Consider the following 57671-nt stretch of genomic DNA (forward strand, 5'->3'; position numbering starts at 1 on the left):
AATCCTTAAACGGGTTATCTATTCGCTTTGGCTTTTCTGACGATGGCTTTCACCATGCCGTTAAAGATAAACAGATGTGCGGGCATCATGGCAAACCAGTACATCAGCCCCCAAAAACCTTTGGGATGCCACCATGCGGTGACGTTCAACTCGCGCTTATCTCCATGATCTTTAATCGTGAATTCTAATCGCCCTAATCCCGGTCCTTTCATGCCGAAAAACAATGACAAAAATTCATTAGCTTCGCAACGAATGACTTTCCAAGAATCGATATAGTCTCCGACTTTAAGCTCAGGACCTTCGGGGCTACGGCGAATTGGACGTCCACCACCGAAGAAGATGTCTAACCATTCACGAGTGCGCCATAGAATATTGGCAAAGAAATAACCTTCTTCTCTGCTGCCGATGGTTTTAATGATCTCCCACAGTTCGTGGCTAGATAATTGAGTTTCAATGCTTGCACCCGCTTGTTTTGGATAATAACCAAAGCCCGGCTGCCACCTTTTTAGTGCGTTAGGTTCAAAGCCCCATACTTTGCTGCGAACGAACGTGCCTTCATGTTCAATAGTGCTTTTGACGGCGTCACGGTATGCAATCAAAATCTGAGGATAGCGAGTTGTCAGCTCGTGGCAATCAGCAATATAGTCATGCTCTAAACCAGCAAGCAGAGCACGTCCAATACTCGAAGGAACGGATGTCACTACACCTAACCAGTAAGATGCCATTTGTGGCGTTAGCAATGATGTTGACCAGAGGCGGAAAGGTTTGTTTGCCAATTCACAAATAACACGGAACTGTTCACGATAAGAGAGCGTATCAGGACCGCCAGCTTGGAAAAGTTGGTGCTCAGTCGGCGACTCTTTTGCCAGTTGTAGTAAGTAATGATTCAAGTTTTCCAGCGCAATTGGGTTGGCTTTGGAATCAACCCATTTGGGCGTGATTAATATTGGCAAGTTGTAGACAAAATCACGCATGATTTCAAAGGCTGCGGAACCCGGTCCAATGATGACACCTGCTCTAAGCTCGGTAATCGGCACTTGGCTTTTTCTGAGAATTTGGCCTGTTTGCTGACGTGCTTTCAAATGCTCGGAATTGCCAGTTTGTGGCTGCAGGGCACTTAAATAAATCACGTGTTTTACCTGACTGTTATCCAGAGCCAGTTTAAAATTATTGGCGAGTGAAAGTTCGTATTCAGCAAAATCGTGACCTTGTGCCATTCCATGCACCAAGAAAAACACCAAATCAAACTGAGGCACCAAGTTCACTGTTGCGTCTTTATCAGCAAGATCGAGATAGGTGATGGTTAATCTTGGGTGAGGTGTTACTCGCGCTTGTAAATAGTCAATGTGACGGGCTGCCGCTGTGACTTGATAGCCTTCATCGATTAATAGCGGTAAAAGCTGGGAACCCACATAACCTGATGCGCCAAGCACAAGTACTTTTTTCATTATTTACCCTTGCATTATGTTGGTTAGATTATGCACTAATGAGTATAATAGCCGCTTAATTTTTCTCTTTCTATCAATCCTTTGTCTCTAGGGGTGTCGTTTGTCTCTGTTATCCCAAGTTTTACTCCATACAAAAGGAGATTTCTTTCGTCGTTTGGTCGCTATCGCACTGCCGATCAGTTTACAGACGTTGTTACTTTCTAGCCGAGGATTGGTCGATGTATTGATGCTTGGGCAACTAGGCGAAGCTGAAATTGCTGCGGTTGGTGTTGCTGCGCGTGCGACCTTCGTTTCGACCATCATGCTCATTGGGATATCAGCTGGCGGTGCTCTGCTTTCTGCTCAATTCTGGGGGGCGGGTGACAGAGACGGCGTTAGGGGAAGTACTGCGTTAACTTGGCTGATGTCGATGATATTTGCCTTTTTTACCGTAGTTCTATTCGTCATCTACCCACATGACATAATGGCACTGACTACCGATTCTGAAATCGTCAATGATCTTGGTAGTCAATATTTGGTTATCACGTCATTCAGCATGTTCGCTATTGCTTGTGCAAACAGCATGGCGATAGGTCTGCGTGCGATGCACAAGCCCGGTATCAGTACCTTCTTTAGTGCCATAGGTATTGCCTCAAATGTTGTGTTCAACTGGATTTTGATTTTCGGTAAGTTAGGATTTCCAGCTTTAGGTATTCAGGGTGCAGCTATCGCCACGGTGATAAGTGGCGTTATTGAAGTCGCCTGTTTATACAGTTACCTCTATAGCCGAAATCATCTGCTGGCGTTCCGATTTGCCGATATCGTAAAAGTCTTGGAAATTAGCAACGTCGTTCGTTTTTTAAAGCTTTCTTTACCAACCACGTTTAATTTTCTTGCTTGGTCCGGTGGTTTATTTGCTTACCATGCCATTATGGGACAATCCGGTGTGCAAGGGCTTGCAGCACTCTCCGTTATGACGCCAGTTGAGTCAATTTCACTCAGTTTGCTGATTGGTTTATCAAATGCTGCGGCAGTATTAATTGGTAATCAGCTTGGCGCGCGCAATTATGAAGCGGTTTACTATCAAGCCATTGGTGTGATAGCTGCTAACTTTATCACCGCGATTTTTATGTCTGGGATGCTGTATTTACTGCAAATACCGATTCTAAATTCGTTTAGTGCTCTAACGGAAGAAACGCGAGCTCTGGTTGAAAAATTCATGTTGATTCTAAGCTTGGGTATCGTATTACGTTCAATTCCGATGGTTGCCATTGTTGGCGTCTTACGTGCCGGCGGAGATGTAAAGTTCTGTCTAGGTCAGGATCTTATTGCTCAATGGGTGATTGGTATTCCGCTAGCTGCTTTTGCTGCACTTTACCTAAATGCTAGCCCTGAATGGATCTACCTGTTGTTTTTAAGTGAAGAAGTCGTGAAATGGGTAGGGTGCTATTTCCGCGTAAGAAGTAAGAAGTGGATGCGCAATTTAATCGGAAGTTGAATTTTGGCTACCGAGTTGCTGCATTTTGCAACAACTCGGTACCAGTACGCCGCAAAATACTTCCTACATAAAGGGAATTAGTGTAGATTCTGTCTCCAATTTTAGTCGACGGTGATGATTGATGTTACAGCTGGTAAACCTGAGCAAAGGGTATGTAGATGGTGGTGAATTCCATCCTGTGCTGCAGGGCGCTGAACTAACGATCCACCAAGGCGATCAACTGGCTTTGATGGGTGAAAGTGGCTCTGGTAAGAGTACGCTACTTAACCTCATCGCTGGTTTAGATGTTGTGGATTCTGGTGAAATCTGGTTCCCAGACTTTTCGATGCACAACACTTCGGAATTCCAAAGAACGGCTTATCGCCGTAACAATATCGGTCATATTTTTCAGCAATTTAACCTCCTTCCTACGTTGAATATTGCAGATAACATTCGTTTTTGCCGTCAGTTAAAAGGTTTGCCTGAAGACACGGGGTTATGGCGCCAGATTATTTCAGCATTGGATTTAATGCCTCTATTAGGTCGCTATCCTGAAGAAGCGTCCGGTGGTCAACAACAAAGGGCTGCTATTGCTCGAGCGTTGTATATGGAACCAAAAATCCTACTCGCAGACGAACCGACTGGTAGCTTGGATGAACGCAATGCTGAAGCAGTAATGCGATTGCTAACCACGTTGGCAAGGCAGTTAAAATGTACACTTTTCCTTGTTACTCACAGTGAAAAGGTTGCTCAGCATATGGACGGATGTATTCGCCTCCAAGGAGGACACCTCCATGTTATGGCCCGTAGTTAAGGCGCTACTTGGTCACTATCGTCGGTATCCTTTACAGATCATTCTTGTCTGGTTTGGTCTTACACTTGGTATTTCTCTACTTGTCGGTGTCACTGCAATTAACCAGCATGCTCGTCAGAGTTACGAAAGCGGTGAAAAGCTTTTTGCCAACCCTTTACCTTACCGTATTCGCACTAAACACGTAGCCAACAAAATCCCTCAAGGTTTTTATGTCCAATTACGCCGTGATGGTTTCCATCAATGTGTGCCATTCGACAGCTATCGTTTCACCACCCAACTTGGTACAGACGTAACATTACTCGGCATAGACCCAGTAGCGCTGGTTCCAGTAATGGGGCAAAAGTCACTCAATGACATCAAAGCGTTGAAACTGATGCAACCACCGTATCCGGTAATGGTTGGGCAAGAGCTTGCAGCCCACCAAGGTTGGGAAGACGGAGACATGATTCAACTGCATGACGGCTCTCAACTTGGTCCGTTAGTGATAGACCATCAAGGGATGGTAAGCGGTACACGTTTAGTTGCAGATATGTCTCTGGTTCGTCAGTTAAAGAAAAGTTCAGGATTTTCTGTAATTGCGTGCGGTCCTATGCCTGACGAGAAACTTGAAAGACTCGCGAACAGCTTGCCAAACGGCATGCTTTTAGTTCGTAGCACTCGTTCAGAATTAGAATCTCTAACTAAAGCATTCCACATGAATTTAACGGCGATGGGTATGTTGTCGTTTTTAGTTGGTTTATTCATTTTCTATCAAGCCATGTCGCTTTCCCTGATACAACGTCAACGCTTAGTTGGCATGTTGCGTCAGACTGGAGTGAACGGCTGGCAGTTAGCCCAAGCGTTAATGATCGAACTGTTGGGCTTAATTATCGTCAGTTGGATTTGCGGTAATGGATTAGGTTTATTACTCGCGAACAAACTCATCCCTTCCGTATCGGTTAGCCTTGCTGACCTATATAACGCCAACGTCGGTTTATCGATCGAGTGGGATTGGGAATGGAGTAGCTACAGCTTCTTTATGGCGGTTAGTGGCGCTTTAGCCTCTTGCGCTTGGCCGCTGGTTCGTTTGTTAAAGTCTCAACCAATTCGTTTAAGTACACGTCTCTCGCTTGCAAGATTTGCAGGTTCGGAATTTAGCATTCAGGCCTTTATCGGTGGAGCGCTGGCTGTTGCTGCGATCGCTATTTACCAAGCGCCGAAAACTCAATCTTCAGGCTATACGATTATTGCTTTAATGCTGGTGAGTGCTGCGCTATTTACCCCATTTGTTATCTGGAAACTTTTTAACAGCTTCTCCTACACTCTTCGTTGGGTGAAAGCTCGTTGGTTCTTTGCAGATGCTGCGGCGAGTATGAGTTATCGTGGCGTAGCAACTATGGCTTTTATGATTGCGATGGCTGCCAATATTGGTGTTGTGACTATGGTTGGAAGCTTCCGAGACACAACGGACAAATGGCTTAACCAACGTCTTGCTGCAGACATGTACTTGTATCCGACTAACAGCTCCGCTTCGATGATCAGCAGTTGGTTAACCAATCAACCCGATGTTAAGGATGTTTGGTGGCGCTGGGAGCGCGAGTTTCCATCCAATAAAGGGACGCTACAAGTTGTCAGTACTGGCGAGACAGAAGGTGAGTCTAATTCGCTGACGGTCAAACTTGGTGTTCCAAGCTATTGGTATTATTTACATCATTCGAAAGGCATCATGATCAGCGAGTCGATGGCAATCAAGATGAACTTGAAGCCCGGCGATAAAGTTGATTTGTCTGAGCCGCTAGGTCTTGATTGGCAGGTTGTCGGTGTTTATTATGACTATGGTAACCCTTACAACCAGATTTTAATGTCTCATGCTAACTGGCTTAATGCCTTTGCGGGTACTGGAGACGTTGCTTTAGCCGTTGTTCTAAATAAAGACGCTGATGGTGAAAAGGTAACTAATCGACTCAATTCTGTGTTCCATCTTGATGCGGAACGGGTTATTGATAACAGTACAATTCATCGTCAAGCGATGCGAGTATTCGACCGTACATTTGCTATAGCCGATACCCTTGGAAATATCACTTTGCTTATTGCCGTTTGCGGGATTTTCTTTGCGACTTTGGCAGGAGAGCTTTCTCGTCAGAAACACACTGCATTGTTACGTTGCCTTGGTGTATCGGGCAAAGAGTTAGTTATTCTCGGTGCATTACAGTTATTTGTGTTTGGTTTGATATCACTGTTAATCGCCTTGCCTTTAGGATTAGCTCTAGCAAAATTGGTGATTGATGTAGTGATACGGCAGTCGTTTGGTTGGACAATGGAACTTCAATTGATGCCAATGGCCTATGTGAAAACAGCCATCCTTTCAATGTTGACTTTGATTGTTGCCGGAGCGTTACCAATCATTCGTCTCGTACGTAAAGCCCCGATGAAATCATTAAGGGATGCTCTGTAATGAAGGTAAGAGTAAGTCTTAAATACCTGATTGGTTTCCTGATTCTTGCCGCGATGGCTTCTATCGCAAGCATCATCTTTCGTGAATTCCAATTTGAAGATGATGAAGTACTAAACGACGAAGTGAGCTCTATCTTGTCTGTCGATGCCAAGCATGCGTATACGCCTGTGTTGCCTGACAATCCTGTTATTCTGCCGGCAGACTTTTCCTTCCATCCTCAGTATCAGCACGAATGGCTGCATCTATTCGCCAATGTACATGACAAGCAAGGACATACCTATTCAGTGCAATGGAGTTATTTCCGCATAGCTAATGATGTGAGAAATGATGAGTTGGGTTGGTTAAACTCGCAGCTTTATTTCTCTTATACCGTTGTATCGACAGATAAAAAGGTTTGGAAAGAACAGCGTGTCGCTCGCGGCGGTATTGGTCAGGCCGGAATGAATACACTCCCGCTCCGCATGTGGATAGACGAGTGGACATGGCGTTCGTTGGGGAGAAATCCTTTCCCTGGTCACTTAGATGTAAAAACAGATACCTTTACTGTGTCGCTATACAGCGACATGACGGGGCCATTTGTATTGCCTGGGGATAGAGGTTACCAGAAGAAACACGCGGTAGATCCTGTTGCGACCTATAACCTACAAGCACCATTTCTCGATGTTTACGGCCAACTGAAATTGACTAAAGATAGTGACCCTATTGCGATTGAAGGTACGGCTTTCATGAGCAAAGAGTGGGGGAGCGGTTTAATTAGTGACAAACAACAAGGTTGGGATAGGTTTGTTATTAAACTCGATGAAAACACATCTTTAACCGTGAACCGTTATAGGCACGAGAGAGAACTGCCATATACATTCGGTACTTTGTCTTCAAAAGACAATACGGTGGTATTAAACAGTGAAGATATGGTTATCGTTCCTCTGAACAAGGTCGTTATAGAAGGAGGGCGAGTGGTGCCCCTAGAATGGCGAATTACCGTGCCGAAATACAACATCGATCTCAAGACCTCTGTGGTCAACAAGCAATCTTGGTTGCCATTTGTCGTCCCTTATTGGGAGGGAGCTTTGAATACGACGGGTTCGCACATTGCACAAGGTTACATGCAGTTGACTGGTTACTAAGAGTAATCAGTAATTTCAAGGTATAAAGGAGCTAATGCTCCTTTTTTCATATCTAAAGGTGACTTATTTCAATTCCTAATATTGTTGGGACAATTAATTCTTTCCTATACTTACCAAATAGCGATTAATACGGAATATGTATTCTAAATGTTCGTTTATTTCGGAAATTCCGATGTTTTGAGTCATTACAAGCGATTATTCAAGTTTGTTCTAAAGCACTAAACTCCTGTGCATCTGTTCGAAATCATGTATCGAGATAACGAAAAAATAAGGACGATATAATGACTGATATCATTCGCGACTTTTTAAAGATGGAGTCTGCTGGTGGCATTATCTTGGTAATTGCAGCAGCCGTTGCTATGGTAATTGCCAACTCTCCGCTTAATGAGTTTTATCAAGCGGGTCTGCATACTTATATTTTGGGTATGTCTGTTTCACATTGGATCAACGATGGCTTGATGGCTATTTTCTTCCTGTTGATCGGCCTTGAAGTAAAGCGTGAACTGCTTGAAGGTGCACTAAAATCACGCGAAACCGCAATTTTCCCAGCAATCGCAGCTGTGGGCGGTATGCTTGCTCCAGCTCTGATTTATGTACTGTTTAACATTTCAAACGAAACCGCTATTCAAGGTTGGGCAATTCCAGCTGCAACAGACATTGCGTTTGCGTTAGGGATTATGGCGCTACTAGGTAGTCGAGTGCCAATTAGCTTGAAAGTGTTCCTGCTAGCGTTGGCTATCATTGATGACTTAGGCGTTGTTGTTATTATCGCGCTGTTCTACAGTGGCGAACTATCGACAATGGCACTGGCAGTGGGCTTCTTAATGACTGCTCTTCTGTTTGTAATGAATGCTAAACACGTGACTAAGATTAGTGCCTATTTGATTGTTGGCTTTATTCTGTGGGTTGCCGTTTTGAAATCTGGTGTACACGCAACACTTGCTGGTGTGGTAATTGGTTTCTCTATTCCACTTAAAGGAAAAGACAAAGAACATTCACCGCTTAAGCACCTAGAGCATGGTCTTCATTCATATGTAGCCTTCGGTATTTTGCCTCTGTTCGCTTTCGCTAACGCAGGTATTTCACTAGAAGGAGTGTCGTTGAGTGGTCTGACTGAAGCTCTTCCGTTGGGTGTAGCGCTAGGTCTGTTTGTTGGTAAACCTCTTGGTATCTTTACCTTTAGCTGGGTAGCCGTAAAATTGGGTGTAGCTAAATTGCCGGAAGGTATTAGTATGAAGCACATCTTTGCAGTATCTGTGCTCTGTGGTATCGGTTTTACTATGTCGATATTCATCTCATCGCTTGCATTTGGTGCTGAATTTGCAGACTTCGATACTTATGCGCGTCTTGGTATCTTAATGGGTTCGACGATGGCTGCAGTTGTTGGTTACTTCCTACTAAGCGCGTCATTACCGAAGAAAAAAGCGTAATATACGACGTTTTCTAATTTGAATTTAAAAGCCCCTCGATAGATAAATTCGAGGGGCTTTTTGTTTGTCTAGTGTTTTTGCGGATTTTGTGCATATTTGGAAGCGGTAATTGATAATTATTATTATGTAAGTCTTAGCTTACGTGATGCCTATCTAAAATCTTGCTAACTTAATTAAGAGATGAAATATTATGCAATTCAATTGATTAACCTGATGAACAAGAGATTCTCTACTTCATCGATTTGAAGTTTACATGGCAGTAGATATTAAAAACCTTAAGGTCATTATCATAGAAGAGCAGATTGTGCTGCTTTCCTACATGAGTAACATGCTTAAAAATATGGGGTTTAGTGACGGAAACATCCATAAGGCTTCAAATTTCATTACGTTTAATCGCCTAGTAAAGAGTCATACTTATCACTTAATTATCTGCAATTATCTGGCAAGAGGGCATGTTGTCGGAAGAAAATATAAGCAGCTATATCAACAATGCTCATGTTTTTCTAATGATTGCGCTTTCGTTTTTGTCACTGGAAAGCTTAACGACGAAGAGCGGTTACAAATCGAGGCGATGTCACCAGATGCAATTATCGAGACTCCGTTCAACTATAACCAACTCAAAAATATCATTGATGAAAGCTTAAGAAAAAGACAAGCTTTTACCACCATCACACATCATCTTTCACAGGGAAATGTGGACCATGCAAAGTTGGTTTGTAATCGTCTAACCAAGAAAAATCCAACGTGGCGCATTGAGTTAAATAAAGCCATCATTGAACATCAGCTAGAGCACGATAATGCTGCAGATGCATTTCAAATATTGGATGCGTTACATGTTGAATGCCCAAGTGAGTGGGTGTTATTAAAGATGATAGAGCTACATTCAAAAGTTGGTAACAAAGACACAGCTCTTGAGTTAGCACATGAATATGAAGCGATTGGTTATCCTGAGCATCATTTAATCTCAGAAATCACAGCCTACAATTCCATTCTGGATAGCAATATCGAACATGCTCTTGAAATACTGACTCAGATAACGACTCGATATCCGCACTTGATTGATGCAACCATCAATTTGGCTTATTTGTTGGTTGCATCAAACGACCACCGTAACGCTTATGACAACTTAAGTCGTGTTAATCCTAATTTCATTCTGAATGCTGAGCAATTTCTCTGCATTGAAGAGCTGCGGTTTTCTTTGGAAGTGATTAACGTACTCCAAACGAATAATCAGGTTCTAAAAAAACACCTCTTAACTAAAATGAATCGCTTTTTGACGTCGCAAGCGAATCAAATCGATGAAGTGAGTGTTTCAAAGTTGCTTTATAAAACGGTGGCAGATGTTATCTCTGGTAATCCTGTTTGTTCAAAAAGCCGCTTGGATAGTTTGTGGCAAGGTACTCGATTACCTCATAGGAAAATTATGGTTGTGTGCTTAGCCTGCTACATGGGTTTTATTGACGAAGTCAGCGAGTGGGTGAACCTTGAATCGAATAGTCTTAAGAAGATCAAAAATATTGATGCGGCGGTTGCTTTGACGGTTTACAAAAAAGTGAACGATCTTAAACAAAGGAAGCAGTACAGGATCGATTTTGCTGCTCAACTTGAAGCGTCTGGCCGTATGATTGAGACGTTAGCGATTAAGTCTCACGAAATGCCGAGCTTAATTACTCATCATTTGGATTTCGTTAACGGCATGATTAAGTATCAACTCGATACTTCGCAGAATCTTGATATGTTGTGGTCTCAGTTTAAAAAGAGTGCTGCCATTCTAGTGACGAACTTGGAAAAACAGGATGCTGCGCATCCTAAAGTCAAAGTGATTGAAAAAATGCACGAAAAGGTTCAGTCGAAAGTGATGAGTGCGATGAACGTAAAAAAGGTCTAATTGTACAGGAGCTCTTTTAAATGTTCGTCTATCTATTATTGTATGCATAAAAAACCCTGCTCATTGGCAGGGTTTTAACAGTTGTATTCTCTAACTAACGTTTATGCAGGGTCGAGAATATGGTCCATTCTTCAACAACTTTTTCCTTTAACCCAACAACAGTTGCAGTCACTTTTCGGTTCACTGCATGAGCTGCTGGATCATCGCCCTGATCTTCAAGTCGGCTTTCACCATACCCGATGATTCGAACTCGATCTGGGCTGATGTCGTAAGAAAGCAGTTTCTGTTCTACTGCTTCTGCACGTTTTTTAGAAAGTTCTAAGTTGTATTCATCCGAACCTACTTTACTGGTGTAGCCTTGAATCTCAATCGATGCGGACTTGTAGGTTTTCAAGAAATCCGCCATGGTTTGAATTTGGTTAGCAAACACTGGGTTGATTTCATACGAGTCATTGGCAAACAAAATACGTAGTTGACGCTCATCTTGAGCGCGTCTCACTTCTCCGCATCCGTCGTTATCGACTTCTGAACCTACAGGTGTTCCCGGACAAATATCGCGACCGTTGACAACGCCATCTTGGTCATCATCTTGCAAATCGGCAATTTGGTTGGCTGTTGGAGTTGGCATATATTCGTACTCTTCAGCACTGAATGCAGAAGCTGATAGGGCAAGGCCAGCGAGTATAGCTAGTGATAGAATGTTCTTCTTCATAATTAATACTCCACTTCCTTGGTCCATTCTTCTGGGACATCAACCAAAAGAGCATCAATCAGAACCCCTGTTGCGTTCATTACGCGATACTTGGCATATTGCTCCGCATAGTGAGCATCAAGGTATTCTTTACGAGCTTCGAACAACTCGTTTTCAGTGTTAAGCAAGTCAAGCAATGTTCGTTGACCGATACCATATTGTTTTTCGTACGCGATAACGGTTTGAGCCGATGAGTCAACGTGGTCGGCTAAGAAGTTTTTCTGTTGAAGGGTTAAGTCCAACGCACTCCATGATAGGCGCAAGCTTTCTTCAATCTGACGATATGCACTGTCTCTTAAGTCTTTTGCTTTGTTAAGTTGATAAGCAGAGCTTTCGCTTCTATCACTATCACTGCCACCGTTATACAAGTTGTATTTCATGCGAAGCATGGCAACTGTTTCGTCTGCACTTCCTTCATAACCACCTGCATCATCTCTCCAAGTTTGACGAGCTTCGATAGAGAAAGTTGGATAATAAGGCGCTTTAGATTGCTTGTATTGAAAGCGTGCAGCATCAACGTCTGTTTTAGCAATCTTGATTACTGGGTGTTTATCAAATGCTTCTACCAACGCATCAGTGAGTGACAATGGGATCTTAGATTCATCTGCTCGTGGGTATATTAATCCAAGAGGCTCTTGGCCTACCAAGCGGCGAAATTGTGTATGAGTATCAAAAAGATTATTTTGTGCCGCAAGTAAGTTACCTTGTGCTTTGGCTATACGTGCTTCAACTTGAGTTAAATCAGCCGTCGAGCCAACACCGGAATCCACGCGTTTTTTGATGTCGCGATAAATATCGATGTGAACCGCTAGGTTACTTTCAGACAGAGCAAGGATTTCTGTAGCTTTAACAGCATTAAGGTAAACATCTGTTACCTGAAGCGCCAAGTTAGAGGCGTCATCCAAAAGTTGTAACCTTGTCGATTCAGCTTCGGCTGCTGTTCTGTCCATGTCGTTCAGTGTGCCGTTACCATCCCACAATAATTGATTGAGGATGATACTTGCTTCCTTTCTTGTTAGGTCGGTGTCATCTCGTCCGGTACTAGACGCTGGACGAATGCCTTCGTAGCCAATACCAGCATCCAAATCGATAGTCGGTAAGTATTTACCGCCTGATGCTTTGCTGTCATTTACGGTACTGACATATTGGTTGTAGCTAGCTTTGATGTCAGGATTATTTGCTAATGCTATCGCCACTGCTTGCTCTAATGTTTGTGCGTAAGCAGAGGCGGAAGCCAGTAACAAACATCCTGTTAAGAATGAGAGGTTCCGTTTCACTATGAAGCTCCTTTGTGTGGAATTATCTCTTACTCGGCCATTGATATACTTCATTTTGTAGAGGCGAGCGATTAGAGGTCATGCCTTAGTTTATGCAAGCTTAGTTTATAAATTAGGATTTTGAGAGTTTAGTTCAAAAAAGTACCAATGATTATTTTCCTTATTTATTGAAACCTTAGTTGATCTTTGAATTTTCACTCTAGTAAATGAGTTGAATGTCCAATTAGCTCTTACTAATGTTTAAGTATGAAAACTGCTCACGCAGTCACGTGTGAACACCTGTAATTGTAAGTAGTAGTGTAGTAGAGAAGGTGGACATACGTATTATTGATACGCTCATAGGGAACAGGCTCATGAACGCACGTACACTCAGCCAATTTATGTTAGCTAACGTAACTTTGGTCATTGATAGACAAGGTCAAATCCGAGAACTAGCCGCTGGTGCCGCTCCTGCTCCTGGGGAAGTTATCGTCACAGTTGGGGATGGTGCTAGTCCTCAAGTCACTGCTCAAGAAGTCTTGGGGGGTGAAGGACAAACTCCACTTAATATTAACTTCGATGCAGAGATTGCCAACATTATTGCTCAATTAGAGGATGGTGTTGACCCAACGTTGAACGCTGACCAAGCCACCGCCGCTGGTGGAGCTAACGGCTCTGCTTTAGGCAATAGCGGTACGGTCATCATGCAATTAGCAAGTCTGATAGCCGCAACAGCTTTTAGCACCGATGGTTTTGCTCGTGATTTTTTAAGTCAAACAGACAGCTTGAACGTAGATTTTAGAGCAGCAGATGATCCTATTCAGAACTTAGTGGGAGCTTCTGACAATCCACCAGATATTACGCTTCAAGACGATCCAGTTAACTCTCCACCTGTATTTGTTGGTACGGAATACACCACCGACGATGATGATGAAGATGGTAATGAGTTCGTTCCAGCCTCTGAGTCTGAGGGTGAATCTGTTCAAGCTATGTACTCGTTCTACTATGACGAAAATACGCCTAGTGGAACGGTGATCGGCCAGGTGCAAGCAACAGACTCTGATGGTGGAGACAAATTGGTTTATGCATTTGTGGGAGAAGGGTATGACTTTTTAGAAATCGATCAGGACACAGGTGTCATCAAACTCGTTTATGACCCAGATGGTGACTGGAAACCAAATTATGAAGATATGGATAATGATTTCGTTATCCAAGTATCGGTGAGTGACGGCGCTAACGAACCAGTGATTGCAGATGTTAAGTTATTTGAACGCAATGTAAATGAAGCGCCTGAAGCGGAAAACTTTACAGTTACATTCTCAGGAACAGAGCAAGTTAACGTTGTTTTTGACACAGATATTGGTTCAGCTACTGATCACATTTCTGATGAAGATGTTGATTACTTTACCCAAAATCCAATTTCTCCCCTAAGCGAGGGATATGATGAGTATCAGGACTTGTATTGGGATCAAAAATTGTTTGTGGTCATTGAATCACTCCCTACATATGGAACACTTTACTACAACGGTGTCGAAATTGAGTCAATTGGTGATCTTGAAGACTCCACAACATGGTTAGACCCTAATTTAATTACGTATTCAGGAACGACATCAGCTAAGACATTTGTTTTAGATGACAATACTGAATTACTTTCAGGTATTCACTTGACTGGCAAATCTTACAATGACGCTTACGTTACGTACTTGCTAGGTAATCCATCTTTTAATAGTGGTACAGGATATGGGGTTTCAAACAGCAATGGTGACACAGGAGCAGGGGCTGGTATTAATAATTCAGAAATATTAATACTTGATTTAACTGATAACCAGCTTACATCAGTCCAGTACACGCTATCAGGCATAAACCCACAGCACGGTTCAGAAGTGACGTACACTTACTTGCTTAACGGGGAGTTAGTAAATTCGACCATAGTATATTTACCGTCCGAGGGTTCTAACTCATTAGATGTATCATATATACCGCCAACAAATAGCACACTTGTTCAGATTCAATTTTTAGGTGACGGTGCTAACTACGTTGTTGGGAATCTTACAGGAACTACAACCAGTACAATTGATGATGACAGTTTTACGTATAGGGCGATAGATTCTGAAGGGTTGTACAGTGATGAAAAAACGGTCACCCTAGATGGAATCGATATAACAGAAACGTACGATACCCAGATACCTAACCCAATAGACGGTATTGTGATGGCTGAGGCCGGAACAGATGTGATGATTGGCGATAGTCAAGCAAATATATTCACTTGGCTTGATTCCGCTTTAGATAACAGTACTGATATAGTTAAAAATTTCACATTAGGAACAGATTCTATTGAAATAGCTTCAATACTAACTGATCAATCAACTGAACAAGATATCGGGTTACTAATAAGTAACAATGTTATTCAAGCGACAACAAGCGACACTGATGTCGTTATAACGGTTAATCATGGAGAAGGTGAGCAACAAACCATAGTAATCGAAGATATATACACTATTGGTACAGACTTTGTTGCCGCTGAACTATTGGCTGACCTAGCTAAAGCTAGTGAATCTGCATAAACATATTGATGATGTGTTCAAAGCCTCTGCCAAGCAGGGGCTTTTCTTTATCTAGTGTTAAGTACCGACTTTTATCTCAATATTATGTGTTTGATTTGCAATTAATATCGCTAATTAAGCTCGATTTCATATTGCAAAAAGCACCTGTTTTGTGTTAATTTCCGCCCCAATCTCAGACAGAGTTTCTGAGGGATACGCGTAATGACCATTCAGGCTGATTGTGACATTACGTAAGGTAGGTATCAGTAAGTCCTTTTACTGATAGACGGGATACTCTTGCTGTGGTAACAGCATGTGAATGGGATACCCAACATTGATTTCATTTAAACTACAACCACTAATCAGCTTTGTACTTCCAGAATGCCCTGTTTATCAAGACAGCAGCATTACAGAACCTTGAACCTCTGATTTAGTTAATCGTCATCAGTTTGATGACCCGTATTCCGTATTTGCTTAATGCATTCGGAACGTTTTGCTATTTGTCATTTCTCTATTTTTACTGACGCGTGGGAAATGAACAGAAATTTTTAATTTTCAAGGTGATGAAAATGAGTACAGCCTTTGAAGTCGATAACACTATCGCAACCATTATGTCTAACCAAATTCCAGTACTAGACGGATTGTATGATCTAACTCCGGATGAAGTGTTGCTTGATCAAGCTGCGCATGAATCAGAAGTTCGTTCTTACCCACGTCGTCTACCTATCGCTATTAAACAGGCTTATGGCTGTTTAGTAGAAGATACACGTGGCCAAATCTTCCTAGATTGTTTGGCGGGTGCGGGTACTCTGGCTTTAGGTTACAACCATCCAGAGATTAACCAAGCTCTTAAGCAACAGCTAGATTCTGGTTTGCCATATCAAACACTGGATATTCCAACGAAATCTAAAACTGACTTTATCAAAGCAGTAAAAGGTTTCCTTCCTTCTGAACTTGGTGACAACTGTGTTGTTCAGTTCTGTGGTCCATCTGGTGCTGATGCTGTTGAAGCGGCGATTAAGCTTGCTAAACAAACAACAGGCCGTAATACCATGTTTGCTTTCCGTGGTGCTTACCATGGTATGACTAACGGTACTATGGGCATGATGGGCAACCTGAACACCAAAGCTCGTCGTACTGGTTTGATGTCAGATGTTCACTTTATGCCTTTCCCATATAGCCTACGTTGCCCGTTTGGCCTAGGTGGCGAAGAAGGCGCGAAAGCGAGCATTCGTTACATTGAACGTCTTCTTAACGATGACGAAGCAGGCATCATGAAACCTGCTGCGATTATCGTAGAGCCAGTTCAAGGCGAAGGCGGTGTTATCCCTGCTCCAGCGCATTTCCTACGTGAACTACGTCGTATCTGTGATGAGCACGGTATTCTATTGATCTTTGATGAGATCCAATGTGGTGTAGGTAAATCTGGATACAACTTCGCGTTCGAAGAAGCGGGAATTATTCCAGACGTACTATGTCTATCTAAAGCGATTGGTGGCGGTCTGCCAATGGCGATTCTGGTTATCAACAAGAAGTTTGATACATGGAAACCAGGTGAGCACACCGGTACTTTCCGTGGTAACCAGTTAGCTATGGTTTCAGGCGCGAAAGCACTAGAAATCATCACTCGTGATAACCTTGTAGAGCACGCAAATATTGCGGGTCAATATCTACGCATGGGGTTAGAGAAAATTCAAAGCCGCGTAAACTGCGTTGCAGAAGTACGTGGTAAAGGTTTGATGCTAGGTCTTGAAATTCAAGATCCAAGCGGTGAACTAAACAAGTTCGGTGAGCCAAAATCTGCACCGCAATTAACACTAGCTATTCAACGTGCTGCTCTTGAGCGTGGTTTGATGGTAGAGAAAGGTGGTCGTGATGGTTCGGTTATTCGTTTCCTTCCGCCATTGATTATCTCTTTCGAGCAAATCGACTTCGCACTACGTACGCTAGAAGAAGCAATTCTTGCTGCTGGTGGCGGTCATAAAGATCCTGAGCCAAGCAACCAAGAGTGGAAGAAGCACTTCATTCACACTGGTTCAATGGGTAGCGCAGAATTTGCACGTGTAATGAACCACACAACTGCTGCAATGAAAGCAGTATTTGAAGAAGTGAACGCGCCATACTCTGGTATGAATCCAAAAGCTTTGGAAGAAGCCATTTATGCGGTTGATCTTGATAACAAGAACGCGTCACTGAAAGAAGTGATTTCAGACACTGCAGAGCTAGTTGCTAAGAACTCAATCATTGTTCAGCACCCAGACTGTATTGCTCACTTACATACACCACCATTGATGCCATCAGTTGTGGCAGAAACTATTATTGGTTCTCTAAACCAATCAATGGATTCATGGGATCAATCTTCTGCAGCAACATTCGTTGAACAGAAAGTGATTGATTGGATGTGTGAAAAGTATGAGCTAGGCGCTAAAGCAGACGGTATCGTAACAAGCGGTGGTACGCAAAGTAACCAGATGGGTCTAATGTTGGCTCGTGACTGGATTGCGGACAAACTAAGCGGTCACTCTATCCAGAAGCTAGGTCTACCTGATTACGCAGACAAACTACGTATCATTTGTTCTAAGAAGTCACACTTCACAGTACAAAAATCAGCATCGTGGATGGGTCTTGGTGAAAAAGCGATTCTTGCTGTAGACGCACTGCCAAACGGCACTATGGATGTAACAAAACTAGAAGCAGCGGTTGAACAAGCTAAAGCTGAAGGTTTGATTCCATTTGCAGTTGTAGGTACTGCGGGTACGACTGACCACGGTGCTATCGACGATCTAGCGACGATTGCTGATGTTGCAGAGAAACACGACCTATGGATGCATGTAGATGGTGCATACGGCGGTGCGTTGATTCTAAGCAGCCACAAAGGTCGTTTGAAAGGCGTAGAACGTGCACAGTCAGTGAGCGTAGACTTCCACAAATTGTTCTTCCAAACAATTAGCTGTGGTGCACTACTTCTAAACGATAAAAACAACTTCAAGTACCTGCTTCACCATGCAGACTACCTGAACCGTGAGCATGACACTCTGCCAAACTTGGTTGATAAGTCTATCTCTACAACGAAACGCTTTGACGCCTTAAAAGTGTTTATGACGATGCAAAACGTCGGTCCTAAACAACTAGGTGCAATGTACGACCATTTGCTAGATCAGACTCTAGAAGTGGCCGATTTGGTTCGTCAGCACAAAGCCTTCGAGCTTTTGGCTGAACCATCTTTGTCTACAGTGTTATTCCGCGCTGTAGACAGCCAAGCGACAGATTTCGATGAGCTTAACAAAGCAGTTCGAATGGAAGCGCTGGTACGTGGTATCGCAGTACTAGGCGAGACCATTGTGGATGGCAAAACTGCCTTGAAATTCACAATCTTGAACCCATGCTTGAAGATTTCGGACTTCGAATCTCTACTGGCTAAAATTGAAACTCTAGCGTCAGAGCTAGCGAAATAAAGGTACCAGATAAAATGTCAATTCTACAGATTGGTGCGGGCGGTGTTGGTTGGGTTGTTGCACATAAAGCAGCTCAAAACAACGACGTGCTGGGTGATATTACCATTGCTTCTCGTTCTATCGGGAAGTGTGAGAAGATCATTGAATCGATTAAGGGTAAAAACAACTTAAAAGATTCTACTAAGAAGCTAGAAGCTCGTGTAGTTAACGCAAGTGATATCGAATCATTGGTTGCGTTAATTGAAGAAGTTAAGCCTGATCTCGTGATTAACGCTGGTCCTCCATGGGTTAACGTTCCAATTATGGAAGCGTGTTATCAGGCAAAAGTATCTTACTTAGATACATCAGTGGCTGTTGACCTTTGTTCTAAAGGTCAACAAGTACCAGAAGCTTATGATCCGCAATGGGCTTTCCGTGAAAAGTTCAAACAAGCAGGTATCACAGGCATTCTAGGCGCTGGTTTTGACCCTGGCGTAGTGAGTGTTTTTGCAGCCTATGCGGCAAAACACCTGTTCGATGAAATCGACACTATCGACGTTATGGACATCAACGCGGGTGATCATGGTAAGAAGTTTGCAACAAACTTCGACCCAGAAACAAACATGCTTGAAATCCAAGGTGATTCTTTCTATTGGGAAGAAGGTGAGTGGAAAACAGTTCCTTGTCATACACGTATGCTGGAATTTGATTTTCCTAAATGTGGTCCTTTCAAAGTGTACTCAATGGCACACGATGAAGTTCGCTCTCTAAAAGAATTCATTCCAGCAAAACGAATTGAATTCTGGATGGGCTTTGGCGACCGCTACTTGAACTACTTCAACTGCATGCGTGACATTGGTCTGTTAAGCCCAGAACCGTTAACTCTGCAAGATGGTACAGTTGTACAGCCTTTGCAAGTTCTGAAAGCAATGCTACCAGACCCAACCTCTTTGGCTCCGGGTTACACAGGTTTAACCTGTATCGGTACTTGGGTTCAAGGTAAGAAGAATGGCGAGCAACGTAGTGTCTTCATCTACAACAACGCAGACCACGAAGTGGCTTACGAAGATGTAGAGCATCAAGCAATTGCTTACACTACTGGTGTCCCAGCTATTACAGCTGCATTGCAATTTTTCCGTGGTGAATGGGCTGATTCAGGCGTATTCAACATGGAGCAGCTAAATCCAGATCCGTTCCTAGAAACTATGCCGTCTATCGGTTTGGATTGGGAAGTTCTTGAACTTCGACCATCTGAGCCTGAGATTCATGTCCTAAAATAATCGTTTTTATTTAAACGGCTAAATAGTGAGTGAATTGATAGAGAGTATTAGTGAATAGTTAAAAACAGCCGTCACTTAGGTGATGGCTGTTTTTTCCATTTTGTGATTGATGAAGTGTTGCTCAGTCAGCACGCAGGAAATAAACAAGATGCAAAAGAGTGAATTGAAAACTCCTTACTTTATGATTGATGAGTCAAAGCTGATCGCCAATCTTGAAATTGCAAAACGTCTGAAAGAGATTTCGGGTGTGAAACTGGTCCTAGCGCTTAAGTGTTTCTCTACTTGGGGCGTATTTGACATCATTAAGCCATACTTAGATGGCACAACCAGTTCTGGTCCTTTTGAAGTCAAGCTTGGCTACGAGACATTCGGCGGTGAAACTCACGCATATAGCGTTGGCTACAGCGAAGATGACGTAAAAGAAGTCGCGGATATCTGCGACAAGATGATCTTCAACTCACAATCGCAACTTTCTGCATACCGTCACCTTGTTGAAGGCAAAGCGTCATTAGGTTTACGTTTAAACCCAGGCGTAAGCTACGCAGGGCAAGATCTAGCAAACCCAGCACGTAAATTCTCGCGTCTGGGTGTTCAAGCAGACCACATCGATACGTCTGTTTTCGATACCATCAATGGCGTTATGTTCCACATGAACTGTGAAAACAAAGATGTGGATGCGTTTATTAGCCTGCTTGACTCAATTTCTGAACGCTTCGGCGAGTATCTAGACAAACTGGATTGGGTGAGCATGGGCGGTGGCGTATTCTTTACGTGGCCGGGTTACGATGTTGAAAAACTAGGTCTAGCGCTTAAAGCATTCTCTGAAAAACACGGCGTACAACTTTACCTTGAACCGGGTGAAGCCGTAATCACAAAGACAACTGACCTTGTGGTAACTGTGGTTGATATCGTTGAAAACGGCATGAAGACAGCGATTGTAGACTCTGCGACAGAAGCGCACCGTTTAGATACTCTTATTTACAAAGAGCCTGCATCAGTATTGGAAGCAAGTGAGTCCGGTGAACATGAGTATATTATAGGTTCATGTTCATGTTTAGCAGGTGACCAGTTCTGTATCGCTAAATTTGACCAGCCGTTAAAGATTGGTCAGAAGCTGCATATTTTGGACAGTGCAGGTTACACCATGGTGAAACTAAACTGGTTCAACGGCTTGAAGATGCCATCTGTTTACTGTGAACGCAGTAATGGCGAAATTCAAAAACTGAACGAATTTGGTTACCAAGACTTCAAACGTTCGCTTTCTCAATGGTCAATCCAATAAGAGATTAGCGAAATAAAAAACCACCCAATTGTTCAAAGAACTAGGGTGGTTTTTTTATGCAGCTTAGCTTGGTGAATCAGCTAATTTTATGATTAAAATAAGTTTATGATTCAACGATTACGCGAGTGTCTTCGCTTAAAGATTCCAGTTCGCTGACCACATCATTTAACTGGCGTTCAACAGGCAAACGCACTGCTAAGTTAGCGGTAAACAAGCTAGAACTTACGCCACCGCCGCCAGCGATAAATACGCGTTGGCAATCCATATCAAGAATGTGTACGTCTTGCTCATCAAGTACATGAGTGATCTCGTTAACCACACCGTAACGGTCATTTGAATCAATACGTAGTTGGTAAATTTTGTCTTCTAATTGCACATGCTCAGCGACATCAACAATTTTTACCAATAGATCGGGTGTTGCGTAGAACGCTTCTTTTACCACGTCAGCGTTTTCTTCTGGTATCTCAATTTTAATTACTGCAGCAACTTGGTCTTCAATAAAGTTAACTTTACTAATAAGCCACTTACCACTTTTTTCATTTGTCGCAGCGGCCAAAGATTTGATTGTTGCGGGTGTTGCATTTCCTACGAAACTTACAATAAAGGTACAAGTCATATACGGCCTCCGAACATCATACAGAATCACTTTTCTATTTGAGTTTAGGCGTTATGAGTCATAGAGACTTGACCAAGGTCAATTTTTTGATGTCGCGATATTCTATTAATTTCATTTATTTAACCCTTAGCACAATTGTTACCGTGCTTCTCTGTTGAACCTGTTAATAGCTCTCTCACAAAAATGATGACTTTGTTAATGATTGTTTAAATCCTGTGATCAACTGCAAAGACATTAAGTAATGGTTACCGGTAACATTGCAACTCAGGTTACCGGTAACATAAAAATATAATCCGGTATTTACGTGAAGCAAATAAGGATAGATAAATGAAAGCTATGACGAGAACGCTTATCGCTACAGCTGTAACAGGCTTGGTTTCCATGTCTGCTATGGCAGCTGATTTTAAATTGAAAATTCAGTCTTCTGATCCATCAGGTGACCGTAACTTCCAAATTCAGCAAGCTTGGGCTGATAACGTTGAAAAAATGTCTGGTGGACGTATCGACATTGATCTGTTGCCGGTGGGTGCAGTGGTAAAACACACTGAAACTCTTAGCTCAATTAAGATGGGTATTCTGGACGGTCATGTGACTGCGACAGAATTCTTCTCTGGTCAAGATCCAGCATTCGGTCTACTAGGTAACATGGTTGGTGCTTGGTCTGACACAACGCAACTTCTTCAATACATGAACTACGGCGGTGGTAATGAGCTTCTAACTGAGCTTTACAAACCTTACGGCGTTCAATTCGTTGGCGCATCAACGACAGGTGTTGAGTCTCTAGTATCTAAAAAGCCACTTGATAGCGTTGCTGATCTGAAAGGTCTAAAGCTACGTGCTCCTGAAGGTCTTGTTCAACAAGTATTTGCAGCAGCGGGTGCTACGCCAGTAAACCTTCCAGGTTCTGAAGTATTCACAGGCCTAAGCAAAGGTGTTATCGATGCAGCGGACTACACAGTATTTTCTACAAACCAAAAAGCAGGTATGAACGACATCGCTGTTCACCCAGTTCAACCTGGTTTCCACTCTTTACCGCTTATCGATATCTCAATCAGCCAGAAAAAATGGGACAAGATGCCTGAAGATTTGCAACAAGTTCTGAAGACATCAGTACGCGACTTCTCTTACGACATTACAACTCAGCTAAAAATAGCTGACCAAGCTGCAGTAAAAGAAGCGAATGCGAACCCGAAAATTACTATTCACAACTGGTCTGATGAAGAGCGTAAGAAATTCCGTGCTATCGCTCGTGAACAGTGGAAAGTATTTGCTGAACGTTCACCTAATGCACAAAAGGTTTACGAATCAGTAACGACGTTCCTAGAGAAGAACGACCTACTGTAATCGAAGTATTTCCTTTATTTAGAGAGGGTGTTTAGGCCCTCTCTCATTTCACTAAAAGAGTTCGTTATGAGCGAGAATAAGCTAGAGGCTACATCACACCTTGATGACCAGCCAAAGAATGCACTAGACAGAGCAATCATACGTATCGGTAACATCCTTAGCTTGCTGTTTCTTTTTACTGTCGTGATTTCATTCTACGAAGTTGTTATGCGTTATGTTTTCGATTCGCCAACGACGTGGGTACATGAAACGGCAGCCTTTATCGGTGGGTGTCTGTTTGTTTTTGGTGGTGTGTATGCAATGGCTTCAGACAAACACGTTCGAGTCGTTCTAATTTACGACCATGTTTCCAAGCGTGCTAAGCACTATCTCAATATGGTTCACCACATTGTTGGCTTGGCGTTCGCATTAATGATGGCTTATGCCTCTTATATCACGGTAGAAAGCGCATGGTTTGCACCATGGGGAGAGATGCGCTTAGAGACATCTGGTTCTGCTTTCAACCCGCCTTATCCAGCGCTTCTTAAAGCCGTAATTTTCATCACTTTAGTTATTTTGGTTGTGCAGTTTGTTCTGCATATGATTCAAGAGATTCAAGCCTTAAGGAATAAACACGATGTTTGATTTATCTTCTATTGGTATTGAATGGGGCAGTTTGCTCATGCTGGTACTGATGATCGGCTTATTGCTGACCGGTATGCAGCTTGCGTTTGTAACCTGTTTTGTCGCTATCGTATTTACTCTAGGCTGGTTTGGTGTTGATGCTATTCCTTTAGTTACCAGCCGCATGTATAGCTTCGCATCGGACTACATTTTCTTAGCGATTCCGATGTTCGTATTAATGGCCGCCATGTTGGATCGCTCTGGTATCGCTCGCGACCTATTCGATGCGATGAAATCTGTCGGTCGTAAAGTTCGTGGTGGTGTCGCGGTTCAAACACTGTTAGTTGCGGTGTTGTTGGCATCAATGTCAGGCGTTATTGGTGGTGAAACAGTTCTGCTGGGCATTTTGGCACTGCCACAAATGCTGCGTTTGGGTTATGACCGTAAACTAGCCATTGGTACAACGTGTGCGGGCGGTGCACTAGGAACAATGCTACCCCCAAGTATCGTTCTTATTATTTACGGTATGACAGCTAGCGTATCCATCGGTGACCTATTTAAAGCGGCTTTTGTTCCTGCATTCATACTAGCGGCTTGCTATATCGCCTATGTTCTAATTCGTTGTTACATCAATCCTTCACTTGCACCAGATTTCAGCGATGAAGATTTGGCGGCTGAGGAAGGAAAGCCAAGCTACTTCAAAGCGCTGTTCTTCCCACTGTTATCAGTAGCTGTTGTTTTAGGAAGTATCTATACCGGTGTGGCTTCAGTGACTGAAGCGTCAGCATTGGGTGTAGTCGGTATCATGATCAGTGCAATTATCCGTAAGGAAATGAGCTGGAAGATGCTACAAGAAAGCGCAATGGCAACAATGCGCACTTGCGGGATGATTATCTGGATTGGTATCGGTGCAAGCGCACTAGTGGGTGTTTACAACCTAATGGGTGGTATTGATTTCGTTGAAGAGACCATTCTGACCCTTTCTGGCGGCGGCGCGTTAGCAACCCTTCTGATCATGATGGTGATTCTGCTAGTACTGGGTATGTTCCTAGACTGGGTAGGTGTTGCTCTACTAACGATGCCTATTTTCGTACCAATCATCACTAACTTAGGTTTTGACCCGATTTGGTTTGGTGTTGTGTTCTGTTTGAACATGCAGGTTTCTTTCTTGTCACCACCATTTGGCCCAGCTGCGTTCTACTTGAAATCAGTAGCACCAAAAGAAATCAGCCTTGGAGAGATCTTCCGTTCGCTGGTGCCATTCATTTTCATGCAAATTTTTGTTCTGGGTTTGGTCATTGCGTTCCCGCAGCTCGCTATGTGGTGGAAATAAAAGCAACCCATTTTATTGAATTTAGTAAGGCGACTACGGTGAAAGTAGTCTAGGGAAGTGTGTTCAATGAACCCAAAAAAAATACTGGTTATGGGCGTTTCAGGTTGCGGTAAGAGCTCGGTAGGGAGCGCTATCGCTAACGCATTGAACCTGAAGTTTTATGACGGTGATGACTACCACTCTGAACAGAGTGTAGAAAAAATGAGAAAAGGGATTCCTCTTACTGATGAAGACCGTATAGGTTGGTTGCAACGTTTGAATGCACTGTATTTGGGACAAGAATCAGCAGTCATAGCTTGTTCAGCGTTAAAGCCTGAATACAGAGACATTTTACGTAACAATAATGAAGACTTGGTTATTGTCTATCTTCAAGGCGACTACGATACGATTTGGGCTCGTTTATCACAGCGTGCTAATCACTATTTTCATGGTGAGAAGATGCTGCAAAGCCAGTTTGATACTTTGATTGAACCGGAGAGTGATGAAGCCATTTTTGTTGATGTTTCATCTTCAATGGAAAAGGTATTAGAGCAGGCTCTTCAGGGAATTCGTTCTAAAGGAGAGGGCGCTTGAGTTATCAGATTGCAATGATTGGATTAGGCGTAATGGGCAAAAGCCTTGCGCTTAATTTAGTTGACCATGGCTTTTCCGTTGTGGGTTTTGACTTAAGCCAAAGCCACTGTCTGAGAGCTGACAATGAAGCACAAGCGTTAGCATTAGAGCCAAACAAAGGGCAGTTCAAAGTTGCAGAAGGGCTCAAGGATTTGATCTCTTCGCTAACCACGCCACGAGTGATTGCGTTGTCTGTCCCTGCTGGAGATATTGTCGATCAGGTGATTGAGCAATTGCTTCAAAATGGATTGGAATCACAAGATATCGTTATCGACACCGGCAATAGTTTGTGGACTGACTCTGAACGTAGAGAAAATAGCTATGCTGGTCGCTTGAGATTCTTCAGTACCGCGGTTTCTGGTGGTGAACAAGGCGCTCGCCATGGCCCATCATTAATGGCAAGCGGCGACCCTATTGCTTGGCAGCACGTTGAACCGCTGTGGACAGCTATTTCGGCAAAAGTTGATGCTAATGGTTTATCCATTGATTCTCACCAGCCTGGAGAACCATGTGCTGCCTATTTAGGTCCTGCTGGTGCTGGGCACTATGTAAAAATGGTACACAACGGCATCGAATATGCCGATATGCAAATCATCTGCGAAGCCTATCAGTTCATGCGTGAGGCATTGAATATGTCTGCTGCTGAAATCAGCAACGTATTTAGTGCGTGGAATGACGGCGTACTGAACAGCTATTTAATGGAGATCAGTGCTGATATCTTGAAACAACAAGATCCCAAAAGCACTAACGCGTTAGTAGATATGATTCTCGATGTTGCAGAGCAGAAAGGTACAGGATTATGGACTGCAGTGAATGCACTGCAAGTCGGTAGCCCTGCAACTACTATTGCTCAGGCCGTATTTGCCAGAGCCTTAAGTGCAAAGAAAGCTTGCCGTGTAAAAGCGTCATCACTACTGCCTTCAGGTAAGAAGGCGTGTTCGGAAGATAAAAAGCAGTCTTTAGAAGCTCTTGAAGACGGAGTGTACTGTGCAAAGCTGGTTACTTATGCTCAAGGGTTTGACTTGATGAAAAGCAAATCAGATATTGAAGGCTGGCAACTGAACTTTTCTGATATTGCTAAAATTTGGCGCTCTGGTTGCATTATCCGTGCAGCGTTTTTGCAAAATATTTCTGCTGCGTATCAGAAAAATTCCAGCCTTGAACATTTGCTGTTTGCACCTGATTTTATTGAACAGCTATCAGCACGTGTTTTAGGGTGGAGGACAAGCAGTGCGCAGGCAATACTGTCAGGTGTCGCTATGCCAGCGATAACGTCTGCACTGAATTACTACGATTCTTTATCTAGTTCACAGTCACCAGCAAATTTATTGCAGGCTCAGCGAGACTATTTTGGCGCACATACCTACGCGAGAGTAGATGAGCCATCTTCAGTCAAGTTTCACTTACTATGGGAAACTGAAACTCGTTCTGAAATTAAACGTTAATCAATAGGCGCCCGTTATTAGGGCGCTTTTTTGATAACGGAGTCAAATAAATAAGTGTTTTAAAGTCTATTTCTCTATTGAGCTCTTGAGTACAATGTTACCAGTAACAAAGAGAATATTTATTTATGGTAAGTAAGAAAAAGCGCCCGACGCTACAGGATGTAGCAAATTTAGTCGGAGTGACCAAAATGACAGTCAGCCGCTGTCTACGTGATCCAAATTCAGTTTCGCCTGCGGTACAAGAGAAGGTTCTCGCAGCAGTAGAAGAACTTGGCTATATCCCTAATCGAGCACCAGACATTCTATCTAACGCGAAAAGTCACGCCATTGGTGTACTTGTGCCGTCATTAACCAACCAAGTATTTGCAGAAGTAATTCGTGGCATAGAGCAAGTTACTGGTCCGGCAGGTTATCAAACCATGCTTGCCCACTATGGCTATAGTTCCGAATTGGAAGAACAGAGTGTCGCTTCGTTACTTTCCTATAACGTTGATGCCATTATCCTTTCTGAAAACGTTCATACTGAACGTGTTAAAAAGATGCTGCAAACTGCGTCTATCCCTGTAGTTGAAATAATGGACTCAATTTCACCGAGGATTGAGCAAGCCGTAGGATTCGATAACTTCTCTGCGGCAAAAGATATGACAAAAGCCATGCTGTCCAAAGGGTGTAAGCAGATCGTTTACTTAGCAGCTAGGATGGATGAGCGCACACGCCAAAAAATGTCTGGGTTTAATCAAGCAATGAATGAGGCAGGGTTGGAGCCATTAGCATTACAAACCGAAACGGCTTCGTCTTTCACTTTAGGAGCAAAACTGCTCGGTAATGCCTTGGATACTTATCCTGATGTAGATGGTATTTTCTGTACCAACGATGACTTAGCAATCGGCGCATTTTACGAATGTGTAAGGCGCAATATCCCTGTGCCAAACCAGATTTCGATTGCCGGTTTCCACGGTCATGATATCAGTCAGGCGATGACACCAAGGTTAGCAACTGTAGTGACGCCTCGTGAGAAAATCGGGCAGATAGCCGCCAGAGAGATTATGAATCGACTCAACGGTGAGAAAGTCTACCAAGAGTGCATTGATCTGGGTTACAGAATAGAGCTGGGTGAAAGTGTTTAAAAGCGCCTTTAGGCGCTTTTAAATTATGTGATATTAGAACGTTACTTTCAGATTTAACGAGTAGAACTGGTCATCGTATGGTTGGCCTGAACTTAACGCAAAATTAGCGGCATCGTTATTTCCGTACCAAGGGTCAGTTTGAAGCTGAAATTCAGCCGAACCACCCCAAGCATTGCTCACCCAACTATGGATGTGGCCTACAGGGTTTAAGAAAAACAAACTGATGTCACCCATGGTTTGCGAACCTAACACTTCACCACCGTTGGCAACAATTTCTTGCTCGGTTTCGAACATCAGTTCACCTACAACCGCGCCAAAGAATGGTGTGATGAAAAGATCTTGATAGGAAGGTACTTCTGCAAAAGCTTCTACACCGTACTCCCAGAAAAACGCAGACATGGTGAAGGAATATAAGAAAGACTGAAACTCGTTATAACCAGCATGTCGCGCAGCGGTATAGTACACGCCGCCAAAGTAAGGGTGCATGATGTAGTTTAAGTAGTGTTCGTCTCTGTCCCACACCGGACCAGACGATACGTTGTCTTTCCATTTCTTGCCTAATCCACTTAGGTTACGATCTTCTTCGTCCCATTTAGTGACAGATTCAGGAAGAAGTGTCATAAGCGCTACTGTCGCAACACTCAAACCTAAGATGGTATATGTTTGTTGTCTTAAATATTCAGCATCACGCTCTTCAGATACGATTAAGTATCGAGGAAGTGGTTCGTCAATTTGTAAATCTTGTTGCTCAGAAAGGCTCATTGCAAACGGTGAAGGAGCTTGATAGGAAAACGGTGTATTAAAAGCACAAAAAGAATCCGCACAGTTTTCTGAGTAGTCTAGTTCAAATGGTTGGGTGTCAAAGTACTGGCTTGCATTTGCACAAGCTGAGACTGATAACGTGAGAGCTGTGATGGTTTTCTTTAGCACGAAAGGCTCCAAAGCACTGTTTTTAATGATCACTGTCACAATTATCCATTAAAGTCTTGGGCATGGAAACATCAAATTGCACATAAACGAAAAACTTCTGGAGAAATAGCGCATTCCAGAGGATATAGTGAGTGTTATATAACCGAGTATAGGTTAGGTAAATATATTAAGGGTAAGAATATGCTCAAAATTGCAATGCTAAGCACTGGCGAGGAAGTTTTGCATGGAGACATCGTGGATACCAATGCTGCTTGGCTATCACGAGAGTTTTTCCAAAGTGGATTTGAATTAAGTAAGCGTTCAACGGTTGGTGATGCCAAAACAGCATTGGTAGAAGAACTTTTGATGCTTAGTTTTAATGCTGACGTTGTGGTTGTGAATGGCGGACTAGGACCAACTTCAGATGACTTAAGTTCTGAATGCGCAGCCATTGCAGCTGATCAGCAACTCAAATTATTTCCTGAATGGCTTGAAAAACTTGAAGCTTTTTTTGCTCAACGCAAAATTAAAATGCCAGAGAGCAACATCAAGCAAGCAATGCTGCCAGAGAAATCGATCATATTAGACAATCCTATTGGTACAGCCTGTGGATTCAAAGTTCAAATTAACGATTGTTGGTTCTATTTTACTCCGGGTGTGCCGAAAGAATTTAAGAAGATGGTGACTGAGCAAATAATACCAGATTTGCAAAAACAGTTTCCTCATCAAGCCGGTTTAGAGTGTAGTCGTCTCTATACATTTGGCACGACTGAGTCGGGGATCTCTGATAAGTTGGATAAACTTCAACTACCAAAAGGATATGTCCTAGGCTATCGGTCATATCTCCCATTCATCGAAGTAAAACTGTTTGGTCCCCGTAATGACTTGGATACACGAGTTAAGTTGTTACAACTGATTTATGCGCATTTAGAGCAACATGTTGTAAGTGTTGATGAGCCTATGTTAGAGCACATCGGTCACTTGATGACAGAGAAAGGTCTGTCGCTTGCGCTCGCTGAGCAATCAACCAAAGGCTGGCTGTCCAATTGGTTGCTAAGTAATGCCGATATTGAAAAGCTTAGTGGTCACAGCTGGATTTTGAGTCATAAAGCAGAAGAAGGATTAGGTCATCAAGATCCGCTAGCAGCTTCATTTGCTTTGGCTGCTGCCACAAAAGAAAAATGCTCTACAGATTTGTCTCTTGTAACTGGCATGCTGAATGAGGATCATTTTACGGTGTCTCTTTCTGCTCCTCAGGGGGAATGGGGCCAAACGGTGAAATTTAATCGTGTCTATGCACCTTCCGAACAGAAACAGATCATCGGAACAATTGCCGCCGATATGCTACGTCGTTACCTAGAGGGAAAACCTATTCTAACCAAGTACAGTTCAGTGTCTTCGGTTAAAGAAATGTATCTTCCAAGTAGCGTTTTAGGGTGATTTCTACCTAATAGCTTCTCCCAAACCTCACTTTCCGTATGATGAATGGTAATAAGCCGCTGATAAAATGGCTTATTACCAAAGTCGATTTTATTTCTCTCTTTATGAGTAAATTGTCTAAGCTCTAAACCGATGATTTTAGGAGAGGTAAAAATTCGTCTCATAAATGAGTCGAAAATTTCGAGATTTTGTTTGTAAACTGAAAACTCATCGCTGTGACTTCGGCAGGAGGCTGGATATGTTTTCACAATCAAAAATCTTAGTGTGGTACGAAATTGCAAGCCAAAAAGTAGTGTTAGGAGAAGCACTTACCGGTATTGGTGAGGATCACGATGTTGTATCACTATGGCGTCATGCACCGGTTGATACCAATAGTTCAAGCTATCCTGGCTATCGCTTGTCTTTGTACGATGATGACGGTAGGGAGATCGGTCATAAATCCGTTTCAATGGGAACGGCAGATGAAATACTTTTTGGAATGAATAAAGCCAGAGCTTAGCTCTGGCTTTATTTTGGTATTGAACGGCTTTCTAACGAACCATTATGCTCGTTTAGCTTTAGGCTGATAGTTCACATCAGCAAGTTCAACTGGCGTTTTCGCTTTACAGATACATGGCAATATTTCATTGCCTTGTGTATACGCCATTGCAAAACCAACATACTCGACTTCGCCGGAGAGAAGCGTGCAGCGGCAGGCTCCACAATGGCCATCTCGGCAGTTGTATTCCGGCTCTAACCCCGCTTGCTCCATAGTCTCGAGCAATGTATTTGAGGGGTTAGATTCTATAGTGATTATTTTGTTGATTTTGACCGTTGCCATTACAGCTCAAAGCCCTCGAAATCATCTGCACCCACTTCGTTGTCAATTTGACCAACGAGGTATGAACTGATTTCCATATGTACACATGAAAAACTTTGACACCAAGAAAGGACACTTCTACTTTTAATCTATGTGCTAAACATTTTTATGGTCATATGACGTGCGTGATGTTACCAGAACAAAGATGATTCTAAAATATGCTGTAGACAAGCTAGGTAACAAGGCGTCCGACAGCATATTGGATATCCCATTTGATTATGAAGATGATTCACTTTGGGCGCTTATATTAAACTATCGAAGCAGTAGTGAAGATACATGTCGTTCCAGTGACGATTCATGGCTGCGTTTTATAGCGTCAAACCTAAGGTCATTTAAAGCGTTAAAATTTTTATTGCTCAAACCAAATCAGCTAACGCTTGACCAACTATGCGCTTACCGAGCCGAGGTATATCAGTTGTCCGTGGATGGGAAAATGCCTCTCCTATATGCGAAAATTTTGTTCACTTACTTGAACAAAGTTGATTTGCAACTAGCCTGCGGACGTTTTATAACTGATATACCTCGCTATAGGAATCATGATACACAAGAGAGCAGATCACGGCAGATACAACAGGTTGATACTCTTTGGGATATTTTGAAGCGTTTGGATGATGTGAATCATGCAAAAGAAATCTCACTGACTGAGATATCATCCATTAATAACGCCTATTTAAATGCAGCACTAAAAGACTTAACTGATTTTGACACTCTATATGAAGCTACATCCAAATATATTTATATAGCATATAGTAGTACTCATTATTCTACTTATAAATGGTTTAAAGGATTACGTAAAAATCTAGGAATTTCATCAGAAGTATCGGGTCCTCTGATTCATCACTTTCACCCTATTCTCAGAGGAACGCTTCCCCCCAGAGTGCTGTTATCTGCTCTCATCATTTTGAAACTAGAGTTACCTCTTAATACTGATGTATACCTCAATCTAACAATTGACAACATCACCTTCAAACGTACTAGCGTAATGATCCATAACGCAATTAAATATAAAACGTTATGGGAAGTCCCTACACACACATTTACTAATCGAGATCGTGCGACTTGGTTAGCATGGAAATTATTACAGCAACATTTTGAAATAACAAGAAATGCTATAGAACACTATAAAATTAGCCAAACTCGGGAACAAAGACTTTTTGATTATATAACGGTAAGAGGTAAAGATAAAAAAGCTGTATATTCTGTAATAAAGAATTTTCAATACCTGACTGGTAAATGTTATCAGCGTTTTATTAAGGATCATGGGTTAACCAAAGTATCTCTAGACGGTTTAAGAAACTTAGTTAGTACCAAAAAATATCTTGACGGGTCAACTGTCGAGGAAATTAAAGAATTGTTAGCTCATCGCGACAGTAGCACAACAGAAAATTATATTGACCAGCTTATTACCAGTGCATTTCTACGGCATAACATTTTGATATTTATGCGTGAGTTTGAAACCGCCAGTATTATGTCTGAAGCGGGAACTAAACTATTTGGAAATAAATTGCCTGAGGACAAAAAGGATTATTTTGAAATTGGAGATGGCTCTTTATGCTCAAACCCATATGACTCTCCTGATCCTCATCAAAAACCAGGGGAACTGTGTAATGGAAAATACTGCCACAGTCAGTGTTCAAACAACCGCATCTACTTGAGTCCACAGTCCATGTATAAAGCATTGGTGAAGCGTGAATACTACCGTAGTAATTATTTTTTCATGATTAGTAATCAAGAGACATTTGAAGCATTTGAAGCTCAAAAAGTCATCTTTAACCTACTGCTATGCATGTATATTCAGCAAGAATGCCCTGAGGCTTATCGTGAATTTATGGAAAAGATTAATAGTATTCGTGAAGGGAAACTATAATGAAACTAGCGGTAGATAACATTAATATTCTTTGGGATGAAGGCAACGAAGAACAGCAGGTTGTATCAATTCTTAATGAAGAGATTATTTTAAATAAGCGTTATCTATATCTTGAAGTTGATAATGATAGTCAAGTGACAATTATTTTACGTAGTGGATTATCTGGCGCTGTTCGGGAGGATAATTATGTTTTGTCTAGTTATTATATTCCCTATCGAGATAAGATTATGGCTGTTACTAAAACACCATATGTATTATCACTACTAAAACATCTGAATACACGAGTTAATTCATCACCACCTACCTCCAATACATCAAATAAGTCTTTTCAAGATGTTATTAGACACAGCTTGCTTTGTATTGAGTATTTCGCTCTAAACGGTTTTTCCAGTTTTCCTACAGTCAGCAAAGATGCAATTGAACAATTTAAGGCAGACATTAAACATGGCTGGTATTCAGCCTTGAAAATAAAAGATCGTTGGGATGCATTGCCAGAAACGGTTAAAACTCAAAATTGGTTTGAAAGACGGAATTTAGGTTCAAAAAAATCGGGAAAAGAACTGCGTTTTAAACTAGATTTGTTTCGCCAAGTTCTAGGAACTGCGGTCTTCGGTCGTTCTCTTAATGACATTCCGGTTGATATTGTAGATGAGATCTCATTGCCCGAGAATTTGCGGACACCGTACAAATATAACGGAAATATTACTCCGAAAGATGGTTTTTCCAAGAATTATTTTGTTGATGCATTCCTTAATCTAAATTATCTATTTCTAAGCTCAAATGTATCAAAGCCCATTTCAAATCCAGAAGTTCTTAGTGCCGAATTAGCAACCAAAGACTCCGACCGTACAGAAACACCGTCAGTTGAGGATATTGTTAGCACACTTAAATTTCTTCATGAAATTGCAGTTCAATCCGAGTCTATAGTTGAACCATTAGTGAGCGTAAAACAAATTATGCTAAATAATGATATTGGTAATACAAAACGGAAAAATGCTCTAGATGAAATTATTTTTGGTCAGTATTCATTTACCGTTGGTAATCGCAAATTGGCAATTGTTGGGTATCGTCAACTTCGAGAGGTCATTAAGGAGAATGCAAGGGCTAAATTTGGAGATGATTTCATTTCTCTTGGTGATGTATATAAGTTGTACTTAGCATCTTTGGGTTATTTATCATTATGTTATACGGGATGGAGGCTTGAGGAAATTGTCGGTGAAGATGTTGGCATTAAGAAGATGTACTTTAGATTAGATACAGAGTTCAACCTCACTGAAATAGAACGATATATTCAAAAAGAAAGGAAAGAAGTAAGTAGTCGTGAGAAAACTGTTATCGGTCCATTTGTAGGTAAGCTACTGACCAACCTCCACCGTTTGAATTCAAGAGTAGCAGTGGACTACGATGAATCAACCTCATTATTCAACCCCAAATTGGCAGGCTCTACTGGAGATAGTGGTATTGCAATCGAATATGCGGGTAAATCTATGCAACACAACCCACTGAGAGCGATTGCTATACAGCAAGGGATAAAGATTCCAACACCAAAGTCATTAAGACGTTATTTTGCTGTTGCCTATTTTTATCAATACGATAATCCCGATCTGTTAGCTCTCTCTAGGCATTATGGGCACGACTCGATGGAAACGACAGAAATATATGTGACCGATGCTGATTCAAGGAAAATCGAAACAAGTATCAAAAGGGCTATTCCTGCCAAAATGCGCCCATCGAATACAGACATGGAAGATAAGGGGTTTCGTAAAGTTTTTGAAGATGCCCGTCATAGCAAGCTACTTGACTTGGTTACAAGTGCTCTTTCAGGTCAGTCAAAAGGCGGGTTTCAGGCTACATGCAAAGCAATGTTGAAGAAATTGTATAATGATGTTGAGTTTGTTGATTTGGAGCCGGAAAGCCAAAAAAATATCGCAAATAGTATTTCTGAAAACCTTCTTCAAAAGGGGTATTCCGTTGAACCCTATTTCCACGCTAATTGTACCAACTCAGATAAAATCATAACATCCTCCGAGGGGCATTGCGTGAACACTGATACCGGAGCTATAGAGAGAGAGCATGCATCGCCAGGGTTATGTCGTGGATGTGCATTTCATGATGTCCAAATGCAGCATGTGGATAATCTAAGAGTGCAACGCTCCGTGTTAAGCGATGAACTAGATGATAGTTTTGACCTAAATGACATTTTCGATTCAGGTGGAAAAACACCGTTAGAAATTGAGCAGATTAAAAGTCAAATTTCGGAACTCGATAGCATTATTGCCTTGTATGAACAGGAGGCGAGTAATGACGATTAACACTGACCGAGAAACACAAGCACAAAATAACATCACTAACAAAATACTGATTATTCGAACTTGGTATGAATCAGGTATTCCCGTTCAACGAGACATAGCTGATAACGAGTTATATCGAGAAGGTATCCCATGTTTATATCAAGTACCGAAAACTATTGATGGATTCCGCCGCTGGAAAGATAGTGACTTGAATATCACATCGACAAATCAGGCGACATTTGACAGGTATTTCAATACACCCTCAAACGACATTACGTTGGTTCAACTAGAGCGTGAATTGCGCAAACTAAAACTAAAATTTATTGACCAACTGGATGCGTTTTCAACCTCAGGACTTAAGCGACTAGAAACTGAAATAGAAAATAAAAAAGATTTTCTTAAAGTTCAGAATGACGAAATTGACGATTTGTTACGGGAGCAGAAAGACCTAAAAATACAGATAGCGGATATCATCCTACAAATGCGTGATATGGAAATGGTTCATAAGGTGCAAATAGAGGATAAAAACAAAGAAATACAAAGGCTTAATGGTGTAATTAGTCGATTGAGACTACTGCGAGGGGTTGCTAATGAGTAGGACTAATGTTCAAAAAGGTCGGGAAAATGCTCAGAGGTTGAGGGAGTACATAAAATCGGCAGATTCTTTTCCTATGTATCAAGGGCAGCTAAATAAAAGGAAATTGGTGATGTCTTTGGGGTTAGGTGAGGCTGCGCTCCAAAATGAAGATATTAAACAGCAATTGATTGATCTTTCGATAAAAATTGCAAAAAGTAGAAAGAACAAACCACATCAATCTTCTATTAATGAGGGAAACAGTCAAACGGTTGCTCAACTGCGTAAGTTGGTGGATGCCCTTACAAGGAAATTAGCGATGTCGGAAGCTCAACTGGATGTATATCACAGAGCCGAGATTAACCATTCCCATCTTATTCAGACAGGTAAATTTATACATCAGGTGACACTGCCAGATAGTAAGCAGATTGTAAGTTTCAATACAGATGATGCAGAGTAAGCATGATGCTGAAGACATTAATCGATAGTGATGAGCTTGAAGAGTACGAAGGCACTATAGCTTCTATCGTGTTTAATCATGAAGATTCGTATATTATAAAACTTCGTTTTGAAGACGAAAATATAGCTGTAGTGATTGACTATGGTTTATTAATTGGTCCAGCATTAGTCACTGGTGAATATCTCAAAGTCAATGGTGTATTTAAGCATAGTCGCCAGTTTGGAGATCAACTTCATGCAATTGATGTCATCAGACAACCATTAGGTAATACGAATCTGTTAATCGAATGGATTACTCAAGATAAAAATATACCAGGTGTCGGATCTTCAACGGTAACAAAGCTCGTTAATACCTATTCGGAACGTCTTATTGATGTATTGATTGATGGCAATATAGAAAAAATTATGTTTGATACTGGTGTCAATGCATTAAAAATTATCACTATTATTTTCGCCTGGAAAAAATACTCAGATAAATTAAAGTCTATTAGTTATCTATCAGAAAAACGATTCCCTTACAAAGTTGCTAGAGAATGCATGAATGCATGGGGAAATAATTGCAAAACAGTACTCGAATATAATCCCTATCATCTCAGTGCATTTATGAGTTTTAAAAAACTAGACCCGTTTATACGTGAGCGTTGGGATATAAGTAACAATGATTCACGTAGATTGGTTGCTTGCGCTGAAGACATTCTACACAGCACATATCAGGACGAAGGTAATACTGCTATGTATGTTAATGTCCTTTCAGAGAAAATGCAGAAGGTAGTTAAGCACGGGATTGAGTCGATACCAGATGTACAAGAGTCGATTTATATACATACTGATGGTCTCGTACAAGCAATCGGTCCCCTTGTCATGGAATCTTACGTTCAGTCGCGAATCAACGATATTGTAGATATCTGCGGTACGATGATACGTGGTTTTTCAGAGGATAAACTGACGACTTATCAGCATTGCTGTGAATACAAGTTACACGACAATCAGGTTAATGCGATTAGAGCTTCTGTGGTCAACCCTGTCAGTATCATATGTGGTGGTGCAGGAACGGGTAAAACAACAGTTATCAAGGGTATCATAGAGCAGTATAAAGACTCTGATCGAGAAGTTATTTGTTTAGCCCCAACCGGAAAGGCAGCTTTGCGGATGAAGGAAACAACGGGATTGCAGTCATACACGATATGCAAATTTGTGAGTGATACAATGCGCTCTCATGGAGACAAGAAATATCATCGAGCAGTTATTGTGTTAGATGAGTCCAGTATGATTGATTTGCCTACCATGTATTCGCTGCTGTCCTGCCTGCCCGATGACATCAATCTAATTATGCTTGGAGATGATAGACAGCTAGCCCCAGTAGGTCCTGGACTGATTTTTCATCGTTTGATTAGGCAAAACTGGATTCCTCAGACAAAATTGACCGTGACTCAACGCCAAAAATCAACCTCAGAAATACCATCAATTGTTGATGACATATTAGCTTTTAAAGTACCGAAATTTTCCCCAATGGACAAAATTGTGTTCGACGGAGTGTCCTTTAAACATGACACTCAATTAGAGCGCTCTATTACTCATGCCGCAAAACTGTATGCAGCAATCAATGCCAGAATTGGAGAACAGATTAACTACGAATTACAGTTAATTGCTGGCACTAGGGCTTCAGTTAGACAACTCAACAAAGAAGTTCAACAGATGCTAAACCCGATTGTCGGTGACGAGTATATTACAAAAGCGATATATCAACCCAATAAAACAATGTTTGTTGCTGGGGATAAGGTGGTATTCAATGAAAATGACTATAACAGGCAACTCACAAATGGTGTGATCGGAAAAGTGTTAGAGGTTTATCCAGACGGTAGGTTGGATGCGGCTGATGGCGTAGTTGTTAAATATAAAATTCGAATTAAATTTGAAGGTGTTATTGATGATGTATTTTTAACGGAATCTGAATTCAATGACGAGAAGATCAGTTTAGCATATGCGATCACGGCGCATAAATCGCAGGGAAGCCAATATCATACCTCCATTATAGTTGTTGATTCAGAGTATCTTATTGATAATGCGTGGATATATACCGCAGTTACCCGAGCCAAACATGCATGTTATTTAATGGGAGATGAAACCGTACTCGCGTCCGCGATTACCACTGAATCTCGTGCATTAAACAGATTAACGAGGATGAATTTTGATAGACGAGAATAGTTCTTCGACTGAAGCACGATCAGATTTGAAGGTAACTGTCATGTTTTCCCGAAAATCTGGTCGCGAATACCCAGTGTTTTATGGTCCGGATTATCATGTCATGCGCGATGTCACCTACGCAGTGAATTCATTATTTCCTGATGGAGTACCTCTTGATAATACAAGTAATGAACGAAACTGCATTTATGAATTAAGGCGCTTTCTGTCCTACCTAATTGACAATGATACTCATCTGGAACGTTGTGATGACAAGGTTTTGCAAATGTATCGAGGGGTAAGACTTGTCGAGACCATGACAAGTAAAAAAGGTAAACAGAATGAGTACAAGTCCAAACGAAGTGTAAATGCATATTTGACCTATATCTATCAGTTTATTGCACAATATTACGAAGATAATCGAGCTATTCTACCCAACTTTATAGGATGTACGGACGAGTATCGTATTAAATCTGGGTTATTTGATAGGGATGGTACGAGACTCCATGGGAAGGACAAATACCGTAAAGTTAAGTTTTACCCTCTGCAATTTAAGATCGCTAAATCATCTTCGAGTTTTAATCCTCAAGATATACCAACAGATGCAGATTACTATGAGTTGCTAGAATGTATTGATAAACAAGCTGGAAGTGCTTTTGTACGTAATCGGGACAAATTAATTGTCAATATAGCCAGAAATAGTGGATTTAGACGGATTAGCATAAACAGTCTGAATGCGTTAGATTTTACCGATAGCGTGATTGAGTTCGCCGAACTCAATGGTTTCGCTCCTATCACTCCGAAGAAGCAAAAGTTTTCGTATAACAAATCGTTTGATGTTGATTATTCGTTGCTTCTACAAATTAAGTCTTACATTGATAATACTTTAAAACCCTATTTACAAGATCAAGCCTTATATTCAGGTTGGGGCGGAGCATTATTTGTAAATTCGAATAATGGTTCTCGTATGACTAAGCGTTATATGACTCAATGCATCAGCAAATATTGCCGAATACTGGGTTGGTCTAAAGGTAAAAGTATTCATGTTTTCAGACATTTGTTTGCTTCTAGTGAATTTGAAGCAGAGTATGAAAATCAGCTCAAGATTGGGGACAAAGATCCCAATAGGGCTATGCGAGCCGCAAAAGTAAACCTATCTAATAAAATGGGGCATTCAAGCACAGCCTCTCAAGAAGCATACCTAGTGGCTGCTCGGTTGCGAGAATCAGGAGAGCTGCAACATAAAAAACACGAGGCTGATAAGGTTGCAATTTCTTATAGAGCGAAGCAACAACAAGCACTACAAAAAGCGGAGGCTAAGCTCGCCCTGCTAAAGAAAAATCGAAATCTCGACATAGATTTCTTTGATTGAATTGAGGGTGATAGAGAATACTCAAGCAAAGTGTGTTCACTCAATCATCAACTTTTATCATGTTCGCAATCCGTTTAGGGTTTTCTTTCGGTAGCAAATCTAGCACTGAACAATCTAACGCAGCGGCAATGATGTATACCTTTTCTAAAGTTACTCGACTCTGTGCTCTTTCTAGGCACCCGATATAATTTTTATCAAATCCACAAAGAAGACTTAGCTTCTGCTGAGCGATTCCTTTTTCAACTCTTTGATTTTTTATATTTTTAGCAAATTCTTTTGCGATTATGTTCATTATTATTATTTCGATAAATTTGAGTCACAAGTTAGATGTGACAGAAATGCCTTTATCGAACATTTGCACTCTCGCAATCAACCTAATATATTAGGTATTTTAAGGGCGGAGTTTTTTCATGGTTGGACTTAGAGAGCCTTTCTACAGTGCTATGAAGAGTTTTGAAAATGACTATTTCTTCTTGAATGAGTTTATTACAGAGATAAAGCTGATTTGTATCGCAAGAGATGAGGAAATTTTGGTCAATGACAAACAATTACGACACTTGACTCATAACCAATTGATTCGACTGATGAATAAAAATGCATTGTTCCACGATTCAGAGAAGTGGGCGAGAAATGCTCTCTACGAGATAGCATCTGACTTTGATAAAAAGGTTAAGTTGATTCCTGGTAACAATATATCGCGAGCCAAAACTAAAAAGTTGATAGAGTCTTCAAAAGATAAGCTAGCTAAAGCGTTGTTAGAAGTTAAAGAAAACGCTGATTATTTGGAAAAGCGCAAGTTGCAGCTATATGGTCAGTCTGAAGGATATCAGTTCGCGGGTAATTTGCTGCCGAGCATCAAGGATGTATTAGAACCAAAATTAGAGTCAGTGAACTCAGAGACAGAAAAAATAAATGGTGTTTTACTAGCACTGAATGATGTCATTGAAACCCTACAGAAACAGAAATTAGCACCTTAAGGTGCTAATCCTAAGTAGAGACTCAACTAGATTGAAATGCATTTCGTTTAATATGACTACTACAAAAAAGTTAACTCTTTCACACAAGCATGCTCCTCGTTTGCAGCATTTATTGAGCAATAGAGAAATTCGTGGCTGGGAACGTGATAGCGACGTTTATATAAATGATGGGGTGTTCTGCGTCGATATCTCCATTGAAGCCTATGTAACGATTTATACGAGCATAACTGGGGTGCTATTCCCTTGGTCAAGTGAAGAGCCTCATAAGGCATCTCCTGCGAATCTAAAGAACGATTTATCACACATAAACTTCTTACCAAATGCGGTACAAAATCTAGTTGAGTTACTGGAAAGTACGAACGGAAAGTTGAAAGTACATTCTCTATGGCGTTACTCATTCTATGGTGAAAAAAATAAGCTATCTGAATTATTCCTTCGCAATGGATTTAAAGAGAATCATCTTCATCCGGAGTTCTTTGTGGGGTTTAAAGGCAAAGATGGTAGTAAGGTTTATGATTTAGAGTTTTCTATTAGTGACAGTTCATCTGCGAACATTGTCATAGATACCCAACCAATGCGTCTTAGCGATAACTTCAAGTTGCATCTCGTAGATCCGGCTGTTGGTTTTAGTTCTAGAGATGTATCTGAGCTGAGAAAGTTGATGGAGTCATATTCATCTTGAATAAAAGTCAAGAAAGCGATTTTAGGCATATAACACCTGAAAATTTTGTGAAGTTTGCGTGGGACATGGACTTTAGAATTTCTATTGCTGATTCTGAAGTCCTACACCCTGATTTCATTGAAAAAACCACTTTGCTAGCTGAGCAAAACAATATAGATGTTTATTATTTAGACTTTTCAAAATACGACACTGCGTCATCAGCTTTGTCTGCACAAGAGAATTCGGAGTTCCTTGCAGTCATCGAAAACGGAAGCAAGAAATCGCTGTTGTGGTTCATTAATTGCGAATCACTCGCTCCCCTATATATCGATGTGACTTATTCTCTTCGGACAATATTGACAGCGCGACAAACAAACAATATTCAATCAGTATTCATAGCAAATAAAATAGCTCTCCTAGATATGTTTGCGAATCGTAAAGCACCATTCTATCAAAGTCATTTCATGTTGACCGGATATAGTAGTAGCTGTTCAAAGACTACAATTTGATTGTCATTCGTTGTCTGACAACCTTTTTACATCTGAATATAACTGGTACAAACTATGAGCGGACATATCTAAAATAGGTTTGGACAAAAATCATTTAGAGTCGATAGTTTAGATATCACACACTCCATTAGTTTATGTATATTAACCTATGCAATCACTGCACTTAAAAGTGAATAATCATAAAAATATAAGGGGCATTACGCCTTACCTTTGACTTAGTTAAGCCGTATACCAGCCATCAACCAATACTTCGGCTTACTCTAACATACAGGTTGTTTTGTTCACTTATTACCCCCATCTATTACATGGACTTAAATACAGGGAGAGTGACATATGACGGTAAGGCGGGATTTCAGTGTGTTTTTGGATAACTTGAAGATCAAGAACAAAGACACAATTTCAAGTCGCTACGGAAGCATTACCAAGAACCTAAATGAAAAATTTCGAAACTTAGAAAACGACAAGAAAAACTACAGTCTCCAAGCTGGCTCATATGGTCGCTATTCTGGAATCAATGGCATTTCTGACCTTGATATGCTCTACATACTTCCTCCTAGCGCTTGGACTACCTATCGCAAAGACCCATCGAAGGTTCTCGACCATGCAAAAGACGCCATAAAGAAAACGTATAACACAAGTAAAGTGAAAAAAGACCGCAACGTAGTAGTGGTTGAGATGCAAGACTTTACCTTTGAAGTAGTACCCGTATTCGAATGGCAGGGAGTATTCAAATACCCTGACACATATAGTGGTGGTTCATGGCGGAAATGTGATACTCGTGCTGAGCTAAGAGCATTTAAAGAACTGAACGACAATCGCAAAGACAACCTGCGTAAACTTGCGAAAATGATTCGTGCGTGGAAGGCTAGAAACGATATTCAGATGAGTGGCTTTCTAATCGACACCCTTTGCTACAACTTCTTCAAAGATAACACTAAATACGACAAGAGTAGCTTCGGCAGCTTTGACAAGATGGTAAAAGACTTTTTTCAATACCTTACCAAAGAGCCAAATAAAGCGTTCTACTATGCGTTTGGCAGCAACTCCAAAGTCAGTGTGAAGAAAGCATTCCAAGCTGATGCACAGAAAGCACTGGATAACGTAATTGAAGCGATTGAAGCAAGAGAAAATGGTTATGAGGACAAGTGTAACCAACGGTACAAGGCTATTTTTGGTACGAAGTTCCCTAATCGTGAAGCGAAACAACTTTCAGCAGTGAATGAGGAGTTCATTGAGGAGCTATTCGATATGGATATCACAAACCAAATTGTCATTGATTGTCACGTAAAAAGCGACCTGATAACTGAAATGTTGTCATCGCTAACCTTTGGCGGGGAGCGAATACAGCATCAACGGAAACTGCACTTCTTTGTGAAACAAACCGATATTGTTGGAGACTACGAAGTCAAGTGGAAGGTTCGCAACCGTGGGTATATCGCAGATAGGGACAAGAGCCATCGTGGTCAAATCATAGACGATGATGGCAGCAAAACTCGTGATGAGACGGCAACTTTCTATGGTGATCATACAGTTGAGTGCTACGCTATGCGCAATAACACGGTGATAGCGCGACATGAAATTACAGTCCCAATTGAATAGGAACGAGCGTTTATGACGAAGCAAACAATAAAGAAGCAAGTGGCTAGAGAGTATTACAATGTACTCTACAGCGCCAAGCTTCATTTTGCGTCATTAGATATCTGCGAAAAGTTACCGACGATTATTAGCGCTATTTCGCTGTCCTTTGGTGTACTTGGTTTGGCATTTGCTGAGTTCAACAGCAAAGCTTTGGCTGCTCTGTTACTCATTATAGGTATCCTCGGAATCATTCTTAAACCTAGAGAGCTTCTAAAGGAACAATATGAGGCTACAGGAGTTAGCCTGACTGATATCAGCAAGAAACTAGAGCACATTTACTGTGAAGTTAACGAACAAGACGCAGCCTCGGTTACTAAAGCGAGAGCTGACCTTAGCCAAATACAAGCAGAACATCGATCTGTTAAAACTATATCTCCTGTGATGATGTCTTCATGGTATGCTCACTACAAGGTATTTTCTGAGCATAATAGTGACTGGATGAGCGCAGAACTTGGTCTAGGCTGGCGTGACAAATTTCCGCTTGGCTTGCGTCTTGTAGTTATTGGTAGCCTAGTAGCTGCTTTGCTCTGGGTAAATCCACTTTGCATCACAAGCAAGACTTGGGAATGGGTTAATAAGCCTTGTGTGGAATGCTGGCAAGAACAACCTGCATCGGAATCACCACCAGTTCAAGCCAGCAAAGCCAAAGCCAAACCCGAACCAGAATCCGATGCTGACACGACAGATGGCGGAACGACTAACTAACAAGGTAAAGGGTAAAACGCTTTAGTTAGTTTGCTCTAACGAGCTTTTGTCCCGAAGCTACTCATTCCACGGATAAACAGTTAGACAGAGCGCATGATTTATCATGCGTTACACTACTAGTACTTGGAGTGCTACAAACCACTTTCGAAAGGCTTCACCATCTCCGTAACTCATAACGGGGCAGATCTGAGCTAGCCAAATCAGCTAGCTCGAAGATGGACAGAAACAATTTAGGTCTGATGCTCTAAAGCGTTTCTGTCAGATTAGGAAAAGTATGTTTATCCCTTGACCGTTTGTTATGTGCCTTTTCCCGCATACTGTTCATTTACGATGCCCTTAGCGGACTCTACTGCTTCTCCAATATTATCAAATGATTGTTTATAGAAATAGAAAAAGGCAATACTAAACGCGGCTAACTCGATGAAAATATAGTTATTTGTTGAGTGAAAGAAATGAAAATCTTTGTTTTTGGTATGGACTACACAAAGAGAGTTAAGCCTGTCCGCCTTAGATTTAACGCTTAAAACGTTTAAAGCCGAGCGAAGGTTTGAGAAAACCTTCGCAGGACTAGTTACCATTGGTCCTTGGAACATAGCAATTGGCATTTTACCTATATACGGAATGTAATCAGCACCTTTTACTTTGTTTAAATTTCTCCGAAGATCAAGAACCTGAAACTTATACTCTAAAGTCTCTAACCACAATATGACTAGCTCTAAAGTTTCCTGAGAAAACTCTTGATGACGAACATCTATTCTTTCAAACTCATGTTTTAAATGCCGCTCCAGTAAGCCAAGGAGATTTGAATTACAATCTTTGCATGCTGGCAGCGTGGTTTTATTGTAAGTTTGCGAAATGCCGTTAGTAGTTGTTTGAAACGTACGCTTTGTACAGCGATTATAAACCCACTGGGGTATAACGTGCTCTTTGGTCAATTGCTCGTGAGAACCACAAATAATGCAGATTTCTGCTGAATGATTTGCAATGATTGCGTCAATGACTTTCTTCTTATTTGCTCTAATTTTCTTTCGAAGATTAACTAACTTCACCTGAATGCTCATTCTAGAAGTCCCTCTGACTTATACGGGCACATAACGTCAAGCACAGCAGCACTTTTCTTGCTGCATCAGAAAATTGATAACTTTAAACCATAAGCGCCAAACTCATTAGTGTCTGTTGGTGCATATTGTTATATTTTTTCACTGCAACCAAGTTATCTTTTAAGTTCACCGCCTCTAAATTCGATTAAACGATGTAACTCATCATTTGTTGGTAAGTATTTTGCCACGTCATTAATATATAAAACCGAGGAATAAAATTCATATTTATAAAATGGATTAAGACCTATTATATTACCATTTATAGTATGAGCTTTATCTTTTGTTTTTAACGCATCATTGAACATATCTATTGCTTTATCAATATTCCATTGATTAACAAAAAGAAACAGTGAACAAAATGCTTGAATGCATGAAATGTCTCTCTGTGAATTAAGCGATAATCGAAAAGTATCCAATATAGTGTTACCAAGCATATTTGATAACATATACTCGTGAGATAATTTTCTGACATCAAAAACTTTGCGCTCTCCTTTTTTAAAGAAGGACAAAATATCTTTATCTTTGATTTTAAAATCTGGTTGCTGTAATATTTTATTTAAAGTTTCTTCATCCTCAGCTACAATTTGGTCTAAAATCAACTTATTTTTTACTGATGTTGAATCAATCTTTGGTGATAGAGCAGCATCAATATCAAGATCTTTTCTACACTTATAAACTTTATATGGAAATAATTTTTCAGAAATAGATTCAACATTAACGATATGCTCTTTTTTTAGATTAAAATGCCATTGTCTAAAATCTATCATATCCTTAACACCAATACTCTCGTTTGTTAAAGCACTAGATATTATATTTCCTATTAACTTTGTAATATGTGATTTTGATTTTTGATTAAAAAACGATTCATACATTGACGTAATATCTTTGAATGGCTTTACTGTTTTTAAATCACAATATTCATGATGGGATTCATTACCATGTTCATCGACAAATCTAAAATGAGGTTGACGAATAGCGTAGTTTCTATCATTTCTAGATCCCGAAACAATTATAGCGTTAGCAACACCACAAGATGGACATATAACATCATTCTTTACAATATCTCTCTCTTTATTCGTAACTGAATTTAGTTCAGGATCAATTTTCAAATTATGACCAAGTAGAGAAAAATACTGGACTGCATCAACTTCACAATTTAATTTTTTGCTAAATGCGGTTAACGCCATGACTCCCTCCGAATATAACAGTGTATTTTCAGCAAACATTGTGTTTATAAAATTATCAGAACTCTAGAATCTATATCATTAAGGCACTGTTTTATATTAATTAATTCTTCTAATGCTTACAAATTACAGAACATGTCTGTATAGTCGCATTCTTTCAACTAGGTTCATAATCTGACATTAGGTAAAGTAGGTCAAGAAATGACATGAGAAAGCAGTCAGGAATCAAGTGCCGAATGACTTTGAGGCACTTCTATGTTACGAAGTGCCAACTGACAGAAATGAGCGGAGTCTTTGTACTGGCTCAGAGGAGTATACGAAAATCATGAGTGGGTAGGTGCAATACTTGCTCTATGTATTCGATAGTGCCCACATTCAAATTCTACAGAGGTCATAGCCAATGCTCTACGACTCTCGCTGATCATCCAAGTTCACAACATTATCTTCACCAAACCACTCGAGAGCAGTTTCAACTACTTTCTGGGTAGGGCTTGGGAAAAATACAGCTAGCTTTTCTTTTGCACGGGTACAGCATACGTAAAATATTTTTTCAGATCTCTGTTTAACACTATCGGTTCCACTTCGTTCAAACAAATACTTAAAATTATATTGATTCCAATTGCCATTATCTAACATAACCAATACGTTAGAGAACTCTGAACCTTTTGTTTTATGTTGAGTAGAAAATGGGAGCAAACCCTCAAGGTAGTCAAAAACGTTACGAAACTCTTGATACTTAACATCGCAAACTTGCTTGTACACGTAATACCTATCTGTAACAAACCTTTCCACCTTATCATCTTTAATGACTAACCCCAATTTATGAGCAAGCTCGATAACTTTACCAATTGAAATATCTTCATCAATCTGGAAAGCTTGAATAGCCTTATTTAGCTTTACTTTATCATTCACTGATAATATTGAGTAATCTGTAGCCTTAATGAACTGGTTAAAATTTTTGGATTCGTAAAGGCGAATACAGTTTTCAATCTTAAACAAATGCTTGATGAGGTCATCTCTATTAGAATTTGGCTTATTATCATCACCTACATGGTTTTTTTTGTCATCAAGCAACTGATCTTTATCTACATACAACTTGCTAATTTGGTCATATGGAAGGGCTTTGGCAAGCTCAAAATACTTGGGGTTGTCATCAATATAAGTTTTTTGAGTTGCAGTAGGGGGCGGATTCCCAATATGCTCTAATACTTGAGCTAATGTTTTTCCTGTCGAATCGTACTCTGGTTCATTTTCTACTAAAGGCTTCCTTACTTTATTTCGTATATACTCGAGGATTTTATCTTTATCATAAATACGCATCAGTTCAGGAAAGTTGGCTTTATCTGCTATTAAGCTATGAGTTAGATTTAACTCTTTTACTGACGTGGCACAGTTAAAGTCCCAACCTAGATGTTGCCGTACAGGTTCTAAACTATTGTTAGTAGAATACAAGAACTTAATTTCACCTTGTTTTACCTCTCCATTCTTATCCATATTAGGTGCAGATTGGTCATCAGAAGGCTGTTGTTCAAGCCCATCGGTTCTGATTAGGTTTGCCAAATTGATTACTTGTAAAGGGTTTCGACGATTTTGCTTTTTGAATACTTCATTTACCCTCGGTGGCTCTGACTTGGTATACATATCAAGATTACCGACACTTCCATTATATATTGACTGCATGGCATCACCAAAGAAACCAACTACATTAGGCTTATTTGACGTTTCCATATATTCAAGAAGAATTTTAACTACCATTGGATTTGTATCCTGATATTCATCAACAAAAATAAATGGATACTTGTCCTTTACAATTGAGCATAGTCTTTCATATTTCTCAAACATCTTGGTAGCAAGAACAATTATTTCATCATGTGATATTATTCCATTCGATATTTTTACATATTCTTTATACTGTATAAGATCGCAATCATCAAAAAAACTTTCATCAACCATCTTATTGCCTGAACTATTAATTGCATTTTCTTCTGGGTCATTAATTAGTTCAATTAATGTCTTCTTGATCTCGATTTGAAAGTTTTTAATGTTGTGCCATAGAAAGTCATGAATAGTTGAAACATAAAGATTATCGTGTGATACTCTATCTTCAATTTCAGAAACAGCAGCATTAGTATAAGTGATACAGGCAATATTAACTGAAGGATAATCGTTAATTACAGCTCTCAAAATTTCTACTAATGAGTATGTTTTTCCACTTCCAGCACCACCACTGAGTAAGAAGTGTTTTTTATCCTTAATTAATTTAAAGACATCCTTCGCTTCTTTTGAGAGTTTATCTAACTCTAACCCTGTTGTAGCCATAATAGACCTTCCTTGATATACAATGGTACATTCCAGTTTGAAAACTCAATTTCTATTGAACCAACTTGTGATTCGGCGTTCTCAGAACTTGCGACTTTACTATTTAGCAAAATTTCAATAGCTAGAGATGGCTTGCTATTAACGGCTTTTTCAGAAAATTCAAAAACATCTATGTCACCAGATTGATATTTATCATAATACTTCTTAGTCAATGATGGGAATGCATTATGTCCAATGTTTAGGAGTTCTTTATTAATATGAAAAAATGCGTCCTCAAAACTTCTAGCAAGGTAACCATTTTCTTCGACTTGATATATAACTTTAACCAGTCCTTCTGGATTTTGTTTCCACACTTTATTCGCAGGGCATTTGCTTACGCTCTTGTCGCAAAATTTCAAAGCCTTATAGAAATCTAACTCCTTTGTCCCAAAGAAAAAATCTAATGAGGCATTCGAAGTTTGAGATGCTCCTATTTCGTTGGGGCGACATTTCACTCTTTTTGTTTTAGTTGGATCATCATCTTTAGGAACTTCTTTGTTACTATCGATATCGGTAATAATCAGCGATTTAAGTCCAATAAAATCTATGAACTTTTCAAATGTTTGAGAGTGAGCACCAACCTCGACCATTGAAATGTTTTGAGACAACAGTGGCTGTTTATCGCTATCACTTCTTTCATGAGATTGGTCAATTTTTTTCATCATTGCAGGCAAAATAACCCTTTCAGTATCACCTTCTATAAAAATCGCTTTATCTGCAAAAAACAGCTCAGCTCGGTTTAGGGTTAGATATTGCTTCAAAAAACGATATGACTGTTTAAGCTCTGCATCTTTTTCAGAGTCTGCTTCAGAAGAGTACTCTAGTTCTAAATCTTTCAGGTTTTTAGCCTGAACTTGATGAGATTGAGGCGTTTTCTTTAAATACTTGATATCGTCAAAATTACTTTCTGACACTATGTGAGAAGAGTGAGTAGTAATAATTGATTGTAGATGTATTTCTTTACCATCTTCTCTCAGGCGATTTTCTTTCAACAGTTTTTTAATATTTTTAATGAATACATACTGCATCTGTGGGTGGGTATGTGCTTCAGGTTCTTCAATAAAGAGTAAGTTAATCGAGGCTGGTTGTTCTTTAAGTGATTTCCTTAACCTACTCATCAGCATTTCAATTTCGAAAATCATACTGATTAAGTTCATGTATCCTAGACCGTTGTAATGTTCGGGAAGATCATGATTTTGGTGCTGATACATGACCGTGGTGTTACCTTCTAATAACTCACGATGCTGTAATGTCGATGCAACTTTTATGGTGGTATCTGTTGGGCTAATACCACCAAACTTGTTAACTTTTTCAATGACACCTTTAAACATATTTTGATAGATACCACTCAGCTTGGTATCCGTTTTACGCAATTCTTTTTTAAACTCGTTTGATGCTTCTATTTGCTCATCAGATTCATCGACTTGCTTATACAAGCTTGATGTTTGATTCGATAGAGTTTTGTCATTTTGCTTATTAGTTACGCTTCTTTTCGCATTGATGAACTGAATGGATAAAATATCTTTTAGATTAATTCTTTCTTTATTTAAATCAATAAACTGGGTTTCATCGCCTATCAGCAAACTTTTCTTCACAACTATGCCAAAGTAATCAGAGAGGTTTTCTTTCAAAAACAAACGAGGACTATTTTCAAACTTTTCCGCCTCTTTCGTGTAAACAGACTTCAGCTCAACTATCTTATCAAATGCTATTTTATATTCGAAGGAAAGGAGCACATTATCATCAGTAGGATCTAAACTCATTATCAAAGAGCTAATTCTGGATAGATCGTCCGATTCGCTGTATTTAATAAACAGTTTTAGTTGAATACCTAAAGGTGTAAATTCCTCTTCATTTCCTATAGCTTGTTCACCAAGCAACACAGCCTCAATAAATGACATTAAATCGACATTGAAGTCCTCATAGGTAATCGCATTTTTGTCAGATTGTACGGCAAGTTTATCTAAGCAAGCTAATACTGAAGTCTTACCCGTATTATTTTTCCCTATAACTAAAGACAATTCGTCTTCCAAGTCTAAGGCAAAATTTTTTAGTAATCTGAAATTTGAAATTTCAATTCGTGCTACTTTCATGCGTTATCTCGTTTTATTATATTTTGGGTGATTTTTGAGCACTATTAAATAATGCCTTACCTACTCAACCAGAACCGCACCCTACGTTAAAATAAGCATATTATTGCATTATTAGTCATTAAGCAGTGATATAGATCCCTGTACTGTTATCAATGAAATTTTTAATTGCTTATGTATGGAAAACTATGGTTCTCAGAAACTAAGTTAGCCAATACTTTAACTAAGAAAGAAGCAAAAACGCGTCAGCTAAAGGTGTCCACATCTACCCGAAAGCACCACATGGATTTTGGATTTGCGCTGAGAGATAAAAATGGAACGTATGATGAATGGACACAAACAACAATGTGCTAGTTTGATAGGGTGTAGTTACGATAAATAGCCTTAACGAGTCAGTGTTTAAACTGGCTCGTTTATGGACAAAAGCTTCTTAGTTAGTAGCACCCGTTCAGATAATCAAAAGTATCTTGAAACCTTAAACGTTTGTATGAGTATATTACCCACGTTCCTTTGGTTGGTCTTCTCGACTCTTTTTAACCCAATCGATTCCTATACCACCACCATCATTTCCTTGCTTAGGCTGTGGGGTATGTGGAGTTTGGTCATTTGGTCGCTTGTTTTCAGATGTCATTAGTTTTCCTTACAATTGAGAAATTAATATGAAGTATGCAGTGACGATAGTCATTACTGCACTGAACTGAATATACCGATAAGCTGAGTCAACCAACTCAATTTTTTGAGTCATTACCGATCTATGGACTTCTATTAGGTTCGCATAAATCTTCAATATATCTTTGATTACTTGTTCATTTTCTTGACACAGATAATCACATGCACGTTCTTCTAGTTTTAATGTTGGCATATTAGTAATTCGGATTGATGCAAATAATTTAAACCATGAGCCGACTAAGCCAAATACAATCAGAAATAAAAGAAACACAACCCAACATTGCATTGCGGTAACGGGGGGAAAGAATTTACCAAAACCCCAGCCAACCAAACTAGCAAAGATACCTAGTACCGCAGATACCAAACCTAAAAACTTATTAGCTTTTGAATCTAGTGCATCAAAGCGTTTTAGTTCGTGATCTAAACTAGACTTGGCATAATCATATGCCACTTCTTTTACGATAGTGATAACGCCTCCTTAATACACTCATAACGCTTTCTATACGGCTTTTAGCCGCTTTGCATACTCCTAGCATGCAGTCTTTCCAATTATAGTTCAATTGATAATCAATAGGTTAATGAGAGGTAATGGATATTAGATTGCAAAATGAATCATAATTTCAAAAAAGCTTACTGCGACACACCCTCGGATTACTACTGGTAAGGGAAACTTTCATCCAAATGAAGTTAATTAATTTCTGTGATAACAAACAAAGGGGCAATTATTGCGCAGATAATAAGTGTTTTTACAAGACTGATAATTAATCAATAGACTCAGTATACTGACCCTTCATCCAATCAGACTAGGAGTATATTGGTGAAAAACTGGCTATTCTTAACCATTGCAATACTTGGTGAGGTGATTGCGACCACAACATTAAAGTCTACAGATGGTTTCTCAAAGTTAATTCCTTCATTCATAGTTTGCTTAGGCTATGGCATTTCTTTCTATTTTCTAGCTTTATCCCTTAAATCGATACCAGTCGGCATAGCATATGCCGTATGGTCTGGCTTGGGCGTAGCTTTTGTTACTGCAATCGCTTGGCTTGCCTATGGGCAAAAAATGGATACATGGGGATTTGTTGGGATTGGATTAATCGTATGTGGTGTTGCTGTACTGAATCTACTATCCAAAACTAGCGCTCATTGATTGAGCGCGAGCGCTATAAGATCAAGTAAGGCGAAATCATATTCGACAATAAATCTTAGCGTCGTTACTAGCAAAGAATCTGGGTGTTTTCGATTTAGCAAGTGAAATGCAATCTGTTGAAATATGCTGTATGGTCTATTATGTTATTTAGAACTATCCGGCTTAAGCCACCGAGAGCCTTGCCATGCTCAACGGCATTTCCACCAACAATGCAGTATTCATCATTAATGGAATATTGTGAGGCAAGCATAGTGTTCCAATAAAATGGTGAATATCTATGATCATTCCTAAAGTAATAGTTTTTCAATCCGAGTTAAATTCTTTCAAGGAATTAGCTGAACAATACTGTATCTGGATTTGTTCTCGGCACCATGAACAAAAAATGCCATCAAGCTTTAAGCGCAATGATGCATTGGCGAGAGCGTTTGGTTACAAATCCCATAGCGATTTAGTTAATGTTTCCAAGGGGTATTCATGCTCAAGAGAAGAAAAACCAACCTATAGCGGTTGGTTAGGCTTAGCATCCATAGGTAGTAAAGCAGTATTGAGTCATGAGCTTGCCAGTTGTTTCAAAGGACTGACTGCTGAGAAAATACGGATGTGTTTAAGTGAACAACCACTAGTTCAATCTAATTTTGAAATTATTGATGGGACTCCTATTGTTCAATGTCCTCCTTTACCAGATAAATCCCATTCGTTGCGTGACTCTAATGAGATTGAAGAATGGTGGGACGTGCCTTTTATAGAAGAAACTAGAACCAATGAAGGTCAAATATTCTATAGTATTTATGTACTTGATGGGGGCGCATGGGATAGACCGACTGGCAAGGCTTGGGGAATGCCGACCGTAGAAGACGCTGTAAAAAAAGCAAGAGAGATGAAAGTAAGCAATCCGAATTTTCGTGATTATAATACTGTCTTTCCAGACCACACTGTTTATTTATTGAAAGAACCTAGCAGCTCCATTGATTCAATTATAAAAGATGTTGTCTACGCTGTGCCGATTGAAATGCGAAGTGAGCTATTTGATAGAATCAAGTTGTATGTAAAAGATTACCAAGAGGCTGAATTTAAAAAACTAATAAGCCGATTTGACAGACTTCGAATAAACATTAGTAACGGTTCAGAAGAAAATTTTAGAGTTATGAACGCTTTTAGCTCTATTCATTGGGATATTAAGGAACGTAGTGTATTGCTCACTGTATCGCATCTAGCATTATATAACTGGCACAATTTGTATAATTGATCAAGTTTGAGCCAATAGGTTAAACATAGCTCAGTGAAACTATGCCGAGTTTCTATTGAATAAAGGCGCTTTGCTAGCGTAGCAACACAATACAGATGTTCACTCTATGTAGACTTTTCAAAACATGACACAGCACCATCAGCTTTCTTTGCAAAGGCGAACTCCGAATTCCTTGCAACCATCGAATATGGAAGTAAAAAATCGCTATTAATTCTTTAATACTATATTGAATATAAGAATGCTGTTCCATATATTTACAAATGAGGGATGTCCTCTAATACATATAAGGATAGCTATTATGGCACTTAAACCAGGTCCAAAACCAATTGCTAAGTCAACAGGGAAGCCAGATCAACGTAGACGTGACAATAAAAACACCCCAGGAAATACTCCAGGGCTAAAGCCGAGTAAATCGTCTCAAAAGTAAAGTGCATCAACATTGTAAAAGCTACCTATGCGGTAGCTTCTTTAAACTAATCTCGCCTACGATCTAGATTTGATCAGTTCGGCTATCTCAGCCGCAATCTCATTCACAGTATGAGTTGCAGTGCTTCTTGCTACTTTGTCGGCTAACGAAGGGCTAAAATCGATTACTTGCTGCTTAGTGATATTATGCCAAATCGGTAGTAACACCTGTTCTCCAGAGACTGTCCGTGTAACAATGCCGTCTAATTCGTAGTTGGTCCATCCTTTTGCGATAAATGAAGGAGATAAAACGACTAGACCGACACGGCTATTCGCTAATCCTTTATCTATCTTCTGCCTTAGACTATCCCCAATTCGGAGCGTCATTTCATCAAACCAAACATTTAGACCTTCGTTTATTAAAGCATTTGCGAGAGGTCTAACGAAATCATCTTTGTCTTCAGATGCATGTGAAATGAATACATCGTGTGTCTCTCCTCCGGTTTCTGTGGGTGGAGGGATATTATCACGTAGCAAGCTTGGTACTTCTGCAAGCGGACGGTCTTGGATTGTTGGTAGAGCACCAGGTAAAACGCGCACGGAAGCATTCGTGCTTCCTCTTAAACCCTGCATATCGATAGCTACGTACCAATGACCTGAACTAGGGACGGGTATATGCGCAGGAGACTTTTTTGCTAATCCCCCGTAAAACCTATGCTTACGTCCATTCCTATAATTATTAAAATTGGAACTATCCATAAGGCGCACATTGGCACCACTAGTTAGTGTCACTTCAACAATTTCGCCTCTCTGAAGGTTTCCGAGGTCGTATTTTAAAAAATTCAATGTTGACTCCTTTCAACGAAATAAGGAATTTTATCGTTTGATGTTCATTAAACATACAAAGTAGAATTTACTACACATATTGTGAGTGAAACGTGTAGGATATCGAATAGTCGGGTTTATGATTTCGAAATATATCCATGAACAGTACCGATATAATTATTCTCTGAATTAAGCATTCCGTTACCGTACCTTAAAGACGATTTAAAATCTTCGTATGTGCATATATGTCGAAAGTTCCAATTTGCACATATGTTATTAACCTGGGAATAGTATGAACGAACTAATAAAAACTTTATTAAACCTACGCAGCTTGAGAGCATATTCTCGTGAACTAACGTTAGAACAACTGAATGAAGCTCATGGTAAGTTACTTCTAGTTGTTGAAGAACGACGGGAAGAAGAGGCTAAGCTGAGAGAACAAGAACAAGCTAAAGAAGCCAAGCTAGCGGCTATTGCAAAACAGATTAAAGACCAAGGAATTGATATCAATGAAGTGATTTCAGCCCTTTCATCGACATCTAGCTACAGTAAGCAGAAGTCAAAGAGAGCGCCACGTCCAGCTAAATACAAATATACTGATGCGGCAGGTTCAGAACAATTTTGGACAGGTCAAGGACGTACTCCAAGCGTAATCCAAAATGCATTAGATCAAGGTAACTCTTTAGACGACTTTTTGATCTAATTCTGTTCTAACTGAATGAAGCTGTGGTTCAGCAGGATGTAAAAAGCTCATCACGAATGTGATGAGCTTTATTAATGGCTAGTTCTATCTATATTATTCTGCTTTTACGACGATAGATGTCAGTATGAAGGACAGTACAAAAACTCCTACGATACCCAAAATAGCTTGAATGAAGTTTTGTAATCCGCCTGCTAGGTAAGCTGGTACGCTGAATATAGAAGACAATATGTATGTTGTTAGATGAGTGTCAATGGTTGCTGAGATTGCACCGAAGACTCCAGCCGCAATACTCGCAGCTAGTAGAGCTTTAGTATATTTGGTAAGTACACCAAATAAAGCTGGTTCGGTTATGCCCAAAATAGCGGTAATCCCAGAGCTGATTGTGATAGATGACTGCTCTTTTGACGAATGTTTACGTTGTTTGTACCATACCGCCACTGTTGCGCCAGCAATAGCCATGTTACCTAAACACATGATTGGCATTAGCAAATCTTTACCATACAACGCAAAGTTATTCAGGCTGATTGGTGTCATGCTGTGGTGAATACCAAATACGATTGTTATTGGTCGAGTCAAACCAAACACAAATCCCGTCAAAGTCGGCGATATTTCAAGAAGAGTACTTACTATCCATCCAGCGCCGTTACTTACCCACATACCAGCAGGTGCAACGAATGACAGAACAACGGTAGATGTCACAGCAAAAGCCAACAGAGGGGTAATGACAGGTTTAGCTGAGCTAGGAACTAATCTATCGACTAGAGGTGTTATCTTCGATAATACCCACACAGCTAGAATCGCTGGGACAATTGCACCACCATAGCCCATGAGTTCAATTGGCACTATACCGAATACATTGAGTTCTGGACTAGAACCCGCTGCTTTCAACATTGCTGCTTTGTCTATCAGTTTTGGTGCGAGCATTGCAGAAGCTACAGCCAAAGCAAGGTATTCATTTACTTTGAATACTTTGGCTGACGAAAACGAAACCAACATAGGTAAAAAGAAAAATACTGCTACTGAAATGGATCTAAAAAAGAATACAGTATCTGAACTTTCAGAGATGACATTGGTTGCAATCAATCCCGAAAGCAAACCCATCAACATACCTGCGCCAGCAATAGCAGGAACTACCGGTCCAAAGATCCCAGCCACCACACGCATTGCGTTCTGAAACAGTTTACGGTTTTCAATTTCGGAAACTTCATCAGCTTGGCTAATGCCAGAAAGTTCGTTGTACCACTTCTCAACGTCCACACCAATAACTACCTGTGTCTGA

At 40.4% G+C, this 57671-nt stretch carries 48 protein-coding genes and 1 pseudogene (1 of these 49 running past the window's edge); 33 read left to right on the forward strand and 16 right to left on the reverse strand.

Features of this window, described 5'->3' with window-relative positions; all coding sequences use genetic code 11:
* Positions 1-14: 14 nt before the first annotated feature.
* The gene (locus tag ACOSVQ_RS04805) at positions 15-1448 is read right to left on the reverse strand and encodes a DUF2867 domain-containing protein (RefSeq protein WP_491981436.1); all 1434 of its coding nucleotides are present in this window, start codon (positions 1446-1448) and stop codon (positions 15-17) included.
* A 100-nt stretch (positions 1449-1548) separates the two neighbouring features.
* Here ACOSVQ_RS04805 and ACOSVQ_RS04810 point away from each other — a divergent pair, with 100 nt between their 5' ends.
* From ACOSVQ_RS04810 to ACOSVQ_RS04835, 6 genes are all read left to right on the forward strand, one after another.
* Positions 1549-2925 (forward strand): MATE family efflux transporter, encoded by a 1377-nt coding sequence (locus ACOSVQ_RS04810; RefSeq protein ID WP_491981437.1) that lies wholly within the window; start codon positions 1549-1551, stop codon positions 2923-2925.
* 121 nt (positions 2926-3046) lie between these two features.
* Positions 3047-3718: an ABC transporter ATP-binding protein gene (locus tag ACOSVQ_RS04815; protein WP_491981438.1), complete on the forward strand. Its 672-nt coding sequence runs from the start codon at positions 3047-3049 to the stop codon at positions 3716-3718.
* Complete coding sequence (locus tag ACOSVQ_RS04820) at positions 3699-6152, forward strand: ABC transporter permease (RefSeq protein WP_491981439.1); 2454 nt, start codon at positions 3699-3701, stop codon at positions 6150-6152. The genes ACOSVQ_RS04815 and ACOSVQ_RS04820 overlap by 20 nt, the downstream gene beginning before the upstream one ends.
* Positions 6152-7276, forward strand: a complete 1125-nt coding sequence (locus tag ACOSVQ_RS04825; RefSeq protein WP_491981440.1) for a lipocalin-like domain-containing protein — start codon at positions 6152-6154, stop codon at positions 7274-7276. The genes ACOSVQ_RS04820 and ACOSVQ_RS04825 overlap by 1 nt, the downstream gene beginning before the upstream one ends.
* 281 nt (positions 7277-7557) lie before the next feature.
* Positions 7558-8706 (forward strand): Na+/H+ antiporter NhaA, encoded by a 1149-nt coding sequence (nhaA, locus tag ACOSVQ_RS04830; RefSeq protein ID WP_491981441.1) that lies wholly within the window; start codon positions 7558-7560, stop codon positions 8704-8706.
* Positions 8707-8959: 253 nt separating this feature from the next.
* Positions 8960-10594, forward strand: coding sequence for a hypothetical protein (locus tag ACOSVQ_RS04835; protein WP_491981442.1), 1635 nt, complete (start codon positions 8960-8962; stop codon positions 10592-10594).
* A gap of 94 nt (positions 10595-10688) precedes the next feature.
* On the opposite strand, the gene ACOSVQ_RS04840 is transcribed toward ACOSVQ_RS04835, so the two are convergent.
* On the reverse strand, positions 10689-11309 hold the full coding sequence (locus tag ACOSVQ_RS04840; RefSeq protein WP_491981673.1) for an OmpA family protein: 621 nt from the start codon (positions 11307-11309) through the stop codon (positions 10689-10691).
* Entirely contained in the window at positions 11309-12622 is a 1314-nt protein-coding gene (locus ACOSVQ_RS04845) for a TolC family outer membrane protein (protein ID WP_491981443.1), read from the reverse strand. The genes ACOSVQ_RS04840 and ACOSVQ_RS04845 overlap by 1 nt, the downstream gene beginning before the upstream one ends.
* Before the next feature lie 353 nt (positions 12623-12975).
* On the opposite strand from ACOSVQ_RS04845, the gene ACOSVQ_RS04850 reads away from it, so the two are divergent.
* From ACOSVQ_RS04850 to nspC, 4 genes are all read left to right on the forward strand, one after another.
* A complete protein-coding gene (locus ACOSVQ_RS04850) occupies positions 12976-15165 on the forward strand; it encodes a cadherin repeat domain-containing protein (protein WP_491981444.1) in 2190 nt (729 codons plus the stop codon).
* 548 nt (positions 15166-15713) lie between these two features.
* Positions 15714-18599, forward strand: coding sequence for a pyridoxal phosphate-dependent class III aminotransferase (locus ACOSVQ_RS04855; protein ID WP_491981445.1), 2886 nt, complete (start codon positions 15714-15716; stop codon positions 18597-18599).
* A 14-nt stretch (positions 18600-18613) separates the two neighbouring features.
* Entirely contained in the window at positions 18614-19858 is a 1245-nt protein-coding gene (locus ACOSVQ_RS04860; protein WP_491981446.1) for a carboxynorspermidine synthase, read from the forward strand.
* A 148-nt stretch (positions 19859-20006) separates the two neighbouring features.
* Positions 20007-21140 (forward strand): carboxynorspermidine decarboxylase, encoded by a 1134-nt coding sequence (gene nspC / locus ACOSVQ_RS04865; protein ID WP_491981447.1) that lies wholly within the window; start codon positions 20007-20009, stop codon positions 21138-21140.
* 103 nt (positions 21141-21243) lie between these two features.
* Here the strand turns inward: nspC and ACOSVQ_RS04870 are convergent, their stop codons facing one another.
* Complete coding sequence (locus tag ACOSVQ_RS04870; protein WP_165311561.1) at positions 21244-21756, reverse strand: glycine cleavage system transcriptional repressor; 513 nt, start codon at positions 21754-21756, stop codon at positions 21244-21246.
* A gap of 327 nt (positions 21757-22083) precedes the next feature.
* Here ACOSVQ_RS04870 and ACOSVQ_RS04875 point away from each other — a divergent pair, with 327 nt between their 5' ends.
* From ACOSVQ_RS04875 to gntR, 6 genes are all read left to right on the forward strand, one after another.
* Complete coding sequence (locus ACOSVQ_RS04875) at positions 22084-23100, forward strand: TRAP transporter substrate-binding protein (RefSeq protein ID WP_491981448.1); 1017 nt, start codon at positions 22084-22086, stop codon at positions 23098-23100.
* Between the two features lie 66 nt (positions 23101-23166).
* The gene (locus ACOSVQ_RS04880; RefSeq protein WP_491981449.1) at positions 23167-23724 is read left to right on the forward strand and encodes a TRAP transporter small permease subunit; all 558 of its coding nucleotides are present in this window, start codon (positions 23167-23169) and stop codon (positions 23722-23724) included.
* Complete coding sequence (locus tag ACOSVQ_RS04885; protein WP_491981450.1) at positions 23717-25036, forward strand: TRAP transporter large permease; 1320 nt, start codon at positions 23717-23719, stop codon at positions 25034-25036. The genes ACOSVQ_RS04880 and ACOSVQ_RS04885 overlap by 8 nt, the downstream gene beginning before the upstream one ends.
* A 66-nt stretch (positions 25037-25102) precedes the next feature.
* The gene (locus tag ACOSVQ_RS04890) at positions 25103-25609 is read left to right on the forward strand and encodes a gluconokinase (protein WP_491981451.1); all 507 of its coding nucleotides are present in this window, start codon (positions 25103-25105) and stop codon (positions 25607-25609) included.
* Between the two features lie 14 nt (positions 25610-25623).
* Entirely contained in the window at positions 25624-27093 is a 1470-nt protein-coding gene (gnd, locus tag ACOSVQ_RS04895; protein ID WP_491981674.1) for an NADP-dependent phosphogluconate dehydrogenase, read from the forward strand.
* A 125-nt stretch (positions 27094-27218) separates the two neighbouring features.
* Positions 27219-28220 carry a gluconate operon transcriptional repressor GntR gene (gene gntR / locus ACOSVQ_RS04900; protein WP_491981452.1) on the forward strand — a complete coding sequence of 334 codons (1002 nt, stop codon included), beginning with the start codon at positions 27219-27221 and terminating at the stop codon, positions 28218-28220.
* Positions 28221-28253: 33 nt separating this feature from the next.
* Here the strand turns inward: gntR and ACOSVQ_RS04905 are convergent, their stop codons facing one another.
* Positions 28254-29189: a DUF3943 domain-containing protein gene (locus ACOSVQ_RS04905; protein ID WP_491981454.1), complete on the reverse strand. Its 936-nt coding sequence runs from the start codon at positions 29187-29189 to the stop codon at positions 28254-28256.
* 141 nt (positions 29190-29330) lie between these two features.
* On the opposite strand from ACOSVQ_RS04905, the gene ACOSVQ_RS04910 reads away from it, so the two are divergent.
* Complete coding sequence (locus ACOSVQ_RS04910; protein WP_491981455.1) at positions 29331-30569, forward strand: CinA family nicotinamide mononucleotide deamidase-related protein; 1239 nt, start codon at positions 29331-29333, stop codon at positions 30567-30569.
* Positions 30570-30807: 238 nt separating this feature from the next.
* Positions 30808-31068 carry a hypothetical protein gene (locus ACOSVQ_RS04915; RefSeq protein WP_491981456.1) on the forward strand — a complete coding sequence of 87 codons (261 nt, stop codon included), beginning with the start codon at positions 30808-30810 and terminating at the stop codon, positions 31066-31068.
* Between the two features lie 42 nt (positions 31069-31110).
* Here ACOSVQ_RS04915 and yfaE read toward each other — a convergent pair whose 3' ends face one another.
* Both yfaE and ACOSVQ_RS04925 read right to left on the reverse strand, forming a co-directional pair.
* Positions 31111-31389: a class I ribonucleotide reductase maintenance protein YfaE gene (gene yfaE / locus ACOSVQ_RS04920; RefSeq protein WP_491981457.1), complete on the reverse strand. Its 279-nt coding sequence runs from the start codon at positions 31387-31389 to the stop codon at positions 31111-31113.
* Positions 31389-31463, reverse strand: a pseudogene (locus ACOSVQ_RS04925) (ribonucleotide-diphosphate reductase subunit beta); the annotation flags it as partial. The gene yfaE and the pseudogene ACOSVQ_RS04925, both read right to left, overlap by 1 nt.
* Before the next feature lie 86 nt (positions 31464-31549).
* On the opposite strand from ACOSVQ_RS04925, the gene ACOSVQ_RS04930 reads away from it, so the two are divergent.
* The 6 genes from ACOSVQ_RS04930 to ACOSVQ_RS04955 are packed head-to-tail and all read left to right on the forward strand — an operon-like array spanning position 31550 to position 40172.
* Complete coding sequence (locus ACOSVQ_RS04930; protein WP_491981458.1) at positions 31550-33295, forward strand: hypothetical protein; 1746 nt, start codon at positions 31550-31552, stop codon at positions 33293-33295.
* Positions 33295-35607: a site-specific integrase gene (locus tag ACOSVQ_RS04935; RefSeq protein ID WP_491981459.1), complete on the forward strand. Its 2313-nt coding sequence runs from the start codon at positions 33295-33297 to the stop codon at positions 35605-35607. The genes ACOSVQ_RS04930 and ACOSVQ_RS04935 overlap by 1 nt, the downstream gene beginning before the upstream one ends.
* The gene (locus ACOSVQ_RS04940) at positions 35597-36184 is read left to right on the forward strand and encodes a hypothetical protein (RefSeq protein ID WP_491981460.1); all 588 of its coding nucleotides are present in this window, start codon (positions 35597-35599) and stop codon (positions 36182-36184) included. The genes ACOSVQ_RS04935 and ACOSVQ_RS04940 overlap by 11 nt, the downstream gene beginning before the upstream one ends.
* Positions 36177-36620 (forward strand): hypothetical protein, encoded by a 444-nt coding sequence (locus ACOSVQ_RS04945; protein ID WP_491981461.1) that lies wholly within the window; start codon positions 36177-36179, stop codon positions 36618-36620. Before ACOSVQ_RS04940 ends, ACOSVQ_RS04945 begins: the two co-directional genes overlap by 8 nt.
* A 2-nt stretch (positions 36621-36622) precedes the next feature.
* Positions 36623-38824, forward strand: a complete 2202-nt coding sequence (locus ACOSVQ_RS04950; RefSeq protein ID WP_491981462.1) for an ATP-dependent DNA helicase — start codon at positions 36623-36625, stop codon at positions 38822-38824.
* 40 nt (positions 38825-38864) lie between these two features.
* Positions 38865-40172, forward strand: coding sequence for a site-specific integrase (locus tag ACOSVQ_RS04955; protein ID WP_491981463.1), 1308 nt, complete (start codon positions 38865-38867; stop codon positions 40170-40172).
* Between the two features lie 40 nt (positions 40173-40212).
* On the opposite strand, the gene ACOSVQ_RS04960 is transcribed toward ACOSVQ_RS04955, so the two are convergent.
* On the reverse strand, positions 40213-40464 hold the full coding sequence (locus tag ACOSVQ_RS04960; protein ID WP_491981464.1) for a helix-turn-helix domain-containing protein: 252 nt from the start codon (positions 40462-40464) through the stop codon (positions 40213-40215).
* Positions 40465-40582: 118 nt separating this feature from the next.
* On the opposite strand from ACOSVQ_RS04960, the gene ACOSVQ_RS04965 reads away from it, so the two are divergent.
* The 5 genes from ACOSVQ_RS04965 (at position 40583) to ACOSVQ_RS04985 (ending at position 44662) form a co-directional block, all read left to right on the forward strand.
* Complete coding sequence (locus ACOSVQ_RS04965) at positions 40583-41149, forward strand: hypothetical protein (RefSeq protein WP_491981465.1); 567 nt, start codon at positions 40583-40585, stop codon at positions 41147-41149.
* A gap of 52 nt (positions 41150-41201) precedes the next feature.
* Entirely contained in the window at positions 41202-41831 is a 630-nt protein-coding gene (locus ACOSVQ_RS04970) for a hypothetical protein (protein ID WP_491981466.1), read from the forward strand.
* The gene (locus ACOSVQ_RS04975; RefSeq protein ID WP_491981467.1) at positions 41828-42319 is read left to right on the forward strand and encodes a hypothetical protein; all 492 of its coding nucleotides are present in this window, start codon (positions 41828-41830) and stop codon (positions 42317-42319) included. Before ACOSVQ_RS04970 ends, ACOSVQ_RS04975 begins: the two co-directional genes overlap by 4 nt.
* 333 nt (positions 42320-42652) lie before the next feature.
* The gene (locus ACOSVQ_RS04980) at positions 42653-43918 is read left to right on the forward strand and encodes an SMODS domain-containing nucleotidyltransferase (RefSeq protein WP_491981468.1); all 1266 of its coding nucleotides are present in this window, start codon (positions 42653-42655) and stop codon (positions 43916-43918) included.
* 12 nt (positions 43919-43930) lie between these two features.
* Positions 43931-44662 (forward strand): SLATT domain-containing protein, encoded by a 732-nt coding sequence (locus tag ACOSVQ_RS04985; protein WP_491981469.1) that lies wholly within the window; start codon positions 43931-43933, stop codon positions 44660-44662.
* A gap of 296 nt (positions 44663-44958) precedes the next feature.
* Here ACOSVQ_RS04985 and ACOSVQ_RS04990 read toward each other — a convergent pair whose 3' ends face one another.
* From ACOSVQ_RS04990 to ACOSVQ_RS05015, 6 genes are all read right to left on the reverse strand, one after another.
* Entirely contained in the window at positions 44959-45723 is a 765-nt protein-coding gene (locus ACOSVQ_RS04990) for a hypothetical protein (protein WP_491981470.1), read from the reverse strand.
* Between the two features lie 152 nt (positions 45724-45875).
* Positions 45876-46949, reverse strand: a complete 1074-nt coding sequence (locus tag ACOSVQ_RS04995) for a hypothetical protein (protein ID WP_491981471.1) — start codon at positions 46947-46949, stop codon at positions 45876-45878.
* 402 nt (positions 46950-47351) lie between these two features.
* On the reverse strand, positions 47352-49265 hold the full coding sequence (locus ACOSVQ_RS05000; protein WP_491981472.1) for a UvrD-helicase domain-containing protein: 1914 nt from the start codon (positions 49263-49265) through the stop codon (positions 47352-47354).
* Positions 49247-51397: an ATP-dependent nuclease gene (locus ACOSVQ_RS05005; protein ID WP_491981473.1), complete on the reverse strand. Its 2151-nt coding sequence runs from the start codon at positions 51395-51397 to the stop codon at positions 49247-49249. Before ACOSVQ_RS05005 ends, ACOSVQ_RS05000 begins: the two co-directional genes overlap by 19 nt.
* Before the next feature lie 493 nt (positions 51398-51890).
* Entirely contained in the window at positions 51891-52025 is a 135-nt protein-coding gene (locus ACOSVQ_RS05010) for a hypothetical protein (protein ID WP_491981474.1), read from the reverse strand.
* Between the two features lie 9 nt (positions 52026-52034).
* Positions 52035-52514, reverse strand: a complete 480-nt coding sequence (locus tag ACOSVQ_RS05015; protein WP_491981475.1) for a hypothetical protein — start codon at positions 52512-52514, stop codon at positions 52035-52037.
* 366 nt (positions 52515-52880) lie between these two features.
* Here ACOSVQ_RS05015 and ACOSVQ_RS05020 point away from each other — a divergent pair, with 366 nt between their 5' ends.
* From ACOSVQ_RS05020 to ACOSVQ_RS05030, 3 genes are all read left to right on the forward strand, one after another.
* Positions 52881-53213: a DMT family transporter gene (locus ACOSVQ_RS05020; RefSeq protein ID WP_491981476.1), complete on the forward strand. Its 333-nt coding sequence runs from the start codon at positions 52881-52883 to the stop codon at positions 53211-53213.
* Between the two features lie 277 nt (positions 53214-53490).
* Complete coding sequence (locus ACOSVQ_RS05025; protein ID WP_491981477.1) at positions 53491-54459, forward strand: hypothetical protein; 969 nt, start codon at positions 53491-53493, stop codon at positions 54457-54459.
* 298 nt (positions 54460-54757) lie between these two features.
* The gene (locus ACOSVQ_RS05030; RefSeq protein WP_491981478.1) at positions 54758-54886 is read left to right on the forward strand and encodes a hypothetical protein; all 129 of its coding nucleotides are present in this window, start codon (positions 54758-54760) and stop codon (positions 54884-54886) included.
* A gap of 56 nt (positions 54887-54942) precedes the next feature.
* Here ACOSVQ_RS05030 and ACOSVQ_RS05035 read toward each other — a convergent pair whose 3' ends face one another.
* Complete coding sequence (locus tag ACOSVQ_RS05035) at positions 54943-55710, reverse strand: DUF1883 domain-containing protein (RefSeq protein ID WP_491981479.1); 768 nt, start codon at positions 55708-55710, stop codon at positions 54943-54945.
* A 271-nt stretch (positions 55711-55981) separates the two neighbouring features.
* On the opposite strand from ACOSVQ_RS05035, the gene ACOSVQ_RS05040 reads away from it, so the two are divergent.
* The gene (locus tag ACOSVQ_RS05040; protein WP_491981480.1) at positions 55982-56392 is read left to right on the forward strand and encodes an H-NS family histone-like protein; all 411 of its coding nucleotides are present in this window, start codon (positions 55982-55984) and stop codon (positions 56390-56392) included.
* A gap of 93 nt (positions 56393-56485) precedes the next feature.
* Here ACOSVQ_RS05040 and ACOSVQ_RS05045 read toward each other — a convergent pair whose 3' ends face one another.
* Positions 56486-57671, reverse strand: the 3' portion of a protein-coding gene (locus tag ACOSVQ_RS05045) for a PTS transporter subunit EIIC (protein ID WP_491981675.1). It continues 206 nt past the right edge of the window; 1186 of the gene's 1392 nt are visible here — the last part of the coding sequence; its start codon lies beyond the right edge, outside the window; the stop codon is at positions 56486-56488.

Source organism: Vibrio sp. HM8-C (assembly GCF_058630515.1).

Excerpts from the sequence above, each read along its gene's own strand:
- ACOSVQ_RS04805 (WP_491981436.1), bottom strand. The coding sequence starts at position 1,448 with ATGAAAAAAGTACTTGTGCTTGGCGCATCAGGTTATGTGGGTTCCCAG.
- ACOSVQ_RS04815 (WP_491981438.1), top strand. The coding sequence starts at position 3,047 with ATGTTACAGCTGGTAAACCTGAGCAAAGGGTATGTAGATGGTGGTGAA.
- ACOSVQ_RS04820 (WP_491981439.1), top strand. The coding sequence starts at position 3,699 with ATGTTATGGCCCGTAGTTAAGGCGCTACTTGGTCACTATCGTCGGTAT.
- ACOSVQ_RS04825 (WP_491981440.1), top strand. The coding sequence starts at position 6,152 with ATGAAGGTAAGAGTAAGTCTTAAATACCTGATTGGTTTCCTGATTCTT.
- nhaA (WP_491981441.1), top strand. The coding sequence starts at position 7,558 with ATGACTGATATCATTCGCGACTTTTTAAAGATGGAGTCTGCTGGTGGC.
- ACOSVQ_RS04835 (WP_491981442.1), top strand. The coding sequence starts at position 8,960 with ATGGCAGTAGATATTAAAAACCTTAAGGTCATTATCATAGAAGAGCAG.
- ACOSVQ_RS04850 (WP_491981444.1), top strand. The coding sequence starts at position 12,976 with ATGAACGCACGTACACTCAGCCAATTTATGTTAGCTAACGTAACTTTG.
- ACOSVQ_RS04855 (WP_491981445.1), top strand. The coding sequence starts at position 15,714 with ATGAGTACAGCCTTTGAAGTCGATAACACTATCGCAACCATTATGTCT.
- ACOSVQ_RS04860 (WP_491981446.1), top strand. The coding sequence starts at position 18,614 with ATGTCAATTCTACAGATTGGTGCGGGCGGTGTTGGTTGGGTTGTTGCA.
- nspC (WP_491981447.1), top strand. The coding sequence starts at position 20,007 with ATGCAAAAGAGTGAATTGAAAACTCCTTACTTTATGATTGATGAGTCA.
- ACOSVQ_RS04870 (WP_165311561.1), bottom strand. The coding sequence starts at position 21,756 with ATGACTTGTACCTTTATTGTAAGTTTCGTAGGAAATGCAACACCCGCA.
- ACOSVQ_RS04875 (WP_491981448.1), top strand. The coding sequence starts at position 22,084 with ATGAAAGCTATGACGAGAACGCTTATCGCTACAGCTGTAACAGGCTTG.
- ACOSVQ_RS04880 (WP_491981449.1), top strand. The coding sequence starts at position 23,167 with ATGAGCGAGAATAAGCTAGAGGCTACATCACACCTTGATGACCAGCCA.
- ACOSVQ_RS04885 (WP_491981450.1), top strand. The coding sequence starts at position 23,717 with ATGTTTGATTTATCTTCTATTGGTATTGAATGGGGCAGTTTGCTCATG.
- ACOSVQ_RS04890 (WP_491981451.1), top strand. The coding sequence starts at position 25,103 with ATGAACCCAAAAAAAATACTGGTTATGGGCGTTTCAGGTTGCGGTAAG.
- gnd (WP_491981674.1), top strand. The coding sequence starts at position 25,624 with ATGATTGGATTAGGCGTAATGGGCAAAAGCCTTGCGCTTAATTTAGTT.
- gntR (WP_491981452.1), top strand. The coding sequence starts at position 27,219 with ATGGTAAGTAAGAAAAAGCGCCCGACGCTACAGGATGTAGCAAATTTA.
- ACOSVQ_RS04910 (WP_491981455.1), top strand. The coding sequence starts at position 29,331 with ATGCTCAAAATTGCAATGCTAAGCACTGGCGAGGAAGTTTTGCATGGA.
- ACOSVQ_RS04915 (WP_491981456.1), top strand. The coding sequence starts at position 30,808 with ATGTTTTCACAATCAAAAATCTTAGTGTGGTACGAAATTGCAAGCCAA.
- yfaE (WP_491981457.1), bottom strand. The coding sequence starts at position 31,389 with ATGGCAACGGTCAAAATCAACAAAATAATCACTATAGAATCTAACCCC.
- ACOSVQ_RS04935 (WP_491981459.1), top strand. The coding sequence starts at position 33,295 with ATGAAACTAGCGGTAGATAACATTAATATTCTTTGGGATGAAGGCAAC.
- ACOSVQ_RS04940 (WP_491981460.1), top strand. The coding sequence starts at position 35,597 with ATGACGATTAACACTGACCGAGAAACACAAGCACAAAATAACATCACT.
- ACOSVQ_RS04945 (WP_491981461.1), top strand. The coding sequence starts at position 36,177 with ATGAGTAGGACTAATGTTCAAAAAGGTCGGGAAAATGCTCAGAGGTTG.
- ACOSVQ_RS04950 (WP_491981462.1), top strand. The coding sequence starts at position 36,623 with ATGATGCTGAAGACATTAATCGATAGTGATGAGCTTGAAGAGTACGAA.
- ACOSVQ_RS04955 (WP_491981463.1), top strand. The coding sequence starts at position 38,865 with ATGTTTTCCCGAAAATCTGGTCGCGAATACCCAGTGTTTTATGGTCCG.
- ACOSVQ_RS04960 (WP_491981464.1), bottom strand. The coding sequence starts at position 40,464 with ATGAACATAATCGCAAAAGAATTTGCTAAAAATATAAAAAATCAAAGA.
- ACOSVQ_RS04965 (WP_491981465.1), top strand. The coding sequence starts at position 40,583 with ATGGTTGGACTTAGAGAGCCTTTCTACAGTGCTATGAAGAGTTTTGAA.
- ACOSVQ_RS04970 (WP_491981466.1), top strand. The coding sequence starts at position 41,202 with ATGACTACTACAAAAAAGTTAACTCTTTCACACAAGCATGCTCCTCGT.
- ACOSVQ_RS04980 (WP_491981468.1), top strand. The coding sequence starts at position 42,653 with ATGACGGTAAGGCGGGATTTCAGTGTGTTTTTGGATAACTTGAAGATC.
- ACOSVQ_RS04985 (WP_491981469.1), top strand. The coding sequence starts at position 43,931 with ATGACGAAGCAAACAATAAAGAAGCAAGTGGCTAGAGAGTATTACAAT.
- ACOSVQ_RS04990 (WP_491981470.1), bottom strand. The coding sequence starts at position 45,723 with ATGAGCATTCAGGTGAAGTTAGTTAATCTTCGAAAGAAAATTAGAGCA.
- ACOSVQ_RS04995 (WP_491981471.1), bottom strand. The coding sequence starts at position 46,949 with ATGGCGTTAACCGCATTTAGCAAAAAATTAAATTGTGAAGTTGATGCA.
- ACOSVQ_RS05000 (WP_491981472.1), bottom strand. The coding sequence starts at position 49,265 with ATGGCTACAACAGGGTTAGAGTTAGATAAACTCTCAAAAGAAGCGAAG.
- ACOSVQ_RS05005 (WP_491981473.1), bottom strand. The coding sequence starts at position 51,397 with ATGAAAGTAGCACGAATTGAAATTTCAAATTTCAGATTACTAAAAAAT.
- ACOSVQ_RS05010 (WP_491981474.1), bottom strand. The coding sequence starts at position 52,025 with ATGACATCTGAAAACAAGCGACCAAATGACCAAACTCCACATACCCCA.
- ACOSVQ_RS05025 (WP_491981477.1), top strand. The coding sequence starts at position 53,491 with ATGATCATTCCTAAAGTAATAGTTTTTCAATCCGAGTTAAATTCTTTC.
- ACOSVQ_RS05030 (WP_491981478.1), top strand. The coding sequence starts at position 54,758 with ATGGCACTTAAACCAGGTCCAAAACCAATTGCTAAGTCAACAGGGAAG.
- ACOSVQ_RS05040 (WP_491981480.1), top strand. The coding sequence starts at position 55,982 with ATGAACGAACTAATAAAAACTTTATTAAACCTACGCAGCTTGAGAGCA.